The sequence below is a fragment of the Collinsella aerofaciens genome, assembly GCF_040910185.1.
Lineage (GTDB): Bacteria > Actinomycetota > Coriobacteriia > Coriobacteriales > Coriobacteriaceae > Collinsella > Collinsella aerofaciens_BF.
In genome coordinates this window covers 1-57,671 of record NZ_JBDGBA010000004.1, presented here as the reverse complement: position 1 = coordinate 57,671, position 57,671 = coordinate 1, and the positions used below count along the sequence as shown (strand labels likewise).

Below are 57,671 nucleotides of genomic sequence, written 5' to 3'. Positions count from 1 at the left end.
CGGGATCATCGGCAAGCTTAATGGTGTCCTCGTAGCGATGAAAATCGAAGCTGTTCACCTTGTACAGGTGCCCGCTTTTATCCAGGCCATGTGCCTTAAGCGCCGTCTTGTTAAGCTGTTCCACCTGTGTAAACAAGCCATAGTCCTCAAAGGTATCGTTGGACTTTTCGGTCTGGTCGCACACCCACAGATGCACAAACTGCGTGCGCAGGCCCATCATCTGGGGGATTCCGCGGATAAGGTCGTAGGCCATCTTGTTGCGAAAACGCACACCCTCGCCCATGTGCTTGTTGAGCGTAATCGCGCGCTGTTGGCGCCAAGTACCCTTGCCCTTTTTGAGCTCCACCTTGTAATTCTTTTGCGAGTTCATGCTCGATGTCTGACCGCGCACCTGCACGGTGGCATTGGGCGCTTCCTCGCCATAGCCAACCTCGCCGGCCACCGGGCCGTCTTCGTCGCCCGGCTGCAGCAGGCCCATAACCTGATAGCGCGTCACGCCCATGTCGGCATAGTCATACACCGAGTACGTGTTGATCTCGGCCCAGCTGTGGTCGGTGTTCTCGGAGCTGTTACCGCGCGAGACCGTCAGGTACATGGTCACAATGCCCGAGTCGTCGTAGACCTCGTACAGCTCGTCCTTATCGCGCAGGTGCTTGGACTGGTCGGAAGCCTCGGCCTTTATAATCTTGTCCTGCTTTTTGACCTTTTTGGTCGAGGAGTCTTCCTGCACCGAGCAGCCCGAAAGCAACAGCGCACCAGCAGCCGCCTCAAACAGGCGACGGCGAGACATCATCCTATCGGTCATCAGAACCTCCCCAATGCTTGCGATACACGTGAACTACTGCGCGCTCAAACGAGCCATGTGACTCACCCTTATGGTGACCTTCCTCATAGCGCTGTTCGGCACGGTCGAGCAAGCGGCCCAGCTGTGTAAACCAGCCCGTCTTGTCAGCAGCCACGATGGGCTGCTGACTCAGGATACGATACGGCAAGTTGGCGGTATAGGTATCGAGCCGCAGCAGCGCCACGATAAAAAACACTGCCGCACCCAACAAAAAGCCAAAGCCGTAAAACTGCTGCGGCAAAAGCAACGACACGGCGGTCGCCAGCCCGGCTACACCGGCAAACAGGCCCGAAGCCAGAACGGCCCCCTTGTAGTCGGTAAAGTACAGCAAGATGAGCAACAACGTATCGCCCACGGCATACAGGCCATAGCCCACGCATAACGTGCGGAAATACCCGTGCATCAGGTTGTTAAAGCCCAACGGTAGGGCCGACAGCACCGTGGTCTCGAGCGAGATGACCGCCGCCGTCACAAACAGCTGCTTGAGCGCACAAAACCGTAGTTCTCGGTTGAGCGTGGCAAGCATTTCCTCCTCGGCCACCACAATGTCGCCCACCACGCCACCGTCGTTGAACAGGCTGTAGTAGTCGCGGTAGCGCGGATAGAAATTGACCTCGACCGAGACCACAAAGTTGACGGTCGTGACCAGGATCGTCAAAAACGCGATGAGCGCCGGCACATCGTGGTAGGGCGCACCATAAAACAAGCCCTTGACCTGCACGCCAATGGGACCGGCCCAAATTATCACCAAATGCGCAAAGAGGCCCAGGTTGGTGAACAAGCCCGTGAGCGTCAACGGCATAAACTGATCAAGCCACCGTAAAAAGAGCCAGGGGCTGCGTTCGCTCTGCGGAAAAAACCGGTACAGCAGTACCACGTCCCAGGCGAGCATGACGCCGTAGCCCAGAGCAATTGACGCCAAAAGGCCCTCGACCGGCGGCAGACCCAGCGCCAGCGCGGCCAGGGCGCACAGGCACGCCACGACAATGGCGGCCGCAAAGCTGCATAGGATACCGCGGTAATCCTTAATAGCAGTGAGATAGCTCATGCCGTTCCAATTGACGATCATAATGTTGAACAGCCACAGGCACAGCAGCCCCTGCAGCAGCGTGGCGCCCGAGAACAGCAAAAAGACGCCGTAGAGCACCGTGCCCACAACGAGCATGATGGCATTAGATCCCCAAAACGAAGGCAGGATCTCATCCTCGCGCTCGGCAAAAAGCATATCGGCCAAAAAGCGCGTGACCGGCATAGAGAAAAAACTCGTGAGCGTGAGCGACGCCAGCAGCGTATAGGTCACCATGCACACCAGCAGATCTTGGTTGGCACGGTCCACACCCCACAGACCGCACAGCACCAAGATACCCACCTGGAGCAGCACGCCCAGCAGCATGGGGCCCGTGCACACAATGCCAGCGTAGCCATAGGCGCGCATCGTGGCAAACAGACCCTTGCGCCTAAACAGGCGCTTGAGCTCAAAACCGATTCCGGCCACCGGCTACTCCCCCTCTCTGGGCAGGTCAAACGCTTGCGCCGTCTCGTCGTACAGCGCGCGATAGTTGGCGAGCATCTGCTCGTGCAAGAAGTACGTGGCAACGCGACGCTGGCCGCGCTCCCCCATCTCAATGCGACGAGCGCGGCTTGTGCACATGCGTTCCATGGCATCGGCCAAGCCCTTGCGATACATAGGCGGCGTCACAAAACCCGCCACGCCAAAGTCGTCGCCCGGGGCGCCTTCGAGAAGCTCGCGGCAGCAGCCCACCTCGGTCGTCACGCAGGGACGGCACGCTGCAAGCGACTCCAGCACGCTGAGCGGCTGGCCCTCGGAGATGCTCGTTAAAATGGTGAAGTCGAGCTTTTCCATGTACTCGACCACGTTGACGCGGCCGGTAAAGATCAGGTCGTGCACGCCCAGGGTTTCGACCAGCGCGTGGCACTCGGCGCCGTACTCCTCGTCGTCCACGCCGCCCATAATGTGCAGGCGCACCTTGGGCAGGCGCTCGTGCAGCTCAAAGAAGGCATAGATCATAGTCTTGACGTCCTTGATGGGCGCCAGGCGCACCACCGCGCCAATGTCCACCCAGCCGTCATCGGTCTTTAAGGAAATATCCTTAAAGCGATCGAACTGGATGCCGTTTGGGATGACCAGGCATTTGTCCGCATCGCAGCCCATATCAATCTGCGTCTTGCGGGCGTTATGGAACAAACTCGTCACGCGGAACGCGCGGCGGTAGATCTCCTCCGAAAGCAGGTAGAAAAAGCGAATCCAGCGGTCCTTAAACGACGGCACCACCCAATCGGCGCGAATGATCTCTTCCTCCCGCTCGCGGGTATAGATGCCATGCTCGGTCAGCAGCACCGGCGCATGGTGAACGCTTGAGCCCAGGCAGGCGAGCAGGCCACCGTAGCCGGTCGAGATGGCATGGTACACATCGGCCACCGGCACCTCGCTGCCCAACAGGTAGAGCACGGGCAGCAACATGGAGCGCATGGTGTGGAATGCATCGGCAAAGGGCGTGTAGGGATACTCGGCCAGGCACACGTCGCGAAAGATATCCATAAACGTGCGGCTCTGCAAAAACGAGAGCGGATGCACGCGACGGCGGTGGAAGATATCGAATAACACGTCCCAGTCCGGATAGGAGAGCGACACCAGACGGCGTAGCGCCTCGCGCTCACGGTCGTTAAAACTGGCTTCATGTTGCTCGCCCGAAAGCCGCAGGGCATCGTCCAGGAACACCTCGTGCACCTCGACCACGTTGCCGGGCAGCTCGTAGACAAACTTGCCACGGTCGGCAGCATGCGCGCCGATCACCCACAGCACAAACTCGTGCTCGGGCATGGCCTGGATATAGCCATGCATCCAGGTAGATACGCCGCCGTGCACATAGGGGTAGCAACCCTCGAGTACCAAGCAGATTCTCATTTATCGCCACCCTCCTTGCGCTCGATCGTCACGGTCTTATCATTTGCCTTGAGCAGATACAGATTGCCCGTAAGGTGCGTTAGTTCGCCACCCGTCACCGCACCCGGCTCGCCATTATTGGCGCGGAACATGAGCCAAGCCTCGTCATGAAAGTTGTCCAGGTTGAGCGTCCAGGCATCTGCACTTGTATCCACGTTCACCGTAACCGACGAAAAGCGCTGGATGGCACCGGAGCACTCCGACGCCGTCTGGTGCCGCAGATCGGGCGCCGACTTGGTAAGCCAGTCCAGGTAGTCGGTCAGGCCGCCCTTGTAGACCTCCCAGCCCTCCTTGGCTCCGCGATCGGGGTCCAAAAGGTCGTCCGGGTGCATAAAGTGCGTGCTCACGTAGTGCATGTTGAGCTCGGACACGGCTGCCAGGCGCATATAGGAATCGTCGACCATGCCGCCCGAAACAATACGTGGCTGCTCCACAATGCCATCGCTCGCCACGCCAAACTCCTGCACGTACGGCAGGTCGGTGCCATCCTCAAAATACGTACTGGCAATGGTCTTAATACGAGGAACGTCGGTACCGATAAGCTTGCGCGCTCGGTCCGAAAGGATATTCGACGGCGGTACGTAAACCGAGCCGTGCGCGTTGGGCAGGACCTCGTCCTGAAACGCGATAAGTTCGTTGAGCGAAGCGACGAGCGTCTCTTTGTTCTTCCAGGTTTTGTAGACGTACAACGTACCATAGTCGGTGTCCCAGAGCGCAAGCGGCTGATGGTTGTAGCCGTGAAAGCCCAGCTCGCCGCCCATCTGCAGCAGCATGCCGCCAAAATAGCGGAACTGCGTGGTATCGGCCTGTCGCGCGGGCTCGGTCTGGTTGACCGCGTCCTCGTAGTTTTCGATCATCACGCCGGTATAGCGAATGCCATATTTTTGCGCGAGCTTTTGCAGATCGGGCCACCAGACCTTGGTGTAAAAATCCGCAATGGAAAGGCCGTAGTCACGCTTGATATAAGTACCATCGCCCGAGGGCACGGGGCTGGGAAAGTCGTCCAAATAGAACACGGCGCTGTTGATGACCGGATAGGCCGTGGCATCACCCAGCAGACTGATCGCCGCGGCGTAAAAGCCACGCATGACCTTGTCATAGATACCGATATTGCATATCACGGTGCGCCCGCTACCGCAGTCATTCGACCAAATGAGCGGAGCGCCCGCATCGCCGGTCATAGCCCACACACGAGCCGTCTCGCGCAGCGATACCGAAAGCGACGAATCAAAGGGGTCCGAGAGCTCGTAGCGCTCTCCCCCGCCCAGCATAAAGTCCTCGCTCGGCACAATGCTTTCGGCTTTTACATAGTCATATCCGGCCGATTCAATGCCAAGCTTGGAGGCAATCACTTGCAGATAGCTCGAGTTATCCGGCGGCATGGCGAGCATAAGCGAACCACCGGCACTCACCCAACTCATAATGTCGCTCAGGTGCGTACCGAGCCCATCGAGCGACGGCATGAGCAAAATCACGCGATCGAAGGAGGTCAGCGAGGGAATGGCATCCGCACCATCCAGGGCAAGGTCCACGTCGCGGTGCGCGATCTTCATGTCGAGCAGGATCTGGTCGAACTGTTCCTTTACGTCCTCGACGCCAGCTTGATCGGAATCGGTAATGACAAGGCACGTGGGCTTTTGGCCAAAGATTGCCGAGGAGGCCGGCACCGCGTCGTTGGCGGCGAGCATGCCCAGCTTGTGCTGTCCAGCGCTGTACTGCACGCCGGCGCGTTCGATCAGCAGCACGGCGGCCAGGACGATAAAAACAGCCCACACTACGAGCAGCCCCATCCAACGAAAGCGGCCTGCACGGTCGCGGATATGTTGCACCACGCTCATCTGGCCTCCTCCCCGTCGCGCCAAAACGCCAACTTTTCGCGGTTGTCGGCGCTCAAATACACATGTTGCTTGTCAATCGCATCGATCACACGGTGGACTTCGTCACCGTCGCGGCGCATCACGGCCAGGCGCAGGCAAAGCATCCAAACCTCCTGCTCCTCGGGCACGTCGAGCACCAGCTGGTCGGTCACGGCCTGCGCCTCGTCGATCTGTCCAACATCGGCCAGCGTCGTCGCGTATCGAATGCGCAGCTCAAGGGCGTCCTCGCGCTCGCAGCGACGCGCAAGCAGGCGCGCGTACTGTTGGCGCTGAATCTGAGCCACGCGCCCCTCGGCCAAGCCCGAGCCCAAGTATTCACCAAGAAAATCGCAGTATTCGTTGAGGTTTTGCGCGCTCGGGTCCGTCTTAAAGGCACGCTCCAGCTGCTGCAGCTTAAGGTCGGACTCCTTGGAGATCTGCGCCACCGCCGTCGCGGCATAGTGCGCCACCTCAACGTCGTCGTTAAGCTTAGCCGTCTGCAGCTGCGCCAGGTACGCGCCGGGCTCCTCGGTGAGCATGGAGAGCATTAGGTGGCGCCGGTATGCCGGGTCGTTGACGATAAGCGCCTCCTCGAGCGGGACCACGCCCGCATCGGCGTCACGGTCGTGCACCAGGATGCTGCGATGCAGGTCGTCGTTAAAGCGCAGCGACTCCAGCGCAGACTCTTTCAGCCCCTCGCCAAACACCGCGCTGCGGAGCGATAGCAGAACCACCAGCAACGGGCCCCACAGCGGCACCAGCACTATCACAGCCAGCATGTGTCCGCGCACCGGCAGCAGGCCCAGCTTCATGAGCGTCCACAGCATCAGGCAAACCAGCGCATGAATCAGCAGCAAGACGGCAGCAACGACAAGCGAGATCAAGCGACACCCCCCTCACCGTCACCGGTATAAGCGATGTGCTGCAGCAGCGCCACAATGTCCTCGCCGTCGACGGGCTCCACCGCAATCTGCTTTGCGCTCAGGCGCTCGCGGATAATGGGCAGATCGCACGCCTTTGCCTGGCGCATAAGCAGGTAGAGCACGTCGCCGTCGACCAAGCCCGCCGCGTCGCTCTCGCGGATTGCCGACCCAATTGCGCCCACCAGCTCGCCGACAGGCTCCATGCCCGGTACCACGCGCAGGAGCAAAAAACTCCCCATCTTGCTATCTGCCAGCGCCTGCTCCGCAGCGAGCTCTTGGCCAAAGGAGGCCTGCTTGAGCACGCAAGTGCCGTCAACGCAGCGTTTATCCTGCGCCACCGCCTCATAGTCAAAGGCACGGCCCAGCGCGCTTTCGACCAACCCGCACAAGATGCGGAACAGGTTTTGATAATAGAGGGTCATTTGGTTTTCGGCCGCACTACGCACAAAGATCAACACGGCGGGTGCCCCGTCGCGCTCGATCGTGTATCCAAACATGGGAAGCCCCGGCGTCAGCTCGCGGTTCACCCACAGGTTCGAACGACCCCCGTCGCCCAAAAGAGGTGCAAGCTGCTCAAGCGTGAGCGAGCGTGCGGCATCTTCGGCAATCGCGGGACTTGCTGCCACCAGGCGTGCAAATGCCCCGCCAGAAACATGGTAGATCGCAACCGAATCGTTCTCGAGGATCTCGCCCAGAAGCTCGCAGCACTTGCGATAGATGTCGCGTGGGTTGAGCACGTCGAGCTCCTGCGTCACGGCAAAGATCTTGCCAAAGCTGTCGTGGCGGCCCACGATCTGGCGCCTGTACGCGCGCTTGTCCTCGATCGCGTCGTGGTAGAGCTGCGTAAGAAACGTATTACGGTTGCGCACGAGGTCGTTTTGATCGCGCTCCGCCCTAATAGCTTCGCTGTTGCGCAGCTGCACATAGCCGCACACGGCGCCCACCACAAAGTACGCAATAAACGGCAGCCAGTTGGACGGCTCGTAGAACAGACCCTGGAAGGTATAGCCGTACTGAGTAAAGTAGCTCGCGGCCAAACCCACCGACGCCAGCAGTGCCGCGACCAAGCCAAAGTCCAAGCCATACAGCGTGCCGATCAGCACCACGTAGAGCAGGCGATAATCGAGCACGTTGAGCTGGGTAGATTGGGAGAACAGGTGCTCCAGCACCTCGAACAGGACCCAGGCGGCTACCGTCTCCAGGCATTTAATAGGCGGCGTGCGCATCTGGATGCGGTCGATGGCGGCGCGCAAGGGGTTGACCTTCTTTGCGCGGCCAGCATCCCAACGCGCTTGAATGGTCGAAAGATCGCGCAACAGGTCGTAGCGCTGAAACCAGCCATAGCGCGTGCGGACGGTATCGCTCGGAGCAATGGAGACGACGGCGTCCCCGTCGTAGGTAATGTCGAGCCCCGGGAACAAGCCCTTGAGCGCCTCGCCCAGGTCTCCCACGGTGTGGGCAAAGCTATCCGGAACCTCGAGTTCCTCGAATGTGGCATCCCAGCTGTCGAAGATGCGACGCACCAGAACGGCCAGCTCCTCGGCGCAGAGGGCACCGAGCGGTGAGTCCGCCCCAGCCCTCATGACAGCAGAGCCTTGCGAGCACGCCTCGAACAGCGGGGTCAAAATCGGGTCTTCCAGCGTGGGCGAGGCGGTGTACAGATACGGCACGCGCAAGATCTTGGCCTGAATGCCGTCGCGGACCGCATAGTAGCGGCACAGGTCGTTGGCCGCACGGGCAATGATGCCCTTGCCGTTTTGCCCCGCAACGTCCACCGCACCGTCCGCTCCCATGGGACCAGTCACAAACAGCAGCTGAATCTGGCGACCCATGCAAGCTCGAAAGACGGAGCGCAGCAGCTCGATGTCGCCAACGGCCTCGGTATGCGGCGTGAGATAGGTAGAGAGGTAGACCACACGGTCGAATTCGTAAGCCTGGTCCAGGTGCTGCAGCAGCTCTTTCCAAGACGCATGGAGCGACGACCCGTCGCGGCGCGCCTCGTTGGCCGCCACGACCTGAACATGGTCACCGGGAAACGCCTTGGCACAAAAGTCGTCATCGACATACGCGGTATTGCCAACAACCAGCACTTCCACCGTGCGCTCCCCCTCCCCAAATTTAGCTTTTGCCATGGTAAACATGCGTATTGTACGCTGTCAATGTAGGCCAAAGGCAACTTTAAAGCTGTTTTAAGAACTTTTTCAGACGGGAAGCGACTCGCGCCTGAGCCAGAGAGCCCTACACGTGCCGCTGCACGGCGGAGAAAGGCGAATCCACTACCCCTCAGGCATAATTCCTGAGCAAAATCAAGCAGAGCACACGGCTTTTTGCGCCACTTTAAGACGTAATCGGGATGTGGCGAGAGGCCAAATTCGGAAGTGCGGGGAAAACCAAAGGAATGCTGACCAGACCCCCGTTTTAGGCTTCCGCGACCTGCGGTTTTGATACAAAAAAAACCGCGTTGTGCTCGAAGGTTTTCGATTTTTCCCCGCACTTCTGTAATTACATCTCTGGATCGAGGGCGCAGGCAATGGTGACGACATCCACGATAGCGCCCCCCCTATGCCTGATACCAAAATCGTTCCATAGGGACCCGTTTCCCAATGGGATGATTCTTCACAAAGGGCATTAAGGCGCATGAGAACATGGTAGAGGCAAGCAAGCGCGCTTCCACGTTTTCGCCCATGGTGACCACGGTATAATCCAACGAGACAAGCAACGAACGGGAAAGGCAGCGCGGATGAACCTGGGCAGCGAGAGCGAGACCGTCGAGTTCAAGAAGTCCACTGGCGAGCATAAAGAAGCACTGCAAGCCATCAGCGCCATGCTGAACAAGCACGGCCGCGGCGAGCTCTACTTCGGCGTGAAGGACAACGGCGATGTCATCGGCCAGGATGTCAGCGACGCAACGCTGCGCCAGGTGACGTCGTGGGTGTCCGACAAGATCGAGCCCGCGGTGTTCCCGACGGTCGAGTGCCTCGACGCCGATGATGGGCTGCGATACATCAAAATTGCCTTCTCAGGCGCCGACGCCCCCTACTCCGCCGACGGACGCTACTTCACCCGCGTGGGGACTTCGAACAAAGCGCTGTCGGCCTCGGAGCTGAGCGCCATGGTCGTCAAGCGTGAGCGCGCCCGTAGCCCGTGGGACTCGCTGCCGTCCGGCAGGCCCGTCTCCGACGCCGACGAGCAGGCGGTGCGTGACTTCGTCGCGCGCGGCGGCAGGGCCGGACGCGTGGGCGGCGGGTTCGCCGGCGTGGAGGACACCTTGGCAAGGCTCGACCTCGTCGCGCCCGACGGCAGCCTAAGAAACGCCGCGGTGGAGCTGTTCTGCGAGGGATCCGACACCTACCCCAGGATGAAGCTGGGGCTTCTGGGCGGCAACACCAAGGCCAAGATCCTCGACCTGCGCCGCGAGTGCGGCACCATGCTCAAGCTGCTCGACTTCGCCGAGTACTTCGTGACGTCGAACATCAGGCGCGAGTTCGTCATCGGCGAGACGGGCATGTACCGCAAGGAGATCCCCGAGATCCCGGCCGAGGCCATCCGCGAGGCGGTTGCCAACGCGCTGTGCCACCGCGACTACACCACCGGCACCGCCGTCGAGGTCAACGTGTTCATGGACACCGTCCAGATCGTGAGCCCGGGCCTGTTCCCCGAGGGCGACTCGCCGCAAGAGCACCTAGACGGTACCGCGAGCGAGTTCGGCCTCCGAAACCCCGCGATCGCGCGCACCCTGTTCCGCGCCGGCGTCATCGAGCAGTACGGCACGGGCATACCGCGCATCAAGGAGGCCTGCGAGGCAGCCGGCGTGAGGTTCCGCTTCGAGCAGACCGTCAACAGCACCGTCGTCGTCTTCGAGCGTCCTGGGTTACAGAAAGCGGCCTTCAGGAGAACCGCGGCCGACAACCGACCGCTCCTCAGCGAGCGCGAACGAGCAGCGATGGCAATTGCCGCCGCTCAGGGGAAAATCACGACCTCCGACCTCGCGCGGGAGTCCAATGTCGGTAGGAAAACGGCCTCGAAGACTCTGAAAGACCTTGCCGGGCGAGGCCTGTTGGAATGGGTAGGGAAAAGCCCGAAAGACCCGCACCAGTTCTACAGGATGCCAAGCGAAGTTTGAGGCTGCAGGTCCTAGCCGGGAAACAGGCCCATTGCGTTTGCTGCCCTCCCCCTGCTGGGCACTACTGAGTAATCTACTGGGCACTGCTGAGTAATCTACTGAGTAGTGCCCAAGCGCGAGTTGGCAAGTCCGCCGAAGCCCAGAGAAACGGCTCCGAAGAATATACTGACCGCTACTGACCGCTACTGATCGCGGCATTCGGCAGGCCCGCCGAATGCCGCGGTCTCCCGAGACTAGCAGAGCCGCCCTTATTGTTAGCGCTGCCGAAGCAAGCCCTACTTCAGCAGCAACTTGAATTTTCGTGCGATGAGCCTCCCCGGAGCCAAGAGCCTTTTGCCCTAATCACAACACCGCAATTCAAGCACCGCAGAAAACTCCATTAGCGATGAACCAGCCACTTGAAGACGTGATCAAGGTGCGGCAAGGGGTCAAATTCGGAAGTGCGGGGAAAATCGAAGAAATGCTAACCAGGCCCCAGTTTTCGCTTCCGCGAACTGCGGTTTTGGTGCTAAAAATCGCGTTGTGCTCGAAGGTTCTCGATTTTCCCCGCACTTCCGTAATTACATCCTTGGATCGAGAGTGCAGGCAACAATGACGTCATCCGCGATAGCACCCAACAGTCACGGACGTACAAAAGGCCGTTGCCGGAAGCCTCCATACAACGACTCTTCTTTGCGCGCGCCACGCTCGCAATGCTCCATTAAATGTACCTTTTTGTGCAACAAAAAAAGCCGCTCAACCTGCGGCTTTTCTTATTTCGGCATGAAAAAAGGCGACCGCCCTGTGTGGACGGTCGCCTTTGTTAATTGTTGTGAAGCTTGCCTTAGGCGCGGGTCTTGATCTCCTCGAGCACCTTGGCAACAAACTCGTCGACGCTCATCTGAACGGTCTCGTTGGAGCGATCGCGGACGGAGATGTTGCCGGCCTCGACCTCCTTCTCGCCCAGGATAAGCATGTAGGGCACGCGGTCGATGCTGCGGGCCTCGCGGATCTTGTAGCCGATCTTCTCGTCGCGGTCGTCGCAGACCACGCGAATGCCGGCCTCCTCCAGCTTGGCGCAAACCTCGTGAGCGTAGTCGCGGCTCTTCTCGGAGACAGGAAGCGCCTTGACCTGCACGGGAGCCAGCCAGGTGGGGAACTTGCCCGCAAAATGCTCAATCAGAATACCGATGAAGCGCTCGATGGAGCCAAAGCACACGCGATGCAGCATGATGGGGCGCTTCTTGGTGCCGTCGGCGTCCACGTACTCAAGGTCAAAGTTGAGCGGCATCTGGAAGTCGAGCTGGACGGTACCGCACTGCCAGGTACGGCCGAGCGAGTCCTCCAGGTGGAAGTCGATCTTGGGGCCGTAGAAGGCGCCATCACCCTCGTTGACCTCGTAGTCCATGTGCAGCTGCTCCAGAGCGGTGCGCAGGCCCTCCTCGGCGCGCGCCCAGTCCTCGTCCGAACCCATGGAGTCCTCGGGGCGGGTGGAAAGCTCAACGTGGTACTTAAAGCCAAACTTTTGGTACACGGAGTCGATGAGGTTGACCACGCCCACGATCTCGTCGGTCAGCTGGTCGGGACGCACAAACAGGTGGGCGTCGTCCTGGTTAAAGCAGCGCACGCGGAACAAGCCGTGCAGGGCGCCGCGCAGCTCGTGGCGGTGCACCAGGCCAATCTCGCCGGCGCGAATGGGAAGCTCGCGATAGGAGTGCGGCTTGGAGGCGTACACCAGCACGCCGCCCGGGCAGTTCATGGGCTTAATGCAGTACTCTTCGTCGTCGATGACGGTGGAGTACATGTTGTCCTTGTAGTGGTCCCAGTGGCCCGAGGTCTTCCACAGCTGCTTGTTCATGATGAGCGGCGTGGAAATCTCCACGTAGCCGGCCTTGTGGTGGATCTCGCGCCAGTAGTCCAGCAGCGTGTTCTTAAGAATCATGCCGTTGGGCAGGAAGAACGGGAAGCCGGGGGCCTCGTCGCGCATCATAAAGAGGTCCATCTCGCGACCGATCTTGCGGTGGTCGCGCTTCTTGGCCTCCTCCAGCATGTGCATGTGCTCGTCGAGCTCTTCCTTGGTGGCAAAAGCGACACCGTTAATGCGGGTGAGCATCTTGTTGTCCTTGTCGCCCTTCCAGTAGGCGCCCGAGACGCCGGTGAGCTTAAAGGCCTTGAGCGCCTTGGTGTAGCAGATGTGGGGGCCGACGCACATGTCGATGTAGTCACCCTGCTGGTAGAAGGTGATGCGGGCGTCGTCGTCCAGGTCGCCGATGTGCTCGACCTTGTACTTTTCGCCGCGCTCCTCCATAAGGGCGATGGCCTCGGCGCGGGGCTTCTCGTACACGGTGAACTTCAGGTTCTCCTTGACGATCTTCTTCATCTCGGCCTCGATCGCGGGGAAGTCGTCCTCGCTGATCTTGACGCCCTCGGGCAGGTCGACGTCGTAGTAGAAGCCGTTGTCGGTCGCGGGGCCGTAGGCAAAGTCGGCCTCGGGGTACAGGCGCTTGATGGCCTGCGCCATGATGTGCGCGGCAGAGTGGCGGATGACGTGCGTGACCTCGTCCTGCGGGAGCTCGGCCACCGAACCGTCATTGTAGAGTGCCTTCATGGGTATGTTTTCTCCTCTCGGATGCCTGATGCAAGTGCGTGCGATGCGCTCGGCGTTTTTGACTTGCATCATTATAGGCAGGTTGCCTTGGTATACAAGCGCCCGCCGCACCTTAATGGCACGGCGGGCGATTTTCTACGCATGCTTCATCGTGTGGGGGTCGGGGCTGCGGGGCGCGCGTGGCTTGCAGCACGCCCGTTGCTTGCAGCCGGCCCGGCGATGGATGCGTTACTGGATGCGAGTTCGGCAGTAGGGGCAGACCTTCCAGTGCGCATCGAGCGGGCGATGGCAGCTGGGGCATACGTTGCGAACCTGGGTATCGCACACCGGGCAGACAACGAAGTCCTTCTCGATGGGCGCGCCGCACTGCGGGCAGGTGCCGTACTGGGCAAGTTGGCGCTCGCGCAGGGCCATGTCCAGCTCCTGCTCCTCGCGATCGGACGCGTAGGAGTGCGGGCGCAGGACCAGGTAGGCAATGAGGCCGACAAACGGGATGAGGGCGATGATGCCCCATGCCACGTAGGCGCTGGCGCCGCGGCGGCGAGCGTCGATGAACACATAGACGACCGACAGCACATACAGGGCGATGATAAAGCCAACGAAGGCATAGACGACGCCCATAAGCTGCGGCGACATGAGCTCGGAGATGTACTTGGACATTACGGGTACCTTTCGGATTATTAACAGTCCGGTCAAGTTTACCACGGGGTTTGTTTATATGGGACCACGGCTAGGGGCGGGGCTAGCGCGGACACAAACATCTCAATCTGTAACAGGTGGGAGCGGAATCCGGGTCTAGATGTTACAGATCGAGACAAACGGAGGACCAGCCAGACTAACATCTCAATCTGTAACATCTGGAACCCAAATCCTCGTCTAACTGTTACAGATCGAGACGAACGGTTGCCGCAGTTGTCGGTAGACGAGGTTGTCGACGCTGCCGGGGTCTCCACTCGCCTGCCGTTGGCGGGTGCTGCGGGGCTGTTCGCCGCATTGCCGCCGCGCTGGGGGCGTGCAGACCATAGGATAGTCCTATTGACAGCCTGTCAACTCGTCTGGGAGGCACTGTGACAGAAACGTTTGATATCGCGATTGTCGGCGCGGGCATCACCGGATGCGCCATCGCGCGGCAGCTCGCGCGATTTGACCTTTCCATTTGCGTGGTCGAGGCGGCTAACGATATTGCGCTGGGCGCGTCGAAGGCCAACGGCGGCCTGGTACACGCCGGCTACGATCCGGCGCCGGGCACGGTTAAGGCGCAAGTCAACGCTCGTGGTTGCGAGCTGTACGGTACGTGGGCGCAGGAGCTGGGCTTTCTGTTCTGCCGCACCGGATCCATGGTGCTGGGCTTTAACGACGAGGACCGTGCGCAGCTGGAAAAGCTGCGCAGCAACGGCCTTGCCAACGGCGTGCCCGAGCTGTCGATCGTCGGACCCGACCGCATCCACGAATTAGAGCCGCGCGCCAGTGCCGATGCAACGTGCGCGTTGTGGTGCCCCTCGACTGGGTTTGTCGACCCGTTTGAGGTTGCCATCGCCGCGCTGGAGAACGCCGTTGCCAACGGGGTGACGTTTATGCGGTCTGCGCCGGTGGAGGCGATTGAAGTCGCGGGCTCGGGCGACGACGCGCGCTTTACGCTGGTGACGCCCGCAGGCGAAGTACGTTGCCGTTACCTGATCAACGCCGCGGGCAACGGCGCCGCCGTCATCTCGCATATGGCGGGCGCCGAGGAGTTCCAGATGGTCTGGCGTCAGGGCAACATCGTGGTGCTGGACAAGGAGCCGCGCACGCTCATGCCGCTCTACCCCGTGCCGACGCCGGTGTCGAAAGGCGTTATCGTGACGGGCACCGTGCATGGCAACACCGTGATCACCGCCTCGGCTGCCGTGCGCGAGCCGGGCGACACGCAGACCTATGCGAGCGATGTGAACGCGCTGCTGACCGGCGCGCGCAAACTGGTGCCCGATCTGGACACGCGCCGCGTGGTGCGCGCATTTGCCGGCGGGCGTCCGGTCATTCAGGGAACAAACGACTTCTTTATTGGACAGTCGGCCGTGGTGCCGGGGCTTTTCCAGGCGGCGGGCATTCAGTCGCCGGGTGTGGCGAGCGCGCCGGCCATTGCCGAGCGCATGGAGCAGGTACTGCGCGACGCCGGCGTGGCCCTGCGCGAACGTGCCGATTGGGACCCGATCCGCCATGCGCCGGACGACTTTGACCGCGCGCCGCTTGCGCGCAAGGAGGAGCTCATCGAGTCCGATCCCACGTGGGGACAGATTGTCTGCCGCTGCGAGACGGTGCCCGAGGCCGAGATCGTGGCCGCGATTCAACGCCGCCCGGGCGCGGTTTCGGTCGAGGGCGTCAAGCGCCGCTGTCGTGCCGGCATGGGACGGTGTCAAAGTGGCTTTTGCCAGAGCCGCGTGGTTGCGATCCTTGCCCGCGAGCTGGGCTGCGACCCCAGCGAGGTATTACTGGAGGACGCCGGCTCCTGGCTGGTTGAGGGACCGTTGAAGGGGGTGCGCTAGGATGGCGGAATTCAAATCGAGCGCGATTGATTGCGGCGTCGTAAAAGCCGTACAAACGCAAGCCTTCGACGTGGTCGTTATCGGCGGCGGACCTGCCGGCATGGCGGCCGCGCTTGCCGCGCAAAAGGCAGGCGCGCACGTGGCCATCGTGGAGCGCGAGCAGCACCTGGGCGGCATCCTCCGCCAATGCATCCACCCCGGCTTTGGCCTGTCGCACTTTAAGCAGGAGCTCACCGGTCCCGAGTACGCGCAGCGCTTTATCGACCAGGTGCGCTCGACCGACATTGCGCTGTTCCTGAACAGCATGGTGATTGGGATTGATTCGGGCGAGTCTACGGAAGACACCGCGGTCCATACCATCACGCTCATGAATCCTGAAGGCATGCTGCAGCTCACCGGGCGCGCGGTCGTCCTTGCCATGGGGTGCCGCGAGCGCACGCGCAGCGAGATCAAGATTCCCGGCAGTCGTCCCGCCGGCGTGTTTACGGCCGGCCTGGCGCAGCGATACATCAATATCGAGAACCTCAAACCCGGCTCGCGCGCCGTCATTTTGGGTTCGGGCGACATCGGGCTGATTATGGCACGTCGCTGCACGCTCGAGGGTATTTCGGTCGAGGGCGTGTACGAGCTCATGCCGTACGCCAACGGCCTGCGCCGCAACGTCAAAAACTGCCTGGACGACTTTGGAATTCCGCTGCACCTGTCCACCACCGTCACACGCGTGATCGGGCACGACCGCGTGGAGGCCGTCGAGGTGAGCCAAGTCGACGAGCGCCTGGCGCCCATTCCGGGGACCGAGCGCATTGTTCCGTGCGACACGTTGCTGCTTTCGTTGGGCTTGATTCCCGAGAACGAGCTTTCGGTTGCCGCGGGCGTTGAGCTTGATCCGCGCACGCGCGGCGCCGTGGTGGACCAGAGCCTGCAGACGGGCGTGCCGGGCATCTTTGCCTGCGGCAACGTGCTGCACGTGCACGACCTGGCCGACAACGTGACGACCGAGTCCGAGCGGGCAGGCGCGGCTGCGGCGGAGTGGGCGTTGGGCGGCGCTGAGGGTGCCCGGGCGAACGCCGCGAACACGAGCTGCGAGCTCACGGTCTCCCCCGCCGGCATTGCCGGCTACGCGCTTCCGGGGCGCATCACAACCGTCGGGCTCACCAAGCTCAACTTCCGCGTGCGTCGACCCGTCAACGCCGCCCGCGTGAGGATCTTGGCCGACGGCGAGGAACTGTTCGCCGGCAAGGTCCGCCCGTTTAAACTGAGCGTAATGGACAGCTTCCCGCTTCCGGCAAAGGTGATTCAGCGCGCACTCGACCTGGATGCTAGCGAGATTGTCCTGTCCGTCGACCCCGTTGAGGAGGCGTAAGGCCATGAGCACGAATGCGACCGAGACATTGCAGTTCAACTGCACCACCTGCCCATCCGAATGCCTCCTGACCGTAGAGGTGGAGCGCGATGCCAACGGTACCATGGCAGAGGTTCGCTCCGTGACTGGCAACGGCTGCCCGCGCGGCGACAAGTTCGCACACCAGGAACTCACCTGTCCCATGCGCGTGCTCACCACCACCGTGGCCGTATCCGGCGGCGATGAGGCGCTGCTGCCCGTGCGCACGGCCGAAGCTATCCCGCTGGCACTCCACGCCCAAGCCATGGACCTCATCCGAGGCCTCGTCGTCGACGCCCCCATCCGCATGGGCGACGTCGTCCTCCCCAACCTCCTCAAAACGGGCATCGACCTCATCGCCAGCATGGAGATCGACCCCGCCTAGGTAGCTAATTTAGAACGGGGCTTTTTTAGCTACCCCGCCATCCACCCCACCCCTCCTCAATTGCGGTGAAATAGTTCCTGATTTCCGCCAAACCCCGGCATCCAGGAACTATTCCACCGCAACTATCCTTGGAATTGGTATTTAGCTTGTGCCTACTTTAGTACCATTTCAAAACTATGCCGGATTACGGGGCTGATTCGGAGACCCCCATCCATACCGGCAATTTTCGATTATTGATAAGCCCTCTACCTGCGGTTTTAATTTCGCGATTTTTCCCATGGTCAAGTAATACAGATCCAGCCCCGTAATCCGCCATACTTTTGAAACCGCCCATTTGGGACGGGCCTCTTATGACTACTTTTGCCTGCACGCTTGCCAGACTGGCCATGCCAAGGAGTGTCCCGAAGTACCGGCATAAAAGGAACGTCCCCATGTGCCGGGCTTGGGATACCATGGTGGCACCCTAGCGAAAGGACGATGTATGGCACATGTTGATGACCAGCGCGTGGCGCGCGTGCTCGATGCGCTCGAGGCTCAACACCCCGGCGCGCAGCTGCTCGTAAATGACCCGTGGTCGATTTATTACCTGACCGGTTTTTATGCCGAAATGTTCGAGCGTTTTTGCGGCGTGCTGCTCGCACGCGGTAGCGAGCCCGCAATCTTGGTCAACGCGCTGCATCAGCTGCCCGAGTATGACAATGCCCGCGTTGCCTACCACACCGATACCGACGTCGTGGCCGATGCCATCGCTCGCGAAATCGATCCGACCAAACCGCTCGGCATCGACACCGTCATGCGCTCTGGCTTTTTGATGCCGCTCCTAGAGCGCCACGCCGCAAGCGAGTTTTTCCTGGGTGACTTTGCCGTCACCGCAGCGCGCACCCACAAGGATGCCACCGAGCAGGAGCTCATGCGCGCGTCCTCGGCCGCCAACGACGCCGTGATGGACGACGCCATCAAGCTCGTCCACGAGGGCGTGACGGAACGCGAGATTGCCGACCAGATGCTTGGCTTGTATCGCAAGCACGGCTGCGAGGGCTTTAGCTTTCCGCCCATCGTGAGCTTTGGCGCCAACGCCGGCGACCCGCATCACGAACCCGACGACGCCGCGCTCAAGCGCGGCGACGTGGTGCTGTTCGACATTGGTGGACGCCGCTGCAACTACTGCTCGGACATGACGCGTACGTTCTTTTGGGGCGAGCCGAACGAGGAGACGGCGCGCATCTACGATATCGTGCGCCGCGCCAACGAGGCCGCCGAAGCGCTCATCGCACCGGGCGTGCGCATGTGCGACCTGGACCGCGCCGCGCGCGACGTGATTGAAGACGCGGGCTACGGCAAATACTTTACGCATCGCCTGGGACACTCGATCGGCCTGCAGGATCACGAGCCGGGCGACGTCTCGCTCGTCAACGAGCAGGTCGTAGAGCCGGGCATGACCTTCTCAATCGAGCCGGGCATCTACCTCCCCGGCCGCACCGGCGTCCGCATCGAGGACCTTGCCCTGGTTACCGAGTCCGGCGTCGAGATTCTCAACGCCTACCCCCACGACCCAGTCCGCCTAGACTAGGCAATGCGGCAAAGGGGCTGTCCCTTTGCCGCATCACATGAATGTCGCCACATAAACGGCCTATCTACTACATTTAACCCGCATGGGTCGACCATAACCGGTTTTTCGCAAAATACGCAAGCCGTCTACCTGCGGTTTTAATTTCGCGATGTTCCGTGTGCTCGAGGGTAGTCGGTAAAACGTAGTAGATAGGCCCATTTCGTGGCAAGCGAGTCAACTCGGGGCACAGGGCAGCCAAAAAGCCCCGTCCCGAATTGGCTGCTTTTGAGTTGCGGTGATATACGGACTGTTTCAGGCTTCTGGCTTGTAAAACAGTCCGTATTTCACCGCAACCGATGAGGGGATGGGTTAGCGGAGCAGGCCGGCTACTTCGCCGGCTAGGGTGATGGTGCCGGCGGCAACGAAGGACTCGTCTGCGGCATCGAAGGCCGCGAGGGCCTCGGACACGCTGGGGTACACGCCAACAAGCTTGTCAGCGTCCACAAGTGCGGCGAGTTCTTCTGCCGGTAGGGCGCGATCGGAATCGGTCTGGGTCACAACCACGCGCGGGAAGGCCGGGATCAGTACGTCGACGATGCCCGCCACGTCCTTGTCAGCCAGCGCGGCACACAGCAGGGTGGGGCGACTCTCCACGCACGGATCGATCTCGTCCAGCGCGCTTACAAAGTTCTCGCAGCTCTGGGGGTTATGGCAGGCGTCGATCAGCTTGAGTGGATCGGTTCCCAGCACATCAAAACGGCCCGGCGTGGGACAGCCCATAAGCGAAGCGTCGAGCGCATCATGGTCGAGCTCACGACCCAGATACCCCTCGCACAGCATAATCGCGCACGCGGCATTCTGCGGCTGATAGGCCGGTTTGACCATGCTCGACGTATAGATCGCGCGCGGCGTGGTGCAGCTAAACTCAATCGTATCGCCCACATGCGCCGGCACCTTAGTCGTGGCGTGGCTCACCACGAGCGGCACGATGCCGCACTCGCGGCAACGGGCATCCATCACGCGCTGAACGCTCGCCTCGTGCGTGCCCTCGCCCAGCACAACCAGGCGTCCGGGCTTAATGACCGCAGCCTTCTCCCCCGCAATGGCCTCGAGCGTATCGCCCAAAATGCGCGTGTGGTCGAGGCCGATGCCCGTAATGGCAACGGCGACGGGATCGGTCGCACTCGTAGCGTCCCAACGGCCGCCCATGCCAACCTCGAGTACAGCAACGTCCACTGCAGCCTCGGCAAACACCACCAGCGCGGCAGCCGTAAGCAGGTCAAACGGCGTAATGGTGTACGCTCGCTCCCCCGCCGCCACACGACGAGCATTCACGCGATGCCCCGCCTCGACGGCGGCAGAAACGCCACGAGCAAAGGCCTCATCACTCACAACGCGCCCATCGACCTCCATGCGCTCGGGATAGCGCACCAACTGCGGCGACGTATACAGTGCGGTCTTTAACCCCTCACCGCAAAGGATGGCAGCCGAAAAACGCGTGGTCGAAGTCTTGCCATTGGTACCGGCAACCTGAATGCAATCGAAATACTCATCCGGACGTCCCAGCTCATCGAGCATATCGATAACCGTCTCAAGCAGAGGCCCAGCATCCCCAGAAATCCGCCCCGTATCAGCAGCAAGCCCCACAGCCTCACCAAACGAAAGCAAATCAAACTCAAAAGGAACGGTATACAAGCCAGAACGCTTAGGCATTTTCAGAACCGCCATTCATAGAAAAATAAAACAGTATAGGTTGAGGATAGTCAGCGAAAACGCCTCTGATGAGCCAAGGTGCCGTGAAACAAGGGCGCATAGGGCTTATGCCCATGCGCCCGAAGTTGAACGGCAGATTGGCCATCAGAGGCGTTTGTAGCGTCGAGTCAGCCGCCGTTCGTTAGAACGGCGGAATAGGTGTCCGCAGCGGAGAGCAAAGCATCGAGACGCGCCCCCAAGTTAGACCTACGAGAAGTCAGCAACCTGAGCAGTCAGCGCCGCCAGGATCTCCTTGAGCTCAGCTGCACGGTCCCTCTTCTTCTGCACCACCGCGGGCGCGGCCTTGGCCACAAAGCCCTCGTTGGCAAGCGTCTTCTCGCAGCCGGCGAGCTCCTTCTGGGCCGCGGCGATCTCCTTCTCCAGGCGCGCCTTCTCGGCCGAAAGATCGACCTTGCCCTCGAGCACCACAAAGACCTCGACGCCGCTGTCGACCACGGCGATGCTCGCGGCAGGCTTCTCAACGTCGGTACCCATGACCAGCGAGGCGGTGTTAGCCAGCGGTTCAATCGTCGAGCGTAGGCTCTCGAGCTTCTCAATGTCCTCGGCACCGGCGCGCACGACCACATCGAGCTCGGCCTTGGGGCTCAAGCGGTAACGCGAACGCGTGGCGCGGGCGGCGGAAACGACGGCGCGGCACAGCTCAAACGCACGCTCGGCGTCCTCGTCAACATACTTAGCGTAGTCGGCGGGCTCCGGCCACTTGGCGATCATGAGCGCCTCGGCGCGGTCCAGGTTGCCCTCGGCGTCCAGATCGAGCACGCTCGCCGGCATGTTGTCCCAAATCTCCTCGGTGACAAACGGCATGAGCGGGTGCATCAGGCGAATGGAGGTGTCGAGCACAAAGATCAGGTTGCGCTGAACCTGAAGACGGCCCTCGCCCTTCAGGCGGGCCTTGGTGACCTCGACGTACCAGTCGCAGACCTCGTTCCAGAAGAACTGCTGCACGCCGCGGGCCATGTCACCAAAGGTGTAGTTCTCAATACCCTCGGTGACCATCTTGACGGCCTTGGCCAGGCGGCTGAACATCCAGGCGTCGGCCGGCGTCTCCACGACGGGCTCGCCGGGCGTGTAGCCCTCCATGTTCATGAGCAGGAAGCGGCTGGCGTTCCAGATCTTGGTCACAAACGACTTAGCCTGGTCGGTACGCGGGCTGTCGATGAGCTTCTTGGTCTTCTTGTCGATGTTCGCGTCGAACTTGACGTCCTGGTTGTTGGTGCACAGCGTGAGCAGGTTGAAGCGCATGGCGTCGGCGCCGTACATGCCAATGAGGTCCATGGGGTCAACACCGTTGCCCTTGGACTTGGACATGCGGCTGCCGTCCTTGGCAAGGATCGTCGGGTAGATGACGACGTCCTTAAACGGCACCTCGTCCAGGAAGTACAGCGAACTCATGACCATGCGGGCGACCCACAGCGCGATGATGTCGCGCGCGGTGACGAGCGCCGTCGTGGGGTGATGTCCCTCGAGCAGCTCCGGCTTTTGCGGCCAGCCCTGCGTGGCGAAGGTCCACAGCTGCGAGCTAAACCAGGTGTCCAGCACGTTCTCGTCCTGATGCACGTGATGGCCACCGCACTTGGGGCACACATCGGTGTCCTCGGTAAGGGCGTCCTCCCAGCCGCAGTCCTCGCAGTAGAACACGGGGATGCGGTGGCCCCACCACAGCTGGCGCGAGATGCACCAGTCCTTGAGGTTTTCCATCCAGGTGGTGTAGGTCTGCGTCCAGCGCGCGGGGTGGAAGGTGACCTTGCCGGAATTGACGGCGTCGAGCGCCGGCCCCTTGAGCTTATCGACGGCGACGAACCACTGCTCGGACAGCCACGGCTCAAGCGCGGCGTCGCAACGGTAGCAGTGCATGACGGAGTGGTCGTGCTCCTCGACGTGGTCGAGCAGGCCGTGCTCGTCGAACCACTTGATGACGGCCTCGCGGCACTCCTCGCGGGTCATGCCGGTAAACTCGCCGTAGCCCTCGACGACCACCGCGTGCTCGTCGAAGATATTGATCTGCGGCAGGTCGTGAGCCTGACCCATGGCGTAATCGTTGGGGTCGTGGGCCGGGGTGACCTTAACGAAGCCGGAACCGAAGTTGGCATCGACATGCCAATCCTCAAAGATGGGGATCTCGCGGTCGACGATGGGGAGCTTGACGGTCTTGCCCACGAAGGCGGCCTTCTCGGGGTCCTTCGGGGAGACGGCGACGCCCGTGTCGCCGAGCATGGTCTCGGGGCGCGTGGTGGCGACGACGATGTAGTCCTGGCCGTTGACCGGCTCGGTCAGCGGGTAGCGCAGGTGCCACAGGTGGCCCTTCTCGTCCTTGTACTCGGCCTCATCGTCCGAGATGGCGGTGGTGCAGTTGGGGCACCAGTTGACGATGCGCTTGCCGCGGTAGATCAGACCATCGTGGTACCAGTCGCAAAAGACCTTGCGCACGGCCTGCGCGTAGTCCTCGTCCATGGTAAAGCGCTCGTTATCGAAGTCGACGGAGCAGCCCATGCGCTTGATCTGCTCGACGATGATGCCGCCGTACTCGTGGGTCCAGTCCCAGCAGGCGTCGACAAACTTGTCGCGGCCAATCTCCAGGCGGCTAATGCCCTCGCTCTTGAGCTTCTTGTCGACCTTAGTCTGCGTGGCGATACCGGCGTGGTCGGTACCCAGCACCCAACGCGTGGACTTGCCGCGCATGCGGGCCATACGGATGATGGCGTCCTGGATGGAGTCGTCGGTAGCGTGGCCCATGTGGAGCTTGCCGGTCACGTTGGGAGGCGGAATGGTGACGGTGCAGTCGCCCACGCCCTCGCGGCGCTTGTAGTAGCCGCCGTCGAGCCACTTCTGCAGGATCGCCGGCTCGTTGGTCGACGGATCGTAGTTCTTGGGCATCTCTTCCATATATCTCTCCCTTGCCCGTCGGCGTGTCCGCCTGCTTGGTTTTCGCTCGGTCAGGTCCTGACTCGCACGAAGAGCACATTAAGTGCTCTTCGGCTCGTGCGGAATCTACGAAAACCAAGCAGGCGGACACGCCTTAGGTATCGATTACTTCAGTCTGAAGGTACTAACTTGACAATCTCACAGAATAGCACAGGCATACCTGCCGAAAAGGGACAGGTTTATTTTGGTAGGTTTTATCAGGGGAAACGACATTTGTCCATATAAAACCGACCAAAATAAACCTGTCCCTAAATGGCAGGCCCCGCGGTGGTTGCCGCGGGGCCTGGATTCAAGCTATTTACCCGTAGATGCGCTGGGGCTGCTCTTCGCCCTTTACGGAGGCTTCGGTCACAATGACCTTGGAAACGCCCTCCTCGCTGGGCAGGTCGAACATCGTCTGCTGCAGCACGTCCTCGCAGATGGAGCGTAGGCCGCGGGCGCCGGTCTTGCGGGCGAGCGCCATGCGGGCGATCTCGTGCAGGGCGGCGTCCTCAAACTCAAGCTCAACGTCCTCGAGCTGGAACATCTTGCGGTACTGGCGCACCACGGCGTTCTTGGGCTCGGTCAAAATCGACACCAGGTCGTCCTCGTCGAGCGCCTGCGTCTGGGTGACGACGGGCGTACGTCCCACAAACTCGGGGATCATGCCAAAGGCGTTGAGGTCCTGCGGGAGCACCTGACGCAGCAGGTCGTTCTCGTCGACCGAGGTGGGGCCGGCGATCTCTGAGTTAAAGCCAACGCCCTTGTTTCCCACGCGATCGGCGATGATCTTGTCCAGACCCACGAAGGCACCACCGCAGATGAACAGGATGTTGGTCGTGTCGATCTGCAGCAGCTCCTGCTGGGGATGCTTGCGGCCGCCGGTGGGCGGAACGCTGGCCACCGTGCCCTCAAGAATCTTAAGCAGCGCCTGCTGAACGCCCTCGCCCGAAACATCGCGGGTGATGGAGAGGTTCTCGGCCTTGCGGGCGATCTTGTCAATCTCGTCCACGTAGATGATGCCCACCTGCGCGCGCTCGATATCGCCATCGGCAGCATTAATGAGCTTGAGCAGGATGTTCTCCACGTCCTCGCCAACGTAACCTGCCTCAGTAAGCGCGGTGGCATCGGCGATGGCAAACGGCACCTCGAGGATGCGCGCAAGCGTCTGGGCGAGCAGAGTCTTACCGGTACCGGTGGGACCGAGCAGCAAGATGTTGGACTTGGCGAGCTCCACCTCGTCCATATCGTCGTCGAACTGCGAGTCCAAGCCGTCGTCAAAGGCAGACACGGCGGCGCCGCCCTCAATCACGCGGCGATAGTGGTTGTACACGGCAACCGACATGGCGCGCTTGGCGTCCTCCTGGCCCATAACATAGGCCGAAAGCTCGTCATAGATCTCGTGCGGCGTCGGCACGTGCGTGATGACCTGGCGGTCGTCCTCGAGCTCAAAGCCCTCGGTCTCGGGGTCCACGGCGGGCTGGGATGCAGCCTGACCATGGTCGTTGAGGAAGCCCGGCAGCTTGCCGTTGCGGGCAGCGTCCATAAAGTCCGAAGCCAGCGACTCCTCCAGAATCTCGGAACAGGCGGCGACGCACTCGTCACAGATAAAGATGTTGGTCGGGCCCTTTACGAGGCGACGGACCTGGCCCTGCTCTTTTCCGCAGAAGGAGCAGCGGATGGGGTTGCCGTTCTCGTCGAAGCCGTCCTGCATGTTACCGGCCATCCTAGGCGTCCTTCGCGGCGAGATCGCGCGAGGTGACAATGCGGTCGATCAGGCCGTAGTCGAGGGCCTCGGCAGCCGTGAGGTAGTTGTCGCGCTCGGTATCGGCTTGGACCTTCTCGATGGGCTGGCCCGATGCGTCGGACAGAATCTGGTTGAGCTCGCGACGGGTCTTCTTGATCTCCTCGGCCACGATCTCGATCTCGGTCTGCTGGCCCTGCGCACCGCCGCTGGGCTGGTGAATCATGACCTTGGAATGCGGCAGGCAGAAGCGCTTGCCCTTGGCGCCGGCAGAAAGCAGCACAGCGGCCATGGACGCGGCCATACCGACGCAGATGGTGGAGACCTGCGGCTTGATGAAGTTCATGGTGTCCAGAATCGCCAGGCCGGAGTAAACCTCGCCGCCGGGCGAATTGATGTAGAGCGAGATATCCTTCTCGGCATCCTGGCTCTCAAGATGCAGCAGCTGGGCAACGACCAGGTTGGCGCTGACGGAGTTGATCTCCTCGCCCAAGAAGATGATGCGGTCGTTGAGCAGGCGCGAATAGATATCGTAGCTGCGCTCGCCGCGCGGCGTCTGCTCGATAACGTATGGCACGAGGGCGGAATCGAACTTAGCGATCATACGCATCTCCATTTCTCTTACGGACCAATAATGGTTCTAGATAAACGTACGGTGCCCGCATGCTATGCATTGGCTGGCACCGTACGAAGCAACCGGATAACCGGTGTATAACTTTACCCCATCACGGGCGCACCCATGCGCTCGTGGACAAGGTGGCGAGAATTACTCGGCGTCCTTAGCGGTCTCGTCGACCTCGGTCACCTTGGCGTTCTCGACCAGGTGGTCGACGGCCTTGGAGCGGCGGATGGACTCGCGGACGGCAGGCATGCGGCCATCGGCGATGAACTCGGCCTTGGAAGCCTCGACGTCCTTGACTCCGGCCTTCTCGAACTCGGCGTTGATGTCGTCCTCGGTGACCTCGATCTTGAGCTCGCGGGCGAGGGCGTCCAGAGCCAGGGACTCACGGGCAACGTCGTTGGCCTGCTTGTGCAGGTCGCCGATGAACTGCTCCATGGTCAGACCGGAAGCGGGCAGCCAGGTGTCGAGCGTCATGCCGCGGGCAGCGAGGTTGGACAGGAAGTTCTGGCCAAGCTCCTCAAAGACGGACTGCTCGTAGTCGGCGTCCATCTCGTCGAGCTGCAGGCGCTCGGCGAGAGCGGAGACGCAACGGTTCTCCTTCTCGGCCGGAAGGCGAGAAGCCTTGTCCTGCTCGATCTCGATCTTGATGGCGTCGCGCATAGCGTCGATGCTGTCGAAGCCAAAGTCGGACTTGACGAGCTCGTCGGTGAGCTCGGGGGTGTTGCGGACCTTGATGCCCTTGACGGTGACCTCGACGGTGTGGGTCTCGGCCTCCTCGCCCTCCTCGACCTCGTCGGTCCAGGTGACGGTCTTGACGTCGTCAACGTTAGCGCCGATCAGGGCCTCATTGAACTCCTTGGGGTTGCTGTCGCTACCGGCGATGAGCATACGGCCCTCGGCGGCAAAGTTGTCGGCGTTCTCGACGGCCTTGAGGTCGACGGTGACGTAGTCCTCGGCCTCGACGGCGCGACCCTCGACGTCCTCGAAGGTGGCACGGTAGTTGAGGAGCATCTCGACCTGGTTGTTGATCTCGGACTCGGTGACCTCCGCAGGGGGCATCTCGATCTCGACGGCGTCGAAGGAGGAGAGCTCAGCGGCGGGACGCAGGGAGAACTCGACGGTGTAGGTGTAGTCCTCGTGATCCTTGGCGAGGTCGAGCTCCTTGTAGTCACCGCTCTTGGTGGGGACGATGTCCAGCTCGTTGAGGACGGCGGGCTCGTTGGCGGCGATCAGGTCGTTGGTGGCCTGAGCGAGGGTAGCCTCGGCGCCAAGAGCGGAGTCGATGACCGGACGGGGGGCCTTACCGGCGCGGAAGCCCGGGAAGCGGTACTTCTTGGCGGTGTCCTTGTAGGCCTTCTTGATCGCGGCGTCGACGTCGGCGGCCGGGATGGTGACCGTAGCGGTGAGCTTGGCGTCCTTGACGTCAGAAGCGGTGATGTTCAACACGTTCCTCCTCATACTGCCCAGCTTATCTGAGGTGCTGGTACCTTTATGCAACAAAGTGTCGCGACGGCCAGGGCCGACGCAGATGCGTTGGTGCGGGCGAAAGGACTCGAACCTTCACGGGAATCCCACCAGAACCTAAATCTGGCGCGTCTACCAATTCCGCCACGCCCGCATGAGCGCACAGACTAGGAATGATAGCAGATACGAACGGCAAGCGCACGCACACCTTTTACAGGCTCACGACCTCACCACGAGAGCAAGCCAATAGAGCACGCCACCCCATCTCATAAGTTGCGGTGGAATAGGGACTGTTTGGGGCTCCAGTCCTCCAAAACAGTCCCTATTCCACCGCAACTTCGGTGGGACTCGGCAGTCAGGCGATGCTGGCCATGCGCCGGAAAGCGTGTCCCGGTTTGGGGCCTCGGAATGGGATGCAATTTCCGCTATAGCCATCAACCGGAAACTGCAACCCGTTTTGAGCCCCTATTCCGGGATGCACTTTCCGCCAAGGCCCTCAAACGGAAACTGCAGCCCACAATTCAGTTGAAAAGTGGGCTGCAGTTTCCCCGGGCTAGGCAATGAGCGGGTACAGCGCCTCCTCGCCTACTCCCCCAGCAGGGCCTTCTCGGGCGTGATGGGCAGCGAGCGAACCTGGTGGCCGGTGGCGTGCGCCACGGCCGAGGCCACGGCGGCGAGCGGCGTGTTGATGACGACCTCGCCGATTGACTTGGCGCCAAACGGGCCCGTCGGCTCGTAGCTCGGCTCAAAGGCCACGCGAATGCTTCCGATATCCAGGCGCGTGGGCAGCTTGTAGCTCATAAAGTTGCCGGTACGCAGGCGGCCGCGATCATCGTGCTCGACGATCTCGTAGAGCGCGTGGCCGATGCCCTGGGCAATGCCGCCCTCGGCCTGGACGCGCGCGAGCGCCTCGTTGATCACGGTGCCGCAGTCCACAGCCGCAGCGTAATCCACCACAGTCACCTTGCCGGTGGCCTTGTCGACCTCGACCTCGGCAATGCCGGCCATAAACGGCGGAGGCGAAACGGGCAGGCAGGCAGAGGCATGCGAGGTGAGCGCATCGCCGCCCGCGATGTTCTTGACGCACAGGTTGGCAAAGTCGCGCAGCGTGAGGTAGCGGTTCTGCTCACGCGCGGCGCGCTCGTCGGACAGGCGCACGTACTGACCATCGAAGACCACGTCGGCGGCGTCCAGGTCCCACATCTGGGCAGCCTTGGCGCAAATCTTCTCGCGCAGCTCGGTCGCGGCGTTCTTGGCGGCAAGGCCCGTCACGTAGGTACCGGAGCTCGCGTACGAGCCGGCGTCGAACGGCGACACGTCGGTGTCCACGCCGCGCACCACAATGAGCGAGCTCTCCACGCCCAGCTCCTCGGCGGCAATCTGCGCCAGGATCGTGTCGACGCCCATGCCGTTATCGGTGGCGCCGGTGCCGATGGTAATGAAGCCGTCCTCTTCCAGGCGCATGTCGATGCCGGCGATATCCACGTTGGAGATACCAGAGCCCTGCATGGTGAGCGCACAGCCCAGAGCACGCACGCGGTCGCCCAGGTCCACGGCCAGCGGCTTGTCGCGCCAGCCGATCATGTCCATCGCGCGCAGCAGGCAGCGGTCGAGCGCGCAGGCGTTGAGCTTCTCGTTGTAGTACTGCGGCATGACCTCGCCCTCGCGCACGATGTTCTTAAGGCGCAGGTCGGCGGGGTCCATGTGCAGCATGTCGGCGAGCTCGTTGACGGCGCTCTCCACGGCAAACTGGCCCTGGGTGGCACCGTAGCCACGATACGCGCCGCCACGGTTGGTATTGGTGTAGACGGCGTCCCAGCTAAAGCGGCTTGCCTTCACATGGTTGTAGATGGGCAGGCTCTTGTGGCCCGAAAGGCCGATCGTTGTGGTAGCGTGCTCGCCGTACGCGCCGGCGTTGGACAGCGTATGCAGGTCGATGGCCGTGATGGTGCCGTCGTTCATGGCGCCCAGCTTAACGGTCATCTGCATCTGGTGGCGCGAGTTGCCCGCGGTGATGGTCTCCTCGCGGGTGTAGCAGCAGTAGCTCGGGCGGCCGGTCTGCTGCGTCACGAACGCCACGAAGATCTCGCAGCAGCCCGTCTGCTTGGAGCCAAAGCCGCCACCGATACGCGGCTTGATGACCTGCACCTGCGACTGCGGAATGTCGAGCGACTGCGCGACCATGCGGCGAACGTGGAAGGGCACCTGTGTAGAGGTGGTCACCGAGATGCGCCCGAACGCGTCGGTCGTCGCGAAAGCGCGGAAGGTCTCCATGGGCGCGGTCTGCGTGGCCTGGCTGGTGTAGGTACGCTCAAAGACGATGTCGCTCTGGGCGAATGCCTCGTCAAGGTCGCCAAAATCACTGGTACCGCTGCACACCAGGTTGCGAGCAACGTCGCCGCCCTGCGGGAACATAAAGGTCACGTCGCCCTCGGGGTGGACCACGATGTCGTTATCGAGCGCCTGGGTAAAGTCGAGCAGGGGCTCGAGCACCTCATAGTCGACCTTGATGAGCTTGAGTGCCTTGTCGGCGGCCTCCTCGGTCTCGGCGGCGACGATCGCCACCTCCTCGTTTTGGTAGCGAACCAGGTTCTCGAGAATCAGGCGGTCGTAGGGACTCGGCTGCGGATAGCTCTGACCGGCGATGGTAAAGCGGCGCTGGGGCACGTCCTCGTAGGTGTAGACGCCCACCACGCCGGGCACCTTCAGGGCGCGCGATGTATCGATGGAGCGGATCTTGGCGCGGGCATAGGGGCTGCGTTTGAGCTTGACGATCAGGGCGCCGGCGGGCACCAGGTCGCCCGTGTAGACGGGACGTCCCTCGAGCAGGGCCTTCGAGTCCTTCTTGGGCTGCTTGTGAGTGATCTGCTTGTAGGAGACACCGTCGCAGCTGGTGTCGTTGACCGGCAGCTCGGGCATCTCAAAGCCCACCTGCACGCCGGACTCGTTGAGGAAGCGCACGATGGCGCGCAGCTGGCTCTCGTAGCCGCTGCAACGGCAGAGGTTGCCGGCAAGCTGGCGCGAGAGCTCCTCGCGCGTGGCGACGAGGCTCGGGTCCTCCTTGGCGGCGCGGGCAAGCGCCAGCACGTTCATGATAAGGCCGGGGGCGCAAAAACCGCACTGCTCGGCGCCTTCGGCAGCCATTGCGCGGGCGAGCGCCTCGGACTCGGCCTTGAGGCCCTCGAGCGTGGTGATGGTGTGGCCCTCAACACGGGCGGCGGGAACCGAGCAGCTCAGCACCGGGTCGCCGTCGAGCCACACCGTACACAGACCGCAGTTGGTGGTCTCGCAGGCGCAGCGCACCGACGCGCAGCCCTGCTCGCGCAAAAGCGAAAAGAGCATGGTGTCGGGGGCAATCTGAACCTTGACCTTGCGGCCGTTGAGCGTAAAGGAAAGATCGATGAGTTTGGCAGCCATTAGCGCACCTCGCTAGAATCGACGCCGGGCACGCGGCGGCAGGAATACTCGTCCGTGGCAAACTTAGGCACTTGCACGGACTCGAGCTCGCGGGCAAGCGCAGCCGAGAGCTCGATGCCGGCGGCGCGACGCACAGCCTGGACGGCAAGCGGGGCCGAGATGCGGCGGCGGTAGTCGGCCGAGCCCCAAAGGTTGGTGCCGTAGCTCAGGGAACGCACGGATGCGGCAAGGGCGCGAAGCTCGTCCTCGGAAGGCTGCTCGTTCACCAGGCCACAAGCCTCGCCCTGCAGCAGGGTCGCGCGCAGCGGGCGGGCGCCCACGGTGACATGCCAGCTGTTGTCCCACCAGGCGGCGGTGACGTTTAAGGAGGGGAAGTCGGTCGCGGCCTTGCGCACGGCCTCGTAGCTCGCACGGTAATCGTGCTTGACGACCACGACGCGCTCGATCACGTCACGTACGTAGCCCATGTCCACGAACTCCGCGAGCGGCACGCGGCCGGCGCCCGTCAGCTCAACATAGGAATCGAGCGCCAAAAAGGCCGAGAGCACGTCCGAAAAACCAAAGCGGCCGTAGATGCTGCCGCCCACCGTGGCGGTATTGCGCAGCTGCACGCCTACGATATCGTGGACGGCGAACTCAAAGACATTGTTGACAAGCGCGTTGAGCCCGGCATGACGCTCGAGCTGGCGCAGGGTACACATGGCACCGATGCGAAACTCGGTCTCGGTCTCCTCGATCTGATCGAGTCCGCAGGCCGAAAGGTCAATCGCCGTCGCGACGCGACGCGAACCCAAGCGCATCCAAATGCCACCGCCCACAATCTTGTTGTTGCGGTTCTTCTGCAAGAGCTCATAGGCTTCGGCCGCGTTTCCAACACGGACGTAGGTACCGAACTTGAGCACGTTCTCCCCCATCTCTTCACTTGTCCAGTACCTTTAAGTGTACCAAACGAGGGGGCACAGCTCGTGTCGGGACAAAATGAACCGTTTTCCTCCGTCGCATGCGGATCAAAAAAGGCTCCCGGCGTTGAGCCGAGAGCCTCATTAGATGCTATGTCAGGCAGGGTTTAGCAGACGCCCTGGGCGAGCATGGCATCGGCGACCTTCAGGAAGCCGGCGATGTTGGCGCCCATGACGAAGTTGCCCTCCTCGCCGTACTTCTTGGCGGTGTCGTCCACGTTGTGGAACATGCCGCGCATGAGCTGTTCGAGCTTGCCGTCGACCTCCTCGAAGGTCCAGGACAGGTGCTCGGCGTTCTGGCTCATCTCCAGGCCGGACACGAGCACGCCACCGGCGTTGGCAGCCTTACCGGGCATAAAGGCGACGCCGTTCTCCTGGAAGTAGGTCGTGGCCTCGATGGTCGTGGGCATGTTCGCGCCCTCGCCGACCACCTTGCAGCCGTTGGCGACGAGCGCCTGGGCGTCCTCGAGCAGCAGCGTGTTCTCGCGAGCGCAGGGCAGCGCGATGTCGCAGGGCAGCTGCCAAACGCCACGGCCGTCGCCCTCGTGCCACACGGCGTTGGGCTTCTCGTCAACGTACATGGCGAGCGTGACACCCTTGTCGTGGCCGGAGCGCTTCTTGTTGTAGACATGCTCGAGCACGGTGTAGTCGATACCGTCGGGATCCTCGACCCAGCCGTGGGTGTCGGAGCAGGCCAGTACCTTGCCGCCGAGCTGGGCGACCTTCTGGACCGCGTAGATGGCAACGTTACCGGAGCCGTGAACGACGACGTTCTTGCCCTCGAAGGAGTCACCGCGGCTCTTGAGGTACTCGTCCACAAAGTAGACCAGACCGTAACCGGTGGCCTCGGTACGGGCGAGCGAGCCGCCAAAGGAGAGGCCCTTGCCGGTAAGGACACCGGTCCACTCGTTGGTCAGGCGCTTGTACTGACCGAACAGGTAGGCAACCTCGCGGCCGCCAACGCCCAGGTCGCCGGCGGGAACGTCGGTGTTGGGGCCAATGTGGCGATAGAGCTCGGTCATGAAGGACTGGCAGAAGTGCATGATCTCGTTGTTGGACTTGCCCTTGGGGTCAAAGTCGGAACCGCCCTTGCCGCCACCCATGGGAAGGGTGGTCAGGCTGTTCTTGAGAATCTGCTCCAGGCCCAGGAACTTGAGCATGCCCAGGGTGACCGTCGGGTTAAAGCGCAGGCCGCCCTTGTAGGGTCCAATGGCAGAGTTGAACTCGACGCGGTAGCCGCGGTTGACCTGGACCTTGCCCTGGTCGTCGACCCAGGGGACACGGAACATGACGATGCGCTCGGGCTCGACGAGGCGCTCCAGCAGGGCGGCCTCCTCGTACTCGGGATGGGCGTCGAGCGCCGGCTGGATGGTGCCGAGGATCTCGGTCGCGGCCTGGATGAACTCAGGCTGCTCGGGATAGCGGGCCTTGAGCTCGTCGAGAACTTTCTGCGTGTAGCTCATGCTTCCTCCAATTGATGGAAAAGAAAAGTGTCGTTCGAGGCGCCCCATGCGCCGCGAGCTTTATCGTTTATGGATAATATCGCACTGTTGCGGGAAAATTTCGCATAAGCCGACGAGCAGATGTTTCGTTTTGATTACGATGCAGGTAGAGGCGTTTTTGAGCGCCCGACGCACAAATCCCGTGTTTCGAAGCTGTTTCGTCCACGTGTTCCAAACCACCACATTGGGGACAGGCGCCTTTGTGGTGGCGTTGGTGGTTAGAGGACGAGCTGATGGTAGTCGGCGGGGGTAATGCGGCCTTCGGTGGCAGCACGGAAGGCGGCGAGCGCATCGCCGGAGAACGGCATGACCCAGCAAAGCCCACAGCCGGCAGTAATGGAGCCGGGCAGTGGCATGATGCGCCCGGGCACGCCGGCATCCAGGCACAGCTGCTCGCATTCCATCACATCGAAGGTGCTGTCAAACGACACGATAATCTTGCGCTCGTGGTCGAGGGCATCACCGGACGGGCCTTCGCGGTGTGCCTCGCGATACGCCGCGGCGGCCGCTTCCTCTTCCGCAGTATGTCCACAGCCACCGCAGCCGCAGGTACAGGGCTCGGAACCATCGCAAGTGCAAGGCTCTCCCGTGTCGGGGCAAATATCGTGAGACATGGCAACTCCAATCGTCTAGGCGAGTAACTCGGCCGCCGCAAACTCCTCGGGCGTATTGACGTTCTCGAAGCAGAGCGTCGAGCCCGCGGTCTTAACAATCTGCGGCTCATCCATATAACCAGCCTGAACGCGATTGATCAGGCAGCGAATGCGCTGGCGGTCGCAGGCGAGCAGCTCTTGGGCAACCGGCGTACACGCGTCACGACGCCAGACGGCGCAAAGCGGCTCAATCCCCCGCTCCTCGCGCGGCACGCACACGTCGAGCGCCTCGGCCTCAACACGATCGGCAAGCGCGCCGATGAGTTCCGGCGAGACAAACGGCATATCGCAGGCGACGATCGCCACGAGCGGCAATCGGACCGCGGCCAACGAACTCGCGATGCCGCGCATGGCACCCGCCGGCCCCTCAAGGTCCGACACTATTCGCGGCACCAGACCGCCAAACGCGCGCTGCTCAAGATAGACAAGCTCGCTGGGACGCGAAGTCGTCACGACTAACTCGCCGGCAACTGGAGCCAGCCGACCCAGCACGCGCTCGATGAGCGGCTCGCCGCAAAACGCCATGCGCGCCTTATCGCAGCCCATGCGCGACGACAACCCGCCCGCCTGGACGACACAAGAAAGATCGGCACGTCTTACGGTAGTCATACGACAAAACACCTCCATCGGCATGCTCGAAACCCGATGCACGAAGCCAGATACCGTCGCCGATAAAGCGGGCGGCACGGCAAACCTGTGCAAAAACAAAACAGCGCCTTTGCGGCACGCAGCAAGACCGCGAGCACAAAAGCGCTGGTAGCGTATGGCGGGAACGTATGTGAATCGAACACATCCAAGACGTTTTGCACGCCTCGCAACGGTTTTGAGGACCGCGGAGCCCACCGGAGCCCATCCGTTCCCAAGTGCGGCGGTATTTTACCAAACCGACAGGCCCCATCCCAAAATGACAAACAAGAAGTTGCGGTGGAATAGTTCCTGGTTTGGCGTTAGATGCCGAAAACAGGAACTATTTCACCGCAACTGATAAGGGTGGCCTAGCGCAGGGACCTCAGGCCGCCGGCGTCCTTGTCGAGCACCGTAAAGCGCACGGCGTCCAGGTGCTCCAAGATGCTGATGGCGCGTTTGCGCGACACGCCCAGGGCCTCGCGCAGCACGCTCGTGGTGGCAGCGCCGCCGGCTGCCTCAATGGCGGCGGCGACGAGTTCGCGCGCATGGGCCTCGGCGGCAGCGGACAGGGCAACGTCGCGCTCGACCTTCACGATCGAGCGGTTGAGCGAAAGCTCGCGCAGGGCACGCGTCATGGTGTCGCGATCGAGCTGCAGCTGCTCGCCCACCTCGGGCAATGTCGGTGCATCGAGGCCGGCTTCGTCCAGCAAGGCAACGATACGTTCGCAGGCCTCGCGCACCACACGCGCCGCGGCGACAGCGGAGTGCGGGTCGAACACCTCGGCGCCCTCGGAGGCACACACACCGCGCGAGCAGCCCTCGGCAATCAGAGCCGCGGCAACGCCATCATCAGCGGCAGGCCACGCAGCATGGGCAACGGCACCGGGCGTAAAGCCCGTCTCCTTGGGAGACGCCGCGTGCATGGCTGACAGGGTCGCCGCCAGTGCATCCATCGCAGCGTCGAGCACCACGGCGTCCGCCAAGTAGTCCGCATCACCCACAGCAAGCTTGCGAACAGAGCCCTGCGACACCAACCCGCGCAGTGCGGCATCCACCTCGCCGACACCAAGATCCAAAGCGTCGGTAACATCAACCGCCGTAACTGGCAGCATCTGCAGCGCCAGCCAAGCGCCCACACCACCCGCAATATCGCCGGACTCGAGCGCCGCATACAGCGTACGCTCCCCTTCGGCAAGCTCGCGCGAGCGACGGCAGCGCGAAAGCAGCGCGCGCCCGCCGCCAATAAGCATCACGGGCGAATAGGACAGCACCACGGCATGGTCCCCGGCACGTAGCGGCAGTGGCTCCTCCACGCGCACCTGAACGGTACGGGTCTCGCCCACCGCCATGGGCGCCTCGCCCTCCAAAAGCATGATGCGGCCGACGACCTCGGCCGTGCCGGCCATCACGTGCACACGCGCACCCGACTCGAGCACACGCGGCTTGGCACCCTCGCGACCCAGGTAGGTAAACGTCATCATAAAGCGCATCGTCTGGCCAAAGCGGCCCGCCACGCCGAGCATCTCACCGCGATCGAGCGCGGCGACGGCATCGCCCGCCAAGTTGAGCGCCACACGCTGACCGGGCAACGCCCGCGGCGCATCGCCATGCACCTGAATCCCGCGCACGCGACAGACCGTACGCGACGGCAAGGCCATCAGCTCGTCGCCCACCGCAACCGGCGCATCGTGCAGCGTTCCCGTCACGACGGTGCCGGCGCCCTTGATCGTAAAGCAGCGGTCGATGGGCAGACGCGGTGCGGCATCGGTGAGCTCGGCACGAGCACGGCAGGCATCCCAGCAAGCGGCAACCTGCTCGTCGAGCGCAACCAGCAGGTCATCGATCCCCGCGCCGGTCTTGGACGACACGGGCACGAACGGCGCGTCCGCAAACACGGTACCCGACAAAAAGTCATCGACATCGAGCTCGGCAAGCTCGGTCATCTCGGCGTCGGCCAGGTCGCGCATCGTCAGCGCGACCACCATATGCGTAACGCCCAACAGCTCCAGCACATGCACGTGCTCGCGGGTCTGCGGCATTACGCCCTCAACGGCAGAGACCACCAGCACGGCAACGTCGATGCCTGTCGCACCCTGCACCATAGCGCGCAGGTAATGCGCGTGGCCCGGCACGTCGACAAGGCCAACGATCTTGCCGCTCGGCAGTGCCAGTTCGCCAAAGCCCAGCTCCACCGTCATGCCCCGGCGACGCTCGACCTCCAGGCGATCGGGATTCTTGCCGGTCAGCGCCTCGATCAGCGCCGACTTACCGTGGTCGACGTGGCCCGCCGTGCCAACGATAACGGGACACTCCACCAGCGCTTGAACCTCACTCATCGAGCAATCGCCTTCTTAACGCACGCGACGAGCGTCGATGCCGACGTCTCGATATCGCGATCGCCAACGAGCGTGCGCACATCAAACAGAATGCGGTCGTGCGAGGTGCGCGTGACGACCGGCGTGTCAAAGTCCTGGACAAGCGAGCGCTTGAGCGCGTCGACCGTCAGGCGCTCGTCAACAAGACGCACGGCAACGCACATCGTGGGCAGCTCCACGGTAGGCAGCGAGCCGCCACCGGGGGTCGACGATTCCTCGACAATCTCCAACTCAACGGCACACGGGCAACCTGCCTTATCGAGCCCGGCGACCATACGATCACGCAGCTTACGGGCACGTCGCTCCAAATGAGTCTGCGGCAGCGTAAGCATGCTGAGCACCGGAATATCGCGATGGGCAACATCGGCGCCATCCATGTAGATACGCAGCGTGGCCTCGAGCGCCGACAGAGCCAGTTTGCCCGGACGCAGAGCGCGCATGAGCGGATGTGCGCCGCAGGCCTGGACCAGATCGCGACGGCCCATGATAATGCCTGCCTGCGCGGCACCGAGCAGCTTATCGCCCGAGCACGACACCAGATCGAGCCCTGCCGCGACCGAAGCCGGCGTGGGCTCCTCACCGCCGCGCACCAGGATGTCATCGGGCAACAGCGCGCCCGACCCCTGGTCCTCGTAGAACAGCAGGCCATGCTTGTGAGCAAGCGCAGCAAGCTCCCGAGAACCCACCTCCTCGTGGAAACCCTCGATGCGATAGTTGGAAGGATGGACCTTGAGAATCATCGCCGTATCGGGCGTGATGGCGCGCTCGTAGTCGCTCAAATGCGTGCGGTTGGTGGCCCCGACCTCGACGAGTTTGGCGCCCGAGGACTCCATAACATCGGGGATACGAAAGCTGCCGCCGATCTCGACAAGCTCGCCGCGGCTGACGATGACTTCCTTGCCCGCGGCATGGGTTGCCAACACCAGTAGCACGGCCGCCGCGTTGTTGTTGACGACCAGCGCGTCCTCGGCACCGGTAAGCGAGCGGATGAGCTGCGCGGCGTGCTCCTTGCGCGACCCGCGCGAGCAGGTGTCCACGCTGTACTCGAGCGTGCTGTAGCCGCGCGCGACCTCGGCCACGGCCTTGGCGGCCGGCTCCGCGAGCGGGGCGCGACCCAAGTTGGTATGAATAACCACACCCGTGGCGTTGACGGCGGGACGCAGGCTCGGCAGCGCGGAGCGATGCGCACGCCACTCGATGGCCGAGGCCAGCTCGCGCTTGGAACGCGGGGCGGCGCCGGCACGGATAGCGGCGCGCTCCTCATCGAGCTCGGCCGTGACGGCGGCATGCACCACCGCGTCGCAGGTCTCCCCCGCCGCCTTCACAACCGGCCACTCTGCGAGCAGCTCGTTGACGGAAGGAATAGCGCGAAGGCGGGCGCGTACCTCATCGGACATGTTCTGGCTATCGCTCATGTGCGACCTTTCAAAACCAAAGGTGAATCAATCGTTCGAACGTCAAACTATCAGCCAATTCGATCGGCTGAGTCAATCAATCGCTATTATCCTCGCGTGCCGCGATCTTTTCCACGCGAACGGCGTTTTCCTGGGTGAGCGCAGCGCCCGTCAACGGGTCCCAACGCAACGGCGTATGGTCGAGCGGACCCACGCCCAAGGCTTGAGCGCCACCGGCATCGGCGCCAAACGAATGCCCGCCGGGAGCGGCCGAGGTGAAGATGCACGCCGGATGCAGATACGGCGTCGTCTCCGCGCGCACGCGGTCGCGGCCCATATCGCTCACGAGTTCGACGACCTCGCCGTCGGCGATGCCCATGTGCGCAGCAGCATCGGCATTCATCTGCACGGCGTCCAGGTCCGATCCAGCCTCGGTGGCACCTTGGGCAGCGAGCCTGCGCGAAGTATGCGACTCAAAGGGACGGTTGCCGCTAATGAGGCGGAACATCCCCGGGCCGGGCTCCACCATGGGAGCGATCCAGTTGGGCACACGACCCATGCCGGCTCGCTCCCATATGTCGCTTGCCAGCGCAATCTTGCCGCCGGCAAGCGGAATCACCGGCTCACCCGTGCGCGTCGGCAGCGCCATGCCCGTATCGGCCCAGCCGCGCTCCTTGAGCTCGTCCAGATCGATCCCAAAAGGCGCCACCTGGGCAGCCGCCAGATCGTCAGACGTAAACTGGAAGTACTCGCCCACGCCACACGCCTGCGCCAGACCGGCAAAAATCTCCCGACCGGGACGTGTGTCGTCATGCTGCACGGGCAGTACAGCGTTGCGGTAGAACACGCGCGCGTCATTGCAGCCCACGACCGTACCCACACCGCGGTCGGCCTCCAGATACGTCACATCGGGCAACACGAAGTCGGAAGCGCGCGCCGTCTCGGACCAGCGAATATCAATCGTCACGAGCAAGTCGAGCTGCTGCAAAATACCCAGCCAAGCCTGCGCATTGCCATAGCCCGCACCGGGGTTACTGGCATAGACGATAAGTCCACGCAAATCGCCGGCAAGAATCGACTGACCGATGGTCGTGCACAGACCGCGCACCGGATCGACCAGTGGATAGCGCTCGGACCCCAACTTGGGCTCACGTGGCATCGACGGCGTCGCGAAACGCGCAGGGTCCAAATCGCCCAACGCAAGCGGCGTGGGCGGGTTGAGGGCACCGCCCGCGTGTCCGATGCAGCCCAGCAGCACATCGACCAGACAAATCGCGCGCGCGGTCTGGGTGCTATTGGCATACGCGATGCCAATGCCGCCATGAAAACCAGCATCTACCACGGCGGCAGGCGCGGCGGCAGCGAGATCGCGCGCCGTGGCGACAATCTCTTCGGCCGGCACGTCGCACATCGACTCGGCCCACTCAGGCGTCCAAACAGCAGCCGCCTGCGCCAGCTCATCAAAACCCGTGGTATAGCGGGCAACAAACTCGTGGTCGAATAAGTCCTCGGCAATGAGCACATGCGCAATGCCCAGCAGCAAGGCCAGGTCGCAGCCCGGGCGCACGCGAAGCCAGCGGTCGGCAAGCGCAGCCGAGCCGCTGCGCCGGGGGTCGACCACGATAATCTTCGCCCCACGGCGACGGGCATCGTTGAGCACATCAACGGCCCCCATCGTCGACGAATCAACAATGGAACGCCCCAGGTACATGATGCAATCGGTATGCGCCAGGTCGGAGGCGGGACTATAGCCCAGGCTGTGCTCCCAACCGGTAAGTCGGCTTACCTCGCAGGCACCGTCGGCACCGTATACGTTGGGCGAGCCCAGCGCATGAATAAAACGATGCGCCCAGTAGCGGTCAAACGAGGGCACGCCGAGCGTCATGCCCAGCGCACGAGGCCCGCACTCGTCAACAATCCCCAAAAGACGCTCGGCAATCTGAGCAAACGCCTCGTCCCAGGTAATCGCATCAAACCCCGAGCCATCCTGGCGACGGCGCATGGGATGCAAAATCCGGTCGCGCTCGTCAAACGGCATAGACAGGCGATGGCGCCCGCGGGCGCACAGGGCACGCGCCGCGCACGGATGCCCCGCAACCGGCAGCTCAGCCACCACACGTCCATCCTCAACATGGGCCGCAAAGGCGCAATCGGCATAGCATCCCCCGCATGTGGTCACCACGGCGCGACCGTCACGCTTCACAGCAGATGCCATCTCGATTACCCCTTTCATCAGCCAAACACAACAAGCCAAAAGCCCGCCAACGAGCCCCGGACCCAAAAAGCCTCCCGCACGGCAACGCCCCGCGGGAGGCCCAACGTCAAACAGACGGTACCTTACGCCTCGGACTTCTTGGCGTAGATAAACCAGTAGCCGAGCGCGACCAGAACCGCGCCGCCCACGATGTTGCCCAGCGTAGCGGCGGACAGGTTAAACGCAATGCCCGCGGCGTTGAGCGCATCGGCGCCGGCGACGTCGGCACCATAACCGCATGCATGCATCACGGCACCCATGGGCAAAAAGTACATGTTGGCGACGCAGTGCTCAAAACCGCAGGCCACAAAGGCGGCGATGGGCAGCAGAATGCCCACAACCTTATCGACCACGGTCTTGCCGGCGGTACCGATCCACACGGCAAGGCACACAAAGATGTTGCACAGAATGCCGCGGAAGAAGATCGTCACCCAGTCGACCGTCACCTTGCCGGCGGCGACGCTCACCATGGAATTGGCGACCGCCTCGCCGTTGAGCTTGTAAATGCCGGCCATGTACACCAAAAAGACGATGAACAGGGCACCGGCAAAGTTACCAAGCCACACGACGAGCCATGCCTTGAGCATCTGAGCCAGGGTGATCTTTTTGCTCTTGAGCGCGCAGACCATAAGCGAGTTGCCGGTGAACAGCTCGGCGCCGCACACCAGCACGAGCACCAAGCCCAGGCAAAAGCACAGGCCGCCGACGACGCGCTGGGCACCCCAGCCCAGCGTGCTGTCGCTCAAAAACACCGTAAAGAACAGGCCGCCGAAGGCGATGAACGCACCGGCGAACATTGCCAACAGAAAGGCCTTAGCGACCGGCAGGTTAGCCTTGGTCACGCCGGCGGCCTCGGTCTTGGCCTCGATCGCGGCGGGCGCCAGGCAATCGGGAGCGGGATACTCCACCTTGGAATCTGCCATGTCAATCACTTCTTTCCTAATCAGCAGGGGCAAGCGCTCCTATTGCTCTTGCCCCAAGCGGACAAAGTGGGAAAAGTCGTTGGCGGCCACGGCGTCATACACGGCGTCGACGGCGTCAAAGACTTCCGGGGACATGGGGTTGTAGAACTCCGTGTCGCCCGGCTGAATCCCGACGAAGACGATATCATCACACGATTGCTCAATCTCTTCGATCAGAATCGACAAAGGGAGCGAATGCGTGGTGAACATCGACTTGCGGGCCACATCGCGCTTGTCGAGCAAGCGGATGGCGCCGGCGGGCAGTGCCATGTCGGCGGCATCGACTAAGACCAGACGCGGCGGACGCTCGCGCTTGACCTCGATGATGTCGTCCTCGGGCGTTTGGCCTCCGTCGATGGTGTACCAACCGGCGATGGGAGCGTCCTCCATCTTTTTGGAGAGCACGGGGCCGGCGGCATCGTCGGCACGCAGCACGCTTCCCGCCGTGAGCACGATACCCGCAAACGGGGCGCCGTTCACGCGGCCATCCACAACGCGACCCATTACTGCAGCCTCCCCGTCAGATACACGCCCGACACATCGCGCACGCGCTCCACCAGATCGCGGAACTTCATTAAGAACGCGACCTGCTGGGCATGCAGGCCAAAGTCGTCGTCGAACACCGAGATGCCGGCCTTGGCCGACCCGCGAAAACCGCGCTCGTCGAGCAGCGCATCGCAGGCCTCGAGCAGCGACGGCACCGCCGCCTTGTCGAGCTGGCACTCGCCAAAGGAGCGGATGGCCTCGAACTTGGTTTTGGCCTCCCCCTCCGGCAGCGCGTCGACGAGCGAATAGAACACGCTCACCGGCACCGACAGGCGCGGCTCAAAGCAGTCGAGCACGCCGGTGTGGTGGCCCACGGCGAGCGTGTAGTACAGCACGTCGCAGGCCTCCTGGGGAACGTCTTCCTCGGTCTCCACGAACTTACGCGTGAGCTCATAGAAGACCACCTGGTCGGGCGCATGGCCCAGGCAGGGGTCGGCGACGCCCTCGGCAGCCTCGTCGCTTGCGCGCGAGGCATCGCCAAAGGAGCCGCCGAGCATGCCGGGGCCCGCAAAGTAACCAGAGCGGTCCGTGAGCTCCATCTAGCGACCTCCGGCCAGCACCAGATCCTGCAGCGCCGAGTACACCTCGACGCGGCGCGGATCGTCCTGCTTGTCGATGAGCAGCGCCATGGCACCGCGGATATCGCCCTTGGGCGCTCCCTCGAGCGTATCCATAAACTCATTGGCCAGGTCGCGGCCGTAACGGTAGCCGCTCATGGCGCGAGCTTCGCGCTCGATGGCAACGCGCAGCTTGTACGGCACGCCGGGGTGCAGGATATCGGCCTGCTCGCCGGCGGCCTCCACCGTGGTCTCGGCATGGAGCTTTTGGTCCAGCAGACCGAGCGCCATGGCAAAGCCGTAGATGGTCTGCGCGGGGCTGGGCGGGCAGCCGGGGATGTAGACGTCGACCGGCAGAATCTTGTCCGTGCCGCCCCAGACGCAGTAGTTGTCGTAGAAGATGCCGCCGGTGCAGCCGCACGCGCCATAGGACACCACGATCTTGGGATCGGGTGCGGCCTCAAAGGCGCGCAGGGCCGGCATGCGCATGGCACGCGTCACGGCGCCGGTGTACAGCAGCACATCGGCGTGACGGGGCGAGGGCACGACCTTGATGCCAAAGCGCTCGACGTCGAAGACGGGCGTGATGGAACCGAAGATCTCGATCTCGCAGCCGTTGCAGCCGCCACAGTCAACACGGTAGACGTACACCGAGCGCTTGATCTTCTTAAGAAGGGTCGCCTTGGCCTTCTCGATGCTCTCGTCGAGCTCGATCTTGGTCGGGCGGTACTGAAGCCGCTCGGGCAAAAGCGTGGGTTCGGCCATGGTTACTCCTCCTTCGTATCAAAATCCATGATGATGCCCTCGACCGGCGCCGGACCGGCGGGAATCTCGGGCGCATCGGGGTTGAGCTCGCGGTCGATATACTCCGGGTTCACACCGTGGCCGCCCAGATACTCCATGCCGGGGCCCTGGGGCTCGCCGGACGCAAGTGTCTCGTTGGCAGCCATACCGGCAGCGTTGCCGGTCTTTACGGCCGAGGCGGCGCGCAGGGCGTCGAGCTCGCGCTTGCACTCCTGGCACATACCGACGGTACGGGCGGCCTGCTCGGCCTCCATGCCGCCGGCCTTTTGCAGCAGGCGCTTGGCGTAGTCGATCTCCTTGTGCGGGGCAAACGGCTTGCCGCAACGCGAGCAGTGCTCGAGCGTATAGACGCTCTTGCTGGTGAGGTCGTCCTTGCTCATGACGGCCAGCTCAAACTCCTCGGTGAGCTTGATGGCCTCCATGGGGCAGGCCTCCTCGCAGCGGCCGCAGAAGATGCAGCGACCGTAGTCGATCGACCAGGTAATGGTATCGGCCGCAAGGTCGGTGTCCATGCGAATGGCATCGGCCGGGCACGCCACGCCGCAGGCACCGCAGGCGATGCAGAGCTCGGCATTGTGCTCGGGCTTGCCGCGCATGTCCTTGTTGGTGGGAAACGGCGCAAACGGGTACTTGACCGTCGCGTCGCCGGCCTTGGCGTTAACCTTCCAAAGCTTCAGCATATTAGAGCGCCTCCTCATCGAGCGGAGCGGCCATGGTGCCCTCGCCCGCAAGCGGCGACTTGTCGCGCCAGACGTTCTCGAACTGCTCCTTGTCGAGCACGTGGTCGCGCTTGGCGGCGACATCGGTCACCGTAACGCGGTCGGTGCAGGAGTAGCACGGGTCGAGCGAGCCGACGATCAGCGCCGCGTCACCCACGGTGTTGCCGCGGAACATGTAGCGCAGGACCGGCCAGTTGCTGTACGTGGCGGCCTTGGCGCGCCAGCGGTAGCACTTCTGGTTGTTGCCGAGCATGGCCCAGTGCACGTCCTCGCCGCGCGGCGCCTCGGTGGCGCCGATGGCGTACTTGTGCGGGGTGTACTCCCAATCCGTGGTGAGGATGGGGCCCGACGGGCAGTTCTCGAGCATGGTCTCGATCATGTCGATCGAATCATAGACCTCCTGGATGCGAACGGCGGTACGGCCGAAGGCATCGCAGGTGTCGGCCGTAGCGGCGTGCATCTTTTGGACATCCGGATCGGCGTAGCCGTCGAAGGGATGGTCAAAGCGCACGTCGCGGGCATAGCCCGAGCCACGCATGAGCGGGCCGACCGGCGAGAAGTCGCGTGCGATCTTTCGATCCAGAATGCCGATGCCACTCGTACGCTCAATAAAGTTGGGCGTGGAGAGCAGCATGTCGACGAGTTCCTGAACCTCGGAGCGCAGCTGGTGGATGGTCGTGAGCGTGGAGAGTTTCTGCTCGGCCAAAATGTCGCGACGCACGCCGGCGATCACGTTGAGGCCGTAGGTCTTGCGGTGACCGGAGAGCTTCTCGGCCAGGTCCATGGACTTCTCACGGACGCGGAAGAACTGCTGGAAGCCGGAGTCGAAGCCCGTGTAGTGCGATGCCAGGCCAATATTGAGCAGATGCGAGTGCAGGCGCTCGACCTCGAGCATGATGGCGCGGATGTACTGGGCGCGCGGCGGGACATGAATGCCCTGGGCGCGCTCGACGGCCTCGGCATAGGCCACCGAGTGGGCGCAGCCGCAGATGCCGCAGATGCGGTCGGCGAGGAACGTCACGGCGTCATAGTTCAGGCGCGTCTCGGCGACCTTCTCCATGCCGCGGTGCACGTAGAACAGACGGTAGTCGGCGTCGACGATCGTCTCGCCCTCGACGAACAGGCGGAAGTGGCCGGGCTCGTCGGAGGTGATGTGCAGCGGTCCCATGGGAACGAGCGTGGTCTCCTTGCCCTTGGTGTCGGCCAAGAACTCGTAGTTTTCCATGTCGCTCGCGGGGGCGGGGCGGAAACGGTAATCCATCGAATCCTTGCGCAACGGGTACAGCCCGCTGGGCCAATCGTCGGGAAGCACCAGGCGACGGCGATCGGGCAGACCCTCGGGAATCAGGCCAAACATATCGCGCAGCTCGCGCTCGCCCCACACGCAGGCGGGGACGAACGGCGTCACGGACGGGAACGTCATCTTGGCGGGGTCGACCTCGGCACGCACGGTAACCCAGCCGGGGTCCTCCCCCTCCATGGAGATGACGTAGTACACGGCGTAACGGCCGCACAGGCTGCGCTCGTCGTTGCCGACAATCACAGGAATCCAGCCGTAGCGCTCGTAATACAGGTAGTGGACGGCCTCGGGCAGACGGTCCAGCTTGACGGTGATCGTCAGCTGGTCCTCGCACTGCCATTCGACCTTCTCGATAGCGCCCGGCACTGCAGCACGCAGGGCCTCGACGTGGCTTTCGCAGCGACGAGCGTAGTCCTTCTTTTCAGGTTCTGCCATGGTGCTAATTCACCTCACTTGTCTTGGTCTGGGAACTGAACACCATGCGGTAGAGAGGGGCCTCGTGGAGCTCTTCGACGCTCTGGTTCAAAACGACGGACGTTGCATCCTCGACGCCGCTCGTGATGGCGACCGGGGTGGCGATACCGAACCACATGACCACGATCGCGAGGGCGATCTCGGGGATGATCATGAGGGCGGGCACCTCGTGGCGCTTCATGCCCTCGGGCGCCTTGCCGAAGATGGACTTGAGCGCGATGCCGGTAAGGGCGAAGTACACGCCGGTGAGGCCGATGGCCACGAGCACGACCACCCAGATGGGACCGGACTGAACGCCGGCCACGAAGGTGAGGAACTCGGAGATGAACAGGGCGAACGGCGGGAAGGCGGCGAGCGCGAGCAGGGCGATGATGGTGAGCGCTGCCGTGACGGGAGCGATCTCGACGACGCCCTTGATCTTGTTCAGGTCGCGGGTGTGGTAGATGTGCTGGATGTTACCGGCCATGCAGAAGGCGAGCGCCTTCGTGAAGCCGTGGAAGATGCAGTGCAGCAGGCAGGCGGCGATACCGAGCGGGCCACCGATACCCAGGCACAGCGCGACCACGCCGACGTTGTCGACGGAGGAGTACGCGAAGCGGCGCTTGATATCGTCCTGCTTGAAGATGCACAGGGCAGCCACCAGGATGGACAGCGTGCCCAGGATGAGCAGGAGCGTTCGCGGATAGGTGTCGCCCACCGTGATGATGGACAGGGAGTAGAAGCGGATGATCACCAGCATGGCGCACTTGAGCAGCACGCCCGAGAGCAGCGCGGAGACCGGGCTCGGAGCCTGGGAGTGCGCGTCGGGCAGCCAGGTGTGCATGGGAAACAGGCCCGCCTTGGTGCCGAAGCCGATGACGATGAACGCGAACGCGAGGCGCACGAGCATCGGGTCGAACTGGTCGGCGTAGGGCATGATGGAGGTGAGGAAGGCGGCCTCATGCGCGTTGGGCATGATATCGGCGGCGTTCGCGTAGATGAGCAGCGTGCCGAACAGGCCGAAGGCCACACCGGCGGTGCAGACCATCGCGTACTTCCAAGACGCCTCGAGCGCCTGCTTGTTCTTGTAGATGCCCACGAGGAACACGGTCGACAGCGTAGTGGCCTCGACCGCCGCCCAGGTGAGGATGATGTTGTTGGACAGGCAGGCGAGCAGCATCGTGAAGACGAACAGGCTGAACAGCGCGTAGTACTGCTTGGTGCGCTCGGCCGGCATGGTCTTCTCCTCGATATCGATCTTGATATAGGAGATGGAGTACACGCCGGTGATGAACCCGATGATGCCTACCAGAAGGACGAAGATCGACGAGAGCGAATCGAGATGGAGCCACAGGCCCAAAGCGTCGATATTCTGCCCGCTCGAGAGCATGGTTCCCGCGGTGACGACCGAAAGGACGAGGGTCGCCGCGACGGAGATGGTGTTGAGCCCCGCAAAGACGCTGTAGGACGTCGTCTTGGGGAGCGCAGCCATAATCAGGGAGAACACGAGGGGACAAGCGAGCAGGGCGACCGTCAGCATTGAAACATCCATGGCCTACCCCTTCAATTCGGTCAGGTCGTGGGAGTCGAGCGACTTGGTGTCGTTCCAGATCCTCACGACGACGGCGGACATGATGATGACGGCGAAAATGGCGTCGGTGGCGATGCCGATCTCGATGATCTCGGGGGCCGTGGGCGCGAGCAGGGCGAGCGTCACGTGGCTACCGTTCTCCATAAGGCAGTACCCGAAGATTTGCTTGAGGATGTTGCGCTGGGAGATGATGCACGTGAGGCCGACGAAGAAGTGCGCGAAGCTGATGGCGAGGGCCGGAGTAGCCACCTCGGCGGTGGGCAGGCTCAGGCGCGTGACCACCGTGAAGCAGATGGCCACCTCCAGACCGGTGAGGATGATGGTCCAGGCCGGCTTGATGGAGGAGGTCAGCGTGCTATCGGCAGGCGAACCCATCTTTTTGTAGGCACGGTTGAGAATGAACGGAACGAGGATCACCTTGGTGACGAAGGCCGACGCGGCCCACATGAGAAGCTCGGTGGCACCGGTGGTGAGGCCCAGGGTGAGCAGCACGCCCACCAGGACAACCGACTGGATCGCGTACCACTTAATGGCGGACGGGATGGTCTTCGAGACGACCACCATGGTGGAGGTCACGATCAGAAGACCGCCCAGGATATTGACTAACGAATAACCCATGTCCTACCTCCTAACCCATCCAACTAGAGGACAGAGGACCGGCGACGACGACCATGATCATGAGGACGACGAACACGAACGCCATGGCGCGCGGAAGGGGCTGGCCGGCGGCCACGGTCTCGCTCGGCTCACCGGGCAGGACCTTACCCATCCAACGCAGGAACCATGCGAAGGTGGCGACGGTCTCGACGACCATGACGCACACGAGGACAAAGATGACCGTGTTGGTAGCACCAACCGCGAAGCCACCGGAAATGATCTGGAACTTGGAAAAGAACGTGCTCATGGGGGGCACGCCGGCGATAGCGGTCGCGGCGACCGCAAAGCCCACGCCCGTGACCGGGTACTTCTTCATGAGGCCCTGGATCTTGGGCAGCATACGGGTTCCCAGCGTGAAGCTGAGAGAGCCAGCGATGAGGAAGAACAGGGTCTTGGTGAACGCGTGGTTGAAGATGTGCTCGACGGCGCCGTTAAACGCCATCTGGCTTCCGAACACGGAGAGGCCCAGGCCAAAGAACACGTAGGCGAGCTGCGCGATCGTCGAGAAGGCGAGCAGGCGCTTCATATCCTTCTGGGGCAGGTACATGAGGAAGCCGAAGAGCATGGTCACGACGGCGTCGATGATGGCGACCCAACCGACGATCTCGGGGATATCGCCGGCGCTCGCAAGAGCGCGGGCGAACACGCACACGCCGACCTTAACCATGGACGCGCCATGAAGGTAGGCGGAAACGGGCGTGGGGGCCTCCATTGCGGAGGGCAGCCACATGTAGAGCGGGAACTGGGCGGACTTGGCCCAAGCAGCGAACAGGATGAGCAGCAGCACGACGGTCTTCATACCGGAATCGAGCTGGGAGATCGCGCTCAGCGCGAACGTGCCGGTTCCGGCGAACAGGAAGGCCGCGCCGATGTAGAGTCCCAGAGCGCCGATATGGGTGATGATGAGCGCCTTCATACCGGCCTTCTTGGCCGTGGGCGTCATGTAGTAGCTGATGAGGCCCCAGGAGCACACACCGGTGATCTCGAAGAAAACGAGCTGGCCGACGATGGTGGAGCTGTAGGCGAGACCGGCCATGGCGCCGATGAACGTGGAGAAGTACACGTAGAAGCGACGACGGGGCGCGTCGGGATGCTCCTTATTCTTATCGCTCATGTACGGGAACGAATAGATGACGACGAGCAGGCCGATAGCGACGAACGCGGGTGCGAGCAGCGTGCTCATCCGGTCGAATATGAAGCCCATGACCAAGGTCTGGCCCATACTCGCCCAGGTTACATCGACCGCGTTCATGCCGTTTCCGGCAAACGTCGCGGCCAAGCCAACGGAAGCGACCGTGGCGATGCCGCCGGCAAAGGCGCAGATCCATTTAGCGTAGGGACGCGGCAGCATGACGATGAGCAGGGAGCCCAGCATGGGGACGGCGATCGCCACCATGGCAAAGAGGGACAAGCTCGATTCGATTGACATAGTTTCTCCCTTCTCCCTACACGCCTACGACGACGAAGACGAACGCGAGGACCGCGATGCCGACGACGGCCCAGGTCTGGTTACCGAGCACCTTGAAGCGCGAACGGGAAACGGAGTTCTCGAGCACGCCGCAGACGACGAAATCGACCAGGCACTTGACGAGGAAGACGACGGCGCCCACGAGAGCGGTGACGCCGATGGTCGCGGGCTCTCCCCAGGGGATGAAGATGGAGGTGAACCAAGCGACGACCACGACCTGCTTCATGCCCATGGCGAGCTTCATCATGGCCAGGGACGGGCCGGAGAGCTCGGCGAGCGGGCCCTCCTGGAGCTCCTGCTCGGCTTCGGCCTGATCGAACGGAAGCTTGCCGAGCTCCATGTAACAGGCGGCCGCGAAGGCGACGCCGGCGAGGATAACGGCGACGACGCTCGAGACGTTGCCCGTAACGATGTGCTGACCCATGGTCGCAATGTCCGTGGAGCCGCACACGATGGCGACGGTGAACAGCGCGATGAGCATGGACGGCTCGATGAGCACGCTCATGAGGAGCTCGCGGATACCGCCGAAGCCCGCGTAGGCGTTGGAGGAATCCACGCCGGACAGCGCGAAGAAGAAGCGGGACAGCGCGAGCGCGTACATGATGGTGATGGCGTCACCAAAGACGGGCATGGGGCTCTGGAGCGTGAACATGGGCAGGCCCATGGCGAGCATAAACGACACCGCGAGGAACAGCGGCGGCATGATGCGCAGCACGAAGCTCGAGTCGGAACTCACGGACTCGGGACGCGCCATGAGCTTCGCGAGGTCCCGGTAATCCTGAAGGATGGACGGACCGCGGCGATTGTGCATCTTCGCGCGAATCACACGGGCGAGGCCGGAGAAGAAGGGCGCGACCAGCATGACCACGAGGCCCTGCGCCATCGCAAGAACGATGTTCATAATATCCTCTCCCCTCTCTAGACCATGACCACGGCGAGCACGAGGAAGACCACGAGCGCCGCGACGATGTAGCAGATGTATACGGAGTAGTTGCCGCCCTCGATCTTGGAGGCGAGGCCGGCCAGCTTGTCGGCACCCTCGCTCGGTGCATCGACCAGGAAACGGTCGGGCAGGGGCTCGACGCCCTGGGCGACACCGGTGAGCTTCTGGAACACGTGCGCGATGGACCAGCAGATCTTGGTGCATACCTCGCGCAGGGTGTAGAGCGGGCCCATGAAGAGTTCGACGTCGGACGCGAAGCTCGTGGCGACGACGGGCATGTGCTCGTTGGGCTCGTAGCCGCACGCCCAAGGGTCGGTCTTCTTAGCGGGGGCCTTGGCGCCGAGGCAGGACCTCAACGCGAACGCGAGGCCGGTGAGGACCACGAGCGCGATGGCGATCGCGGGGGTGGAGGTGGCGGCACCGGAAATCTCGTTCACGAGAGACACGCCCGAGGTGGCTGTGACGGCGGAGCCGGCAAGCACGCTCTGGGCGACGTCGCCCAGAACCGGGGCGATGACCGGGGAGCCGATTCCCAGTACCACGCAGATGGCCGCGAGGAGCATCTGCGAGAACAACATCGGAGCCGGGGACTCCTTGGCGTTCGCGGCCTCCTGGGAACGAGGGCTGCTCGCGAACGAGACGCCGTAGGCCTTCACGAAGCACGTGACGGCCAGGGCACCGGTGATGGCGAGGGCGGCCGCGGAGGCGACGGCGAACACCATGACGACCGGGTCGGAGAGCGTCGAGATGTTGAACAGGGACTGGTAGGTGAACCACTCGGAAACGAAGCCGTTGAGCGGCGGGATGGCCGAGATGGCAAGGGCACCGATGAGGAAGCAGACGGCCGTGACCGGCATGCGGCGGAACAGACCGCCCATCTTCTCCATGTTGCGCGTACCCGTGGCATAGAGCAGGGAGCCCGCGCCGAGGAACAGCTCGCCCTTGAACATGGCGTGGTTGAGCGTGTGGTAGAGGGCGGCCATGAGCGCGATCGTCGCGATGACGTCGTTGCCCAGGGCGTGCGCCGTCATGGACGCGCCGACACCGAGCAAGATGATGCCGATGTTCTCGACGGAGTGATAGGCAAGCAGGCGCTTGATGTCGTGCTCGTGTAGGGCGTAGACGACACCCAGGACCGACGAGATGGATCCGAAGACCAGGACCATGAGGCCCCACCAGAGCTGGACGCCCGAACCCGCGAGCAGGTCGAGACCGACCTTGAGGATTCCCAGGATGCCGATCTTGATCATGCCGCCGGACATGAGGGCGGACACGTTGGACGGCGCCTCGGGGTGCGCCTGGGGCAGCCAGGAGTGCAGCGGAATGATACCGGCCTTCGCGCAAAATCCGAAGAACGCGAGGACGAAGCACGCGGAGGAGACGGCGGGTCCAAAGTCATGCGTACGGAAATCACTGAAGCTGAAGGAACCGCCCACGCCGTTGGTCATGAGCAGGAAGCTCGCCATGATGAGAACGAAGCCCACGTGCGCGATGACGAAGTAGAGCCAACCGCCCCTAATGGAGTTCTTGTTCTCCTCGATAACGACAAGGAAGTAGCTCGTAAGGGACATGAGCTCAAAGGCGACCAGGAACCAGAACACGTTGTCGGCGGTGATGACGAGCATCATCGAGGCGACGAAGGTGTTCATAAAGAAGCCGGCGCGCCCGACCTTGCCCGGGTACTCGTCGAAGTAGGACAGACCGTAGATGAAGCCCGCAAAGGCGAGAATCGAGATGAGGACCACGATCAGGCCCGCAAGGCCGTTGAGCAAGACCTCGAGACGGGCGAACGGGAAGAAGAAGACCGTGTTGAGGGACGAAACGTCGCCAAGCACGGCCTCGAGGCCCGCGATGAACGACAGCACGGCCGCGACGGCGCCGATCAGGCAGCCGGCGGTCTTGGCGGCGTTGTCGGCCTTAATCAGCAGAACCGAGGCGAGCGCACCGACGCACGAGACGGCAAGCGATGCGATAAACAGCGTCATGCTATCCATTGTTTACGCTCCCTTCTGCTTTCTCGGACAGACCCTGGGCCACAGCGGTAACGTCGACGACCGGACCGTTTTCGATCGAGCGCAGGCGCTTGGCCTCGTCGAGCTCGCGATCGGCCGCGCCGCCCATGACGGTCAGCGCCTTGGTGGGGCACGCCGCCACACAATGCGGACCGTCCGGATCGAAGGCGCACAGGTCGCACTTAACAGCGCAGGTGTACTGGCCGGGAGCCCACGTAAGCAGGCTGCTCAGGGACTTAGGATACGAAGGCGTCGGGTCGCACATGCCTGCGACACCGGCGATAGACGTGCCATCGGGATGGATGGCTCCGAAGGGGCACGCGATGGCGCACAGCCTGCACCCGATGCACTCCTGCTCCTTGACGTGGATGCGATCGCCATCGTGCTCGATGGCATTCACCGGGCAGACCTCGGCGCAGGGGGCACCCTCGCAATGGTGGCAGGCAAGGGCGGCCGAAATACCGCCGGTCTTCACGAGCGCCAGGCGCGGCGTATCCTGAAGACCCTGCATCCGGTGGGCGTCGGCACAGGCGGACTGGCATGTTCCGCAGCCGATGCACCTCTCCGGGTTGATGTCGATGAAGCGGTTCATCCCCACTTCCTTTCAAAATAACGGGCCGGGCTCCCGAACGTACGGGACGCCCGGCCCAAAAAGCCAACGAGAACGGGACTACACGATTTGATTCACGTGCGTCTCGTCGTCGAACTTGGCGGCGCCAGGCTCAACGTCCTGGGGAGCGGCGGCGTCCACCAGAGCCTGCTTGAGCTCGGTGTACTGACGCTCGACCTCGCCCTCGGCCCAGACCTGGTCGGCGATAGCGTCGACCTGGCAGGCGGAGAACTTGTCCTCGGGCGTATGCGAGACCGGGTCGACCTTGTGCATGGTCAGCTCGTTGCACTTGCCGATCCACCACTGGTAGGTCATATAGACCGTGCCCTTGTTGATGCGGTCGCTCACGTCGGCGCGGCTGTATACCTGGCCGCGGCGGCTGTGGATCGAGACGATGTCGCCATTCTTGATGCCGCGTGCCTGGGCGTCCGCGGGATTCATGCGGACAAAGCCGGGCTCGTCGGCAAGCAGTGCCAGCGTCTTGCAGTTGCCGGTCATCGAGCGGCAGCTGTAGTGGCCGACCTCGCGGACGGTGCACAGGATGAGCGGGTACTCATCGTCGGGAAGCTCGGAGGGCGCCTCCCAGTCGTGTGCCATCAGGTTGGCGCGGCCGTCCTTGGTGGTGAACTTGCCACCAGCGAACATGTCGGGCGTACCGCGGTCGTTCACATCGGTGCTCTTGACGGGCCACTGGGCGTAACCGCCCTCGGGAGCCATCTTCTCGTAGGTCGCGCCCACAAAGTTGGGGCACAGGCTAATGCACTCGTTCCAGATCTGCTCGGTGTTGTCGTAGTGCATGGGATAGCCCATGCGCGTAGACAGGTCCGCGAAGATCTCCCAGTCGTGACGGCACTCGCCCTTGGGCGGAACGGCCGCGTCAAAGTGCTGGAAGCTACGGTCGGATGCGGTAAAGACACCCTCGTGCTCGCCCCAAGAGGTAGCGGGCAGGATGACGTCGGCGAGCATGGTCGTCTGCGTCATAAAGATGTCCTGGCAAATGAACAGGTCCAGCTCGGAGAGCGTCTTGCGCATGCCGGCCGAATCGGGCTCGGTCTGCACCGGGTCCTCGCCGTAGTTGTAGAAGCAGTGCACCTTACCCTCGTCGACCAGGTGGCCCAGGTCGGTGAGCTTGTAGCCCTCCTCGAGCGGGAGCTTTTCCTCGGGCACGCCCCAAGCCTTGGCAAACTTGGCACGCACAGCCGGGTCGGTGACCTTCTGGTAGCCAGGGTACAGGTTGGGCAGCATGCCCATATCACAGGAGCCCTGGACGTTGTTCTGACCGCGCACGGGCGCGAGGCCGGAATTGGGTTTGCCGATCTGACCGGCAACGCAGGCGATGGAGGCGATGGTGTGCACCGTCTTCAGGTTCTGCTTCTGCTGGCATACGCCCATACCCCAGCCAATGATGGCAGAGGGCTTCGCCGTGGCGTACATCTCGGCAGCTTGGTGGATCAACGCGGGCTCGACACCCGTGATGTCCTGTACGGATTCGGGAGTGTAATTCTTGATGGTCTCCCACCACTCGTCAAAGCCGTTCGTGTGCTCGGCGACGAATTTCTTGTCGTAGAGGCCATCGTTGACCAAGCAGTTGGCAAAGGCGTTGAGGAACGCGACATTGCAACCGTTCTTGATCGGAAGGTAGAGATCGGCGATACGCGCGGTTTCGATATGGCGCGGGTCGGCGACGATGATCTTGCAACCCTTTTCTTTGGCTCGCACGATACGCCTTGCGACGATGGGGTGCGAATCGGCAGGGTTATAGCCGAAGAGGAAAATGCAGCCCGCATCCTCCATACCGGGGATGGAGCATGACATGCAACCTGAACCAACCGTGTCCATCAGACCGAGGACAGTAGGGCCGTGTCAAGTACGGGCGCAGTTGTCCACGCTGTGGGTGCCGATGCACGCACGCGTAAACTTCTGCATGACGTAGTTCGCCTCATTGCCGCCGCCTCGCGAAGAGCCGGTGGTCATGACAGCGTTAGGACCATATTCGTCAATTATGGCCTGCATCTTAGATGCGGTGAAATCCAGTGCCTCGTCCCAGCTTACGCGCTCAAGATCCGCGCCCTTGGTGCGGCGGATCATCGGGTGCAGTACGCGAGGAGTCAAGATCTTGGTGTCGTTGATGAAGTCGTAGCCGCTCATGCCCTTAAGGCACAGCTCGCTCTGGTTGGTGATGCCGTTGAGCGGTTCGGTACCCACGACCTGGCCGTTTTGGACCAAGAGGTTAAACTGGCAACCGGCGCCGCAATACGGGCAGATCACTTTATGCTTCTCCATGACACCCTCCTTCCTTTCTCTGCTACCGAATACTCGGTACTTATTTGACAATCATTGGGCCTGTATGGCCGCCCGCTTACGCCTCGTTTTCGATGGTGGCGCGGGCACGCTCGGCAGTCAGTTCCGCCAGGCGCTCCTCGTCTACCAGGGTGAGGCCCTTGGTCGGGCACGCCTCGGCACACGCCGGACCGCCGGGACGGTCCACGCACAGGTCGCACTTGAGCACGAAGCTCTTGGTCTGCGAACCCACGCGAACGTCGCCCATCAAGACCGGAACCTGCGTGGTCGCCACGCTCACGGCGCCAAAGGGGCATGCCATGACGCAGCTCTTGCAGCCGATGCAGTTGTCCTCGTTGACGCCGATACGATGGTTCTTTGGATCAAAGAACAAGGCACCCGTGGGGCAGGCCTTCGCGCACGGGGCATCCTCGCAGTGATGGCAAGCCACCGGTGCGGAGATCTCGTACGTACGCGTCACGCGCAGGCGCGGCGCGGCGATGTTGCCGGGAATGTCGTGTGCCTCGATGCACGCCGCCATGCAGGTTTGACACCCAATGCAGCGCGAAGAATCGGCTACGACTCGTTTATTGCCCATGTTGTTCACTCCCTCCTGAATCCCATGCCGGAGAGACCCTGTCGACGTTGCCCCGGACCGCCCGTGGTCCGGCATCGGCGTATCGAGTGCATGCGGCGAAACAAGCACTTCGATAGAATTCCTCCAACGATATACAGGTTAAATATACGCAGTTGTAGGTGGCAAACTTGAGCATAGGCCCTGCAATACGGGTGTATTGCAGGGGTTTTGGCTGGTTAGGATTATTCTTGGGTAGCTATAAAGGTAAGTGTATTACACGCGTACATCCAGGGGAGATTTCATGCTCGTTTATAAAGGATGTAATACGTTTGATATATATTTCGCGCTCATTAACTTGAGTGCAATAAAGCAGTGGTTATAAGATTGGCTATTATTAGCCAATGTTGTATTTGACCATTCATATTGCACGCTCATTAAGGGAGGCCAGTGATGTCATCGACGCAAAAACGAGCCATCCTGCAGGTGCGCATTCGCGAAGAGGACAAACAGCATGCCGAGCGCCTCTACGACGCCATGGGCACATCGCTTGCCGAGGCCGTTCGCCTATTTGTCGCGCAGAGCATTTTGATGCGCAAGCTTCCCTTTCAGCCGGTCGCCGTGCGCTCAAAGGACGGCACCGCCGCCTATGGATCGCTCAAAGCATATGGGGACCCCAATCGCCGCTCCGAGGAGCGCAATGCCTGGATTGAGTACCTTGCCACAGAATGCGACGATTCGATTTTGGGTCCCGAGGAAGTAGATATCCATGAGTAGCACCATCATCGACGAGACCGTCATCCTTCGCTACCTGCTTGACGACGACGAGGTCCTGTCACCGCGCGCCGCCAAGGTCATCGCCACGCGCACCGCACGTGTCTACCCCGAAATCATCACGCGCGTCGTGGTCACGCTGCGCGACGTCTATAAGGTTCCCCGCGTTGAGATTGCTGCGGCCATGAAGAGGTTGCTCGATGACGTCATGGTCGACGAGCCCACCGTTGTCGCCCTTGCCATCAAACTCTTTGGCAAGACCCATATGGATTTTACCGACTGTCTGCTTGCCGCCCGTACCGCCATCTATAACGACGATGTCGTGAGCTTTGGCAAGCCCATCATCCAAGGCATGATCGATTACCGCCACAAGCGCCAAACCGCTGCCGACGCCCGCGACCGCGCCGCCGAAGCCCGCAGCCGAAGCACCGACTCCACCATCGACAAGCTCCGCCACCGCCCTCGCAGCTAACCCCATCCCCTCCTAAGTTGCGGTGAAATAGTTCCTGGATTTAGGCTTATTCGGGGGTGCGGACAGAAAGTTGGACCGTGAAGCGGTCCGGACTGGAGGTTCGCATGTACAGCAGGGAGAAGGTCGAGC

General features: G+C 62.3%; 42 protein-coding genes, 2 tRNA genes and 1 pseudogene (1 of these 45 running past the window's edge). 7 read left to right on the top strand and 38 right to left on the bottom strand.

Annotated features, from left to right (window positions below; genetic code table 11):
* The 6 genes in view from AB5Z54_RS02735 to AB5Z54_RS02710 are tightly spaced (at most 3 nt apart) and all read right to left on the bottom strand, a layout consistent with a single transcriptional unit that may run on beyond the window.
* Window positions 1-805, bottom strand: the 5' portion of a protein-coding gene (locus AB5Z54_RS02735; RefSeq protein WP_368160097.1) for a CotH kinase family protein. Its footprint begins 965 nt before the window's first position; the window shows 805 of its 1,770 coding nt (coding positions 1-805); its start codon is at window positions 803-805; its stop codon lies beyond the left edge, outside the window.
* Window positions 795-2,339 carry an exopolysaccharide Pel transporter PelG gene (pelG, locus tag AB5Z54_RS02730; protein ID WP_368160095.1) on the bottom strand — a complete coding sequence of 515 codons (1,545 nt, stop codon included), beginning with the start codon at window positions 2,337-2,339 and terminating at the stop codon, window positions 795-797. Before pelG ends, AB5Z54_RS02735 begins: the two co-directional genes overlap by 11 nt.
* Window positions 2,340-2,342: 3 nt before the next feature.
* On the bottom strand, window positions 2,343-3,770 hold the full coding sequence (gene pelF, locus AB5Z54_RS02725) for a GT4 family glycosyltransferase PelF (RefSeq protein WP_368160093.1): 1,428 nt from the start codon (window positions 3,768-3,770) through the stop codon (window positions 2,343-2,345).
* Window positions 3,767-5,647: a DUF2194 domain-containing protein gene (locus AB5Z54_RS02720; RefSeq protein WP_368160091.1), complete on the bottom strand. Its 1,881-nt coding sequence runs from the start codon at window positions 5,645-5,647 to the stop codon at window positions 3,767-3,769. Before AB5Z54_RS02720 ends, pelF begins: the two co-directional genes overlap by 4 nt.
* Window positions 5,644-6,549 carry a hypothetical protein gene (locus AB5Z54_RS02715; RefSeq protein WP_346979621.1) on the bottom strand — a complete coding sequence of 302 codons (906 nt, stop codon included), beginning with the start codon at window positions 6,547-6,549 and terminating at the stop codon, window positions 5,644-5,646. The genes AB5Z54_RS02720 and AB5Z54_RS02715 overlap by 4 nt, the downstream gene beginning before the upstream one ends.
* Window positions 6,546-8,720: a DUF4118 domain-containing protein gene (locus tag AB5Z54_RS02710; RefSeq protein WP_368160088.1), complete on the bottom strand. Its 2,175-nt coding sequence runs from the start codon at window positions 8,718-8,720 to the stop codon at window positions 6,546-6,548. Before AB5Z54_RS02710 ends, AB5Z54_RS02715 begins: the two co-directional genes overlap by 4 nt.
* Before the next feature lie 608 nt (window positions 8,721-9,328).
* Here AB5Z54_RS02710 and AB5Z54_RS02705 point away from each other — a divergent pair.
* Entirely contained in the window at window positions 9,329-10,711 is a 1,383-nt protein-coding gene (locus AB5Z54_RS02705) for an RNA/DNA-binding domain-containing protein (RefSeq protein ID WP_117774272.1), read from the top strand.
* 823 nt (window positions 10,712-11,534) lie between these two features.
* On the opposite strand, the gene thrS is transcribed toward AB5Z54_RS02705, so the two are convergent.
* Window positions 11,535-13,298 (bottom strand): threonine--tRNA ligase, encoded by a 1,764-nt coding sequence (gene thrS / locus AB5Z54_RS02700; protein WP_161159878.1) that lies wholly within the window; start codon window positions 13,296-13,298, stop codon window positions 11,535-11,537.
* A 228-nt stretch (window positions 13,299-13,526) separates the two neighbouring features.
* The gene (locus AB5Z54_RS02695; RefSeq protein WP_055251579.1) at window positions 13,527-13,958 is read right to left on the bottom strand and encodes a double zinc ribbon domain-containing protein; all 432 of its coding nucleotides are present in this window, start codon (window positions 13,956-13,958) and stop codon (window positions 13,527-13,529) included.
* Window positions 13,959-14,365: 407 nt separating this feature from the next.
* Here AB5Z54_RS02695 and AB5Z54_RS02690 point away from each other — a divergent pair, with 407 nt between their 5' ends.
* From AB5Z54_RS02690 to AB5Z54_RS02675, 4 genes are all read left to right on the top strand, one after another.
* The gene (locus AB5Z54_RS02690; RefSeq protein ID WP_368160084.1) at window positions 14,366-15,820 is read left to right on the top strand and encodes an NAD(P)/FAD-dependent oxidoreductase; all 1,455 of its coding nucleotides are present in this window, start codon (window positions 14,366-14,368) and stop codon (window positions 15,818-15,820) included.
* Window position 15,821: 1 nt separating this feature from the next.
* Window positions 15,822-17,183: an NAD(P)/FAD-dependent oxidoreductase gene (locus AB5Z54_RS02685; protein WP_368160082.1), complete on the top strand. Its 1,362-nt coding sequence runs from the start codon at window positions 15,822-15,824 to the stop codon at window positions 17,181-17,183.
* Window positions 17,184-17,187: 4 nt separating this feature from the next.
* Window positions 17,188-17,586, top strand: a complete 399-nt coding sequence (locus AB5Z54_RS02680) for a DUF1667 domain-containing protein (RefSeq protein WP_368142353.1) — start codon at window positions 17,188-17,190, stop codon at window positions 17,584-17,586.
* 481 nt (window positions 17,587-18,067) lie between these two features.
* Window positions 18,068-19,156, top strand: coding sequence for a M24 family metallopeptidase (locus AB5Z54_RS02675; protein WP_368160079.1), 1,089 nt, complete (start codon window positions 18,068-18,070; stop codon window positions 19,154-19,156).
* 348 nt (window positions 19,157-19,504) lie between these two features.
* Here the strand turns inward: AB5Z54_RS02675 and AB5Z54_RS02670 are convergent, their stop codons facing one another.
* From AB5Z54_RS02670 to AB5Z54_RS02530, 30 genes and pseudogenes are all read right to left on the bottom strand, one after another.
* Window positions 19,505-20,848 carry a bifunctional folylpolyglutamate synthase/dihydrofolate synthase gene (locus AB5Z54_RS02670; protein WP_368160077.1) on the bottom strand — a complete coding sequence of 448 codons (1,344 nt, stop codon included), beginning with the start codon at window positions 20,846-20,848 and terminating at the stop codon, window positions 19,505-19,507.
* A gap of 246 nt (window positions 20,849-21,094) precedes the next feature.
* Complete coding sequence (locus tag AB5Z54_RS02665) at window positions 21,095-23,791, bottom strand: valine--tRNA ligase (RefSeq protein WP_368160075.1); 2,697 nt, start codon at window positions 23,789-23,791, stop codon at window positions 21,095-21,097.
* A 337-nt stretch (window positions 23,792-24,128) separates the two neighbouring features.
* Window positions 24,129-25,535 carry an ATP-dependent Clp protease ATP-binding subunit ClpX gene (gene clpX, locus AB5Z54_RS02660; protein ID WP_368160072.1) on the bottom strand — a complete coding sequence of 469 codons (1,407 nt, stop codon included), beginning with the start codon at window positions 25,533-25,535 and terminating at the stop codon, window positions 24,129-24,131.
* Window position 25,536: 1 nt separating this feature from the next.
* Window positions 25,537-26,157, bottom strand: a complete 621-nt coding sequence (locus tag AB5Z54_RS02655; protein ID WP_022095182.1) for an ATP-dependent Clp protease proteolytic subunit — start codon at window positions 26,155-26,157, stop codon at window positions 25,537-25,539.
* A 162-nt stretch (window positions 26,158-26,319) separates the two neighbouring features.
* On the bottom strand, window positions 26,320-27,621 hold the full coding sequence (gene tig / locus AB5Z54_RS02650) for a trigger factor (RefSeq protein ID WP_158558666.1): 1,302 nt from the start codon (window positions 27,619-27,621) through the stop codon (window positions 26,320-26,322).
* Between the two features lie 88 nt (window positions 27,622-27,709).
* A tRNA-Leu gene (locus AB5Z54_RS02645) sits at window positions 27,710-27,793 on the bottom strand.
* Window positions 27,794-28,224: 431 nt separating this feature from the next.
* The gene (locus tag AB5Z54_RS02640; RefSeq protein ID WP_346979048.1) at window positions 28,225-31,056 is read right to left on the bottom strand and encodes a molybdopterin-dependent oxidoreductase; all 2,832 of its coding nucleotides are present in this window, start codon (window positions 31,054-31,056) and stop codon (window positions 28,225-28,227) included.
* Window positions 31,056-31,958: an FAD binding domain-containing protein gene (locus AB5Z54_RS02635; protein WP_368154293.1), complete on the bottom strand. Its 903-nt coding sequence runs from the start codon at window positions 31,956-31,958 to the stop codon at window positions 31,056-31,058. Before AB5Z54_RS02635 ends, AB5Z54_RS02640 begins: the two co-directional genes overlap by 1 nt.
* A gap of 164 nt (window positions 31,959-32,122) precedes the next feature.
* Complete coding sequence (gene gdhA, locus AB5Z54_RS02630; RefSeq protein ID WP_368160069.1) at window positions 32,123-33,478, bottom strand: NADP-specific glutamate dehydrogenase; 1,356 nt, start codon at window positions 33,476-33,478, stop codon at window positions 32,123-32,125.
* A 257-nt stretch (window positions 33,479-33,735) separates the two neighbouring features.
* A complete protein-coding gene (locus AB5Z54_RS02625; RefSeq protein ID WP_158558667.1) occupies window positions 33,736-34,131 on the bottom strand; it encodes a putative Se/S carrier protein in 396 nt (131 codons plus the stop codon).
* A gap of 15 nt (window positions 34,132-34,146) precedes the next feature.
* The gene (mobA, locus tag AB5Z54_RS02620) at window positions 34,147-34,779 is read right to left on the bottom strand and encodes a molybdenum cofactor guanylyltransferase (RefSeq protein ID WP_368160065.1); all 633 of its coding nucleotides are present in this window, start codon (window positions 34,777-34,779) and stop codon (window positions 34,147-34,149) included.
* Between the two features lie 155 nt (window positions 34,780-34,934).
* Window positions 34,935-35,031 (bottom strand) — tRNA-Sec (locus AB5Z54_RS02615).
* Between the two features lie 134 nt (window positions 35,032-35,165).
* On the bottom strand, window positions 35,166-37,133 hold the full coding sequence (selB, locus tag AB5Z54_RS02610; RefSeq protein ID WP_368160062.1) for a selenocysteine-specific translation elongation factor: 1,968 nt from the start codon (window positions 37,131-37,133) through the stop codon (window positions 35,166-35,168).
* Entirely contained in the window at window positions 37,130-38,587 is a 1,458-nt protein-coding gene (gene selA / locus AB5Z54_RS02605; protein WP_368160060.1) for an L-seryl-tRNA(Sec) selenium transferase, read from the bottom strand. Before selA ends, selB begins: the two co-directional genes overlap by 4 nt.
* Before the next feature lie 76 nt (window positions 38,588-38,663).
* Window positions 38,664-40,781 carry a molybdopterin-containing oxidoreductase family protein gene (locus AB5Z54_RS02600; protein ID WP_368160057.1) on the bottom strand — a complete coding sequence of 706 codons (2,118 nt, stop codon included), beginning with the start codon at window positions 40,779-40,781 and terminating at the stop codon, window positions 38,664-38,666.
* A gap of 122 nt (window positions 40,782-40,903) precedes the next feature.
* Window positions 40,904-41,743, bottom strand: a complete 840-nt coding sequence (locus tag AB5Z54_RS02595; RefSeq protein WP_346981844.1) for a formate/nitrite transporter family protein — start codon at window positions 41,741-41,743, stop codon at window positions 40,904-40,906.
* A 39-nt stretch (window positions 41,744-41,782) separates the two neighbouring features.
* Window positions 41,783-42,286 (bottom strand): hydrogenase maturation peptidase HycI, encoded by a 504-nt coding sequence (gene hycI / locus AB5Z54_RS02590; protein WP_368160055.1) that lies wholly within the window; start codon window positions 42,284-42,286, stop codon window positions 41,783-41,785.
* Entirely contained in the window at window positions 42,286-42,867 is a 582-nt protein-coding gene (locus AB5Z54_RS02585) for a formate hydrogenlyase maturation HycH family protein (RefSeq protein ID WP_368160052.1), read from the bottom strand. The genes hycI and AB5Z54_RS02585 overlap by 1 nt, the downstream gene beginning before the upstream one ends.
* Window positions 42,868-43,650 (bottom strand): NADH-quinone oxidoreductase subunit B family protein, encoded by a 783-nt coding sequence (locus AB5Z54_RS02580; RefSeq protein WP_022095195.1) that lies wholly within the window; start codon window positions 43,648-43,650, stop codon window positions 42,868-42,870.
* 2 nt (window positions 43,651-43,652) lie between these two features.
* The gene (locus AB5Z54_RS02575; RefSeq protein WP_124786290.1) at window positions 43,653-44,369 is read right to left on the bottom strand and encodes a formate hydrogenlyase complex iron-sulfur subunit; all 717 of its coding nucleotides are present in this window, start codon (window positions 44,367-44,369) and stop codon (window positions 43,653-43,655) included.
* A gap of 1 nt (window position 44,370) precedes the next feature.
* Window positions 44,371-46,143 carry a hydrogenase large subunit gene (locus AB5Z54_RS02570; protein ID WP_368160049.1) on the bottom strand — a complete coding sequence of 591 codons (1,773 nt, stop codon included), beginning with the start codon at window positions 46,141-46,143 and terminating at the stop codon, window positions 44,371-44,373.
* Between the two features lie 4 nt (window positions 46,144-46,147).
* Window positions 46,148-47,713: a hydrogenase 4 subunit F gene (locus tag AB5Z54_RS02565; RefSeq protein ID WP_035138046.1), complete on the bottom strand. Its 1,566-nt coding sequence runs from the start codon at window positions 47,711-47,713 to the stop codon at window positions 46,148-46,150.
* A gap of 3 nt (window positions 47,714-47,716) precedes the next feature.
* Complete coding sequence (gene hyfE / locus AB5Z54_RS02560; RefSeq protein ID WP_347478393.1) at window positions 47,717-48,370, bottom strand: hydrogenase 4 membrane subunit; 654 nt, start codon at window positions 48,368-48,370, stop codon at window positions 47,717-47,719.
* Window positions 48,371-48,380: 10 nt separating this feature from the next.
* Window positions 48,381-49,838, bottom strand: coding sequence for a hydrogenase 4 subunit D (locus AB5Z54_RS02555; protein ID WP_006234112.1), 1,458 nt, complete (start codon window positions 49,836-49,838; stop codon window positions 48,381-48,383).
* Window positions 49,839-49,854: 16 nt separating this feature from the next.
* Window positions 49,855-50,778, bottom strand: a complete 924-nt coding sequence (locus tag AB5Z54_RS02550) for a respiratory chain complex I subunit 1 family protein (protein ID WP_006234113.1) — start codon at window positions 50,776-50,778, stop codon at window positions 49,855-49,857.
* A gap of 17 nt (window positions 50,779-50,795) precedes the next feature.
* Complete coding sequence (gene hyfB, locus AB5Z54_RS02545; RefSeq protein WP_368160047.1) at window positions 50,796-52,814, bottom strand: hydrogenase 4 subunit B; 2,019 nt, start codon at window positions 52,812-52,814, stop codon at window positions 50,796-50,798.
* Window positions 52,807-53,424: a 4Fe-4S dicluster domain-containing protein gene (locus AB5Z54_RS02540; protein WP_022095203.1), complete on the bottom strand. Its 618-nt coding sequence runs from the start codon at window positions 53,422-53,424 to the stop codon at window positions 52,807-52,809. The genes hyfB and AB5Z54_RS02540 overlap by 8 nt, the downstream gene beginning before the upstream one ends.
* 78 nt (window positions 53,425-53,502) lie before the next feature.
* Window positions 53,503-55,590, bottom strand: coding sequence for a formate dehydrogenase subunit alpha (gene fdhF / locus AB5Z54_RS02535; protein WP_488350164.1), 2,088 nt, complete (start codon window positions 55,588-55,590; stop codon window positions 53,503-53,505).
* Window positions 55,576-55,725, bottom strand: a pseudogene (locus AB5Z54_RS09880) (hypothetical protein); the annotation flags it as partial. The gene fdhF and the pseudogene AB5Z54_RS09880, both read right to left, overlap by 15 nt.
* A 76-nt stretch (window positions 55,726-55,801) precedes the next feature.
* Window positions 55,802-56,320 carry a 4Fe-4S dicluster domain-containing protein gene (locus tag AB5Z54_RS02530; RefSeq protein ID WP_022095206.1) on the bottom strand — a complete coding sequence of 173 codons (519 nt, stop codon included), beginning with the start codon at window positions 56,318-56,320 and terminating at the stop codon, window positions 55,802-55,804.
* A gap of 429 nt (window positions 56,321-56,749) precedes the next feature.
* On the opposite strand from AB5Z54_RS02530, the gene AB5Z54_RS02525 reads away from it, so the two are divergent.
* Together AB5Z54_RS02525 and AB5Z54_RS02520 are read left to right on the top strand one after the other, a co-directional pair.
* Window positions 56,750-57,073: a type II toxin-antitoxin system RelB/DinJ family antitoxin gene (locus tag AB5Z54_RS02525; protein ID WP_006234119.1), complete on the top strand. Its 324-nt coding sequence runs from the start codon at window positions 56,750-56,752 to the stop codon at window positions 57,071-57,073.
* Window positions 57,066-57,542, top strand: a complete 477-nt coding sequence (locus AB5Z54_RS02520) for a type II toxin-antitoxin system VapC family toxin (RefSeq protein WP_368134610.1) — start codon at window positions 57,066-57,068, stop codon at window positions 57,540-57,542. Before AB5Z54_RS02525 ends, AB5Z54_RS02520 begins: the two co-directional genes overlap by 8 nt.
* The last annotated feature ends 129 nt before the right edge of the window (window positions 57,543-57,671 follow it).

What these genes read in the sequence shown, in the direction of transcription:
- hyfE (WP_347478393.1), bottom strand. Translation starts at nt 48,370, where the DNA reads ATGGGTTATTCGTTAGTCAATATCCTGGGCGGTCTTCTGATCGTGACC.
- AB5Z54_RS02565 (WP_035138046.1), bottom strand. Translation starts at nt 47,713, where the DNA reads ATGGATGTTTCAATGCTGACGGTCGCCCTGCTCGCTTGTCCCCTCGTG.
- AB5Z54_RS02600 (WP_368160057.1), bottom strand. Translation starts at nt 40,781, where the DNA reads ATGGCATCTGCTGTGAAGCGTGACGGTCGCGCCGTGGTGACCACATGC.
- thrS (WP_161159878.1), bottom strand. Translation starts at nt 13,298, where the DNA reads ATGAAGGCACTCTACAATGACGGTTCGGTGGCCGAGCTCCCGCAGGAC.
- AB5Z54_RS02575 (WP_124786290.1), bottom strand. Translation starts at nt 44,369, where the DNA reads ATGCTGAAGCTTTGGAAGGTTAACGCCAAGGCCGGCGACGCGACGGTC.
- hycI (WP_368160055.1), bottom strand. Translation starts at nt 42,286, where the DNA reads ATGGGTCGCGTTGTGGATGGCCGCGTGAACGGCGCCCCGTTTGCGGGT.
- AB5Z54_RS02530 (WP_022095206.1), bottom strand. Translation starts at nt 56,320, where the DNA reads ATGGGCAATAAACGAGTCGTAGCCGATTCTTCGCGCTGCATTGGGTGT.
- AB5Z54_RS02665 (WP_368160075.1), bottom strand. Translation starts at nt 23,791, where the DNA reads ATGGAAGAGATGCCCAAGAACTACGATCCGTCGACCAACGAGCCGGCG.
- AB5Z54_RS02695 (WP_055251579.1), bottom strand. Translation starts at nt 13,958, where the DNA reads ATGTCCAAGTACATCTCCGAGCTCATGTCGCCGCAGCTTATGGGCGTC.
- AB5Z54_RS02520 (WP_368134610.1), top strand. Translation starts at nt 57,066, where the DNA reads ATGAGTAGCACCATCATCGACGAGACCGTCATCCTTCGCTACCTGCTT.
- AB5Z54_RS02720 (WP_368160091.1), bottom strand. Translation starts at nt 5,647, where the DNA reads ATGAGCGTGGTGCAACATATCCGCGACCGTGCAGGCCGCTTTCGTTGG.
- pelF (WP_368160093.1), bottom strand. Translation starts at nt 3,770, where the DNA reads ATGAGAATCTGCTTGGTACTCGAGGGTTGCTACCCCTATGTGCACGGC.
- hyfB (WP_368160047.1), bottom strand. Translation starts at nt 52,814, where the DNA reads ATGGATAGCATGACGCTGTTTATCGCATCGCTTGCCGTCTCGTGCGTC.
- AB5Z54_RS02580 (WP_022095195.1), bottom strand. Translation starts at nt 43,650, where the DNA reads ATGGCCGAACCCACGCTTTTGCCCGAGCGGCTTCAGTACCGCCCGACC.
- mobA (WP_368160065.1), bottom strand. Translation starts at nt 34,779, where the DNA reads ATGACTACCGTAAGACGTGCCGATCTTTCTTGTGTCGTCCAGGCGGGC.
- AB5Z54_RS02585 (WP_368160052.1), bottom strand. Translation starts at nt 42,867, where the DNA reads ATGGAGCTCACGGACCGCTCTGGTTACTTTGCGGGCCCCGGCATGCTC.
- AB5Z54_RS02680 (WP_368142353.1), top strand. Translation starts at nt 17,188, where the DNA reads ATGAGCACGAATGCGACCGAGACATTGCAGTTCAACTGCACCACCTGC.
- AB5Z54_RS02525 (WP_006234119.1), top strand. Translation starts at nt 56,750, where the DNA reads ATGTCATCGACGCAAAAACGAGCCATCCTGCAGGTGCGCATTCGCGAA.
- AB5Z54_RS02670 (WP_368160077.1), bottom strand. Translation starts at nt 20,848, where the DNA reads ATGCCTAAGCGTTCTGGCTTGTATACCGTTCCTTTTGAGTTTGATTTG.
- AB5Z54_RS02685 (WP_368160082.1), top strand. Translation starts at nt 15,822, where the DNA reads ATGGCGGAATTCAAATCGAGCGCGATTGATTGCGGCGTCGTAAAAGCC.
- AB5Z54_RS02595 (WP_346981844.1), bottom strand. Translation starts at nt 41,743, where the DNA reads ATGGCAGATTCCAAGGTGGAGTATCCCGCTCCCGATTGCCTGGCGCCC.
- AB5Z54_RS02555 (WP_006234112.1), bottom strand. Translation starts at nt 49,838, where the DNA reads ATGTCAATCGAATCGAGCTTGTCCCTCTTTGCCATGGTGGCGATCGCC.
- AB5Z54_RS02705 (WP_117774272.1), top strand. Translation starts at nt 9,329, where the DNA reads ATGAACCTGGGCAGCGAGAGCGAGACCGTCGAGTTCAAGAAGTCCACT.
- AB5Z54_RS02710 (WP_368160088.1), bottom strand. Translation starts at nt 8,720, where the DNA reads ATGGCAAAAGCTAAATTTGGGGAGGGGGAGCGCACGGTGGAAGTGCTG.
- gdhA (WP_368160069.1), bottom strand. Translation starts at nt 33,478, where the DNA reads ATGAGCTACACGCAGAAAGTTCTCGACGAGCTCAAGGCCCGCTATCCC.
- AB5Z54_RS02655 (WP_022095182.1), bottom strand. Translation starts at nt 26,157, where the DNA reads ATGATCGCTAAGTTCGATTCCGCCCTCGTGCCATACGTTATCGAGCAG.
- AB5Z54_RS02540 (WP_022095203.1), bottom strand. Translation starts at nt 53,424, where the DNA reads ATGAACCGCTTCATCGACATCAACCCGGAGAGGTGCATCGGCTGCGGA.
- selA (WP_368160060.1), bottom strand. Translation starts at nt 38,587, where the DNA reads ATGAGCGATAGCCAGAACATGTCCGATGAGGTACGCGCCCGCCTTCGC.
- AB5Z54_RS02550 (WP_006234113.1), bottom strand. Translation starts at nt 50,778, where the DNA reads ATGAACATCGTTCTTGCGATGGCGCAGGGCCTCGTGGTCATGCTGGTC.
- AB5Z54_RS02640 (WP_346979048.1), bottom strand. Translation starts at nt 31,056, where the DNA reads ATGGCTGCCAAACTCATCGATCTTTCCTTTACGCTCAACGGCCGCAAG.
- AB5Z54_RS02625 (WP_158558667.1), bottom strand. Translation starts at nt 34,131, where the DNA reads ATGTCTCACGATATTTGCCCCGACACGGGAGAGCCTTGCACTTGCGAT.
- AB5Z54_RS02675 (WP_368160079.1), top strand. Translation starts at nt 18,068, where the DNA reads ATGGCACATGTTGATGACCAGCGCGTGGCGCGCGTGCTCGATGCGCTC.
- AB5Z54_RS02570 (WP_368160049.1), bottom strand. Translation starts at nt 46,143, where the DNA reads ATGGCAGAACCTGAAAAGAAGGACTACGCTCGTCGCTGCGAAAGCCAC.
- clpX (WP_368160072.1), bottom strand. Translation starts at nt 25,535, where the DNA reads ATGGCCGGTAACATGCAGGACGGCTTCGACGAGAACGGCAACCCCATC.
- selB (WP_368160062.1), bottom strand. Translation starts at nt 37,133, where the DNA reads ATGAGTGAGGTTCAAGCGCTGGTGGAGTGTCCCGTTATCGTTGGCACG.